Raw genomic sequence first — 57671 nt, 5'->3', positions numbered from 1 at the left:
TGGTGGTGCTCGGCACCTCGTCCTCGGAAGCCGTACTGCCGCAACTCATGGCGCGCATGGAGGAGGCGGGCTGCCGCCGCAGTGTGGTGGGTCTGGTTGTGCCGACCGGGTTCTCGTTCAATCTGGACGGGGTCGCGGTGGTGATCCCGATCTGCGTGGTGTTCATCGGCCAGGTGCACGGCGTACCGATGACATTCGGGGATCAGCTGATGCTGTTCCTGGTGTTCCTGGTGCTGTCCAAGGGCACCGCCGGGATCAGCGGTTCGGCCTTCGTCACGCTGGCCAATACGGTGGCCGCGACCGCGCTGGTGCCCGTGGCGGGGCTGGCGCTGGTGCTGTCGGTGGACCGATTCCTTTCGCTCATGCGGGCTTTGACCAATGTGCTCGGCAATGCCGTTGCGGCCGTGGTCATCGCGCGCTGGGAACCCGATGGCCTGGATGCCGAGCGTGCAGCCGAGGTGCTCGGGTACCGGTCGAAAACTGCTTGAGGAGTATTGAAATGACCCGAATCGTCGCCATTCACGAAGGCGTCGTACCCATCAGCTCATCGATGAGCAATGCCTTCATCGACTTCAGCACCATGGACAGCTCGATCGTCGCGGTGGTCAGCGATGTCGTCCGGGACGGGGAGCCGGTCGTCGGCTACGGCTTCAATTCCAACGGTCGTTACAGCGCGGGAGAGATACTGCGCCGCAGGATCATTCCGCGACTGCTGGCGGCCCCGCCCGAGGAGCTGCTCACCGCCGACGGCGCGGCCGTCGATCCGGCGCGGGCGTGGGAGTTCATGACCCGCAACGAGAAACCGGGCGGACACGGGGAACGCTCGGTCGCGGTCGGCGTGGTCGATATGGCCCTGTTCGATCTGGCCGCCAAACTGGCGGAGCTGCCGCTGTATCAGTGGCTGGTCCGGCACTACGGTCTCGGCGAACCCGATGCGGACGTCTTCGTCTATGCCGCGGGCGGCTACTACGCCCCTGGCAAGGGGCTCACGCAACTCCAGGACGAGATGGTCAAATTCCTGGCGCAGGGCTACGACGTGGTCAAGATGAAGATCGGCGGCGCGAGCCTGGCCGACGACATCAAACGGATTGAGGCCGTGCTGGAGGTGCTCGGCGGGGACGGTTCGCGCCTGGCCGTCGACGCCAACGGCCGCTTCGATCTGGACACCGCTCTGGCCTACGGCCGCGCGCTCGAGCCCTACGGCCTGTTCTGGTACGAGGAGCCCGGCGACCCCCTCGACTACGCCCTGCACGCCACCCTGTCCGAGCGCTATCCCGGCCCGCTGGCCACCGGCGAGAACCTCTTCTCGGTCCAGGACGCCCGCAACCTCATCCGCTACGCGGGCATGCGCCCGGATCGCGACTACCTGCAGTTCGACCCGGTCCTCGGCTACGGCCTCGTCGAATACCTCCGCATCCAGGACATGCTCCGCCAACACGGCTGGTCCTCGCGCCGCTGCATCCCGCACGGCGGCTACCAGTTCTCGCTGCACATAGCCGCGGCCCTGCGCCTCGGCGGCAACGAGTCCTATCCGGGCGAATTCCAGCCCACCGGCGGCTTCGCCGACGAGGCCGTCATCGCCAACAGCCACATCGCCCTCGGCTCCACCCCGGGCATCGGCTTCGAGGACAAGGCCGAACTCCACAAGGTCTTCCGAGCCCTCCACGCCAACGACTGAACGAAAAGACGATTCGGCCCGGTCCCCGGCCTCCCGCCGGGACCGGGCCGCAATGGTGTGTCCTGCGTCATACACCCGGCGCGCCGTTGTGTGGAACCGTCAGTAACAGTTAGTCTGACTCTGTTGGTAAACCGATCGGTTTAGTAGGAGGTGTCGGATGACGGTGTCAATGGCGAGCCGGGGATCCGGACAGACCGTGGCGACCCTGTCGCGACGGGGACGGGTGGCGGCGCTGGTCGCCATCTGCCTGGCGGAACTGCTTGTGGTACTGGACAACACGCTCGTGAATGTGGCGCTGCCGTCGATGGCGGTGCAGCTACAGGCCGATATGAGCGGGTTGCAGTGGATCGTGGACGCGTTCACCCTGGTGTTCTCCGGGCTCCTGCTGGCCATGGGGCACCTCGGCGACCGGTACGGGCGGCGCAAGTTCATGATCATCGGCCTGATCGGCGTGGCGGCCATGTCCGGCGCGGGGGCGCTGTCCTCCGGGCTCGGGCAGGTCATCGCGGCCCGCGCCGGTATGGGTGTGTTCGCGGCCGTCGTGTTCCCGGCGACGCTCGCCCTGATCACGAATATCTTCACCGAGGCCCGCGAGCGCGCCGCGGCCATTGCCGCGTGGACGGCCATGGAGGGCATTGCCGTCGCCATCGGGCCGACGGTGGGCGGCTGGCTGCTCGAGCACTTCAGCTGGCACTCGGTCTTCTGGATCAATGTGCCGGTGGCGCTGATCGCCATCGCGGCCGTGCTGATCACCGTTCCGGAGTCGCGGGCCGAGCATGTGGACCGCCTCGACAAGATCGGCATCGTGTTGTCGCTGGCGGGTGTGACCATGCTGGTCTACTCGATCATCGAGGCGCCCAAGCACGGCTGGCTGTCCACCCAGAGCCTGGTGGGCTATGCGCTCGCGGTGGTGGCGCTGGCGGTGTTCGTCGGGTGGGAGCTGCGGGTGAAAACCCCTGTGCTGAATATGCGTTTGTTCCGTAATCGGCGATTCGCGGTGCCGTCCCTGGCGATCACCGTGTCCTACTTCAGCGCATTCGGGTTCCTGTTCCTGATCACCCAGTACTTCCAGGGCGTGAAGGAGCTCTCGCCGCTCGAATTCGGCATCCACTCACTGCCGTTCGCCATTGCCGTCGGCTTCGGCGCGCCCATCGCGACCATGCTGGCGCAGCGGCTCGGCACCACGGCCATGCTGGTGACCGGGCTGCTCATCCTGGCCATCGCCATGTACATCGCGGGGCAGACGAAGGTCGAAACCCCGTATCTGGGACCGGTTGTCATCTCGATGATCCTGATGGGCCTGGGCTTCGCGGTGGTTCAGGGTCCGGCCACCGAATCCATCATGGGCTCGGTGCCTTTGGAGGAAGCGGGCGCGGGTTCCGCGGTCAACGACACCACCCGCGAAGTGGGCGGCGCGCTGGGCGTGGCGCTGCTGGGCTCCATCATGACGACGGTCTACACCCAGCGCGTGGGCGGCCGGATCGAGTCCATCCCGGACCAGATCATGAACGACCAGCAGAAGGAGCTGGCGAGCAATACCCCGATCAGCGTCCTGGAGGTCATCAAGGCCCCGGTGAATCCGCTACTGCTGCAAGCGAAGACCGACCTCATCCACGCCATGAAGGCCGCCGCCCTGGCGGGCGCGCAGGCGGCCTCCTACGTCGCGGTGGGCACCATTCTGGTCGCCGTGGTGATCGTCGCCCTGGCGCTGCCCTGGAAGCCGCAGCGGGGCAACTCCATCCTGCTGGGCTGGCGTGAGAAGCAGTCCAGCCCAACAGATTCTGTCGAGAGCTGAATACGCTTCGGCACCCGCACCGTGTCGTGTGCGGGTGCCGAAGTCGTGCCTATGTCCCAGGTTCCGGAGGGCTCCGGGGCTCGAGGGGGTTTCAGGGGCTTGCCCCTGAGGGCCCCGGGAGTGGGTCCTAGAGCGTCTCTTTCTCCGAGTCCGGGTCCGGCGGCAGCACGCCGGTCACCAGGAACACCACCCGGCGCCCGATCTCCACGGCATGGTCGGCGAACCGCTCGTAGTAGCGGCCCAGCAGCGCCACGTCGACCGCGGACGGCACGCCGTGGTCCCAGTCGCGATCCATGATCAGCGTGAACAGATGCTTGCGCAGATCGTCCATCGCCTCGTCGTCATCGGTGAGCTTGGCGGCCCGCTCCGGATCGCGGGTCTCCAGCACCTCCTTGGCGGTGGCGCTCATCTTGACCGCGATGCGGCCCATTTCGGCGAAGTAGCTGTTGACCGCCTCGGGCACGGCGTGCGCCGGGAAGCGCCGCCGCGTCATCTTGGCCACGTGCAGGGCGAGCGCGCCCATGCGGTTGACGTCGGAGACGATCTGAATGGCGCTGACCACCTGCCGCAGATCACCGGCGACGGGGGCCTGCAGGGCCAGCAGCGCGAACGCCTTCTCCTCGGCCAGCTGGATCATCTCGGCAATGCGGTCGTACTCGGTGATCACCTGCTCCGCGAGCTCGAGATCGGCGTCGAGCAGCGAGTTGGTCGCCCGCTCCATCGCCGATCCGGCGAGCCCGGCCATGCCGCCGAGCAGATCGGCGAGCTCGGCCATTTGTTCGTTGTAGATGACACGCATGAGTCAAGACATTAGTAGTAGCTGCTGACCAAGTCACCAACGGTGGGTGAACATCGGTGCCGCTGCTATTTACACGTGTCGTCGGCCGCGTTCACATGTTCCAGGTCGGACGGGAGTGTGACCTGCGCCGCATCGGTGGAGATCGGCGCGTCCGGCAGGGTCTGCCCGAAGGCGGTCGGCGTCTTGATGGTTGCGGCGTAGTCGGCGCCCAGCACGACCTCCACGATGCTGCCCAATCCGGTGGCGGCCTCGAGGCTCGAGCCGGGGATGGCGCTGGCCACGGTGGCGGCCGCCGCCTCCTGCCCGCTGGAGTAGCGGACCTTGGTCTTGGGCGAGGTGCCCTCGGCGTAGTTGCCGGTGCTGTAGATCTGGAAGCCCTGATTGGACAGTTTGGTGGCGGTGGTCGAGGCGATGCCGCCGATGCCGGAGCCATTGGAGACCTGCACCGACACATTGCTCGGATCGACCGCGGTGAGCTTGGGCCTGGGCGCTTCCTCGGTGGTGGTGGTCTCCGGATCGGGCGCCTTCTCACCGGGCAGCGGCTGATCGTCGATGACCGCGCGGAAGATGGCCTTGATATCGGATTCGCGCGGAATCTCATTGCCGTAGGACGTGGTTCCCGCCGTGGGCACGGTGAGGAAGGTGATGGCCCCGGCCTCCACCTTCCGCAGCGACTGCCCGAGCATGAGCAGGTCCTTGGTGGTGACGTTGTCCATGAACGAGTGGTTGGCGAAGGCGTTGATGAACCCGTTCAGCTTGCCCGGATCGAACAGCACCTTGCTCGACAGCGCCCCGCGCAGCAGCGAGGACAGGAACCGCTGCTGGCGGCTGATGCGGTCGTAGTCGCTGCGTTCCTCGCCGTACACGTGCCGGGCGCGCACATAGTCGAGGGCGGTGGCGCCGTTGACGATCTGCTTACCGGGCTCGGTGAGAATGGTGCCGAGCGTGTCGTCGATGAGCGGCTTGGTGGCGCAGACCTCCACGCCGCCGATGGTGTCCACCATGGATTCGAAACCGGCGAAATCGATTCCGACGAAGTGGTTGATCTTGAGGCCGGACAGCTTCTGGATCACCTTGGTCAGGCATTTCGGCCCGCCTAGCGCGTAGACGGCATTGAGCTTGTCGCCGATGGCCGACGGGAAGGATTCGCCCGTGTAGGTGCCCTTGTCGTTGTCCCAGCCCTCGCAGACCGGCCGCGTGACATCCAGATCGCGCGGGAACGACACCGCGACCACGCGATCGCGATTGGCCGGAATGTTCACCAGCATGACCGTGTCGGCGCGCGCGCCCTCGGCGTCCTCGGTGGTGCCCGCGCCCAGCCCGGCGTTCACGCCCGCGCGGGTGTCGGTGCCGATGACGAGGAAGTTCTCATCGCCGTACTGGGCATTGGCGTCGACCACGTCCGGGGAGTTCGGATCGATGGCGGTCACCTGGTTGAAGCCGTTGTCCTTGGTCTTCAGATAGCTCCAGCCGGTGCCGGTGATCAGCATGGTGAGCACCGCGAAGACGGCGAGCGCACTGCGCCCGGCGATCTGCATCTTGCGATTGCGGCGGCGCCTGCTGGCGGTCAGCCGCGAGACGGACTGTGCGCCAACCGGGGTCGGCAGGGCGGTGGTCGGATAGTCGGCGGGCGATTCGACGCGGGCGGCGCGCGGCGTCTTGGCGGACTTGGCGCGTACCGGGGGCGGATCGGTGATCGCGGGTAGCTCTTCGGTGACCGGATCCGCGGCGGGGTCGACCCGGCGCTTCCCGGTGGATTCCACGGCCGCGTACTGAGAAGTCTTGGCGGCGGCGGAGTCCGGCGTGACTGCGCGGCGGGCGCCGGTCGTGCCCGGATCGGCGGGACGGCGAGCGCTATTGGCGGCGGGCGGCTCTCCGGGCACGGTGCGCCGGGCGCCGTTGGCCGCGGGCGGCCAGCCGACGGTATCGCCGTGGCGGCGGGTGCGGCCGGGGGCGATCGATTCGTCGTCGTCGGGTGTGGCGGCCGCGGGCGGCGCGGCCGGGGGCTCGGGTTCGGCCCGGCGGCGGCGGCGACGCGACTTGCGCTCGCTGTCCACGCGTTCGACCAGATCCTGCACCGAGATGGGCGCGGAGCCGGGCGTCGCGGAATCGCCGTGGCGCGCGCGGCGGCCGGTGGATGACTGGGCGTCCTCGTCCGCGGGGTAGCGCTCCCACGGGGCGCGACCTCCGGGCCGTGGCGTACGCCCGTACCGATCGTCACCCACCAACGAACCTCACTTTGCTATTCGATGCCGACCGTCATGATAACGATTCCGCCACGATGGACCACTCGAACGGGAATCCACCGGGTGTAGCTCACAGAAAAGTCTGCCAGGGGTACGGCGATCGGTTCGGGAACGCGGGAGGCGATATTTTCAGCCGCCGCTGTGCATTACGTCGGCGGCGCACGGGACGGTGGGATCCTCGGGATCGTCGAGCCAGCCGTGCGGCAGCGACACCTTGCCCGGCGAGCCCTGCCGACCGCGCGGGCCCTCGGCATCCTTGGGGAAGGGTGCGGTGGGGTCGAGTTTGCCGATCAGCTCCTGCAATTGGGCCAGGCTGCCCACGGTCGCGAAGGAGCGGCGCAGATCGCCGCCGACCGGGAACCCCATGAGGTACCAGGCCATATGCTTGCGCAGATCCCGCATGCCCTTCTCCTCGCCGTCGTGGGCGACGAGCAAACTGGCGTGCCGGTACAGGATTTCGCCGACCTTGCCCAGATTCGGCGGGGCCGGAAGGGGTTCGCCGCGCAGCGCGGCCTCGAGTTCGGCGAACAGCCACGGGCGGCCCAGGCAGCCGCGCCCGACCACGACACCGTCGCAGCCGGTTTCGGCCATCATGCGCACGGCGTCGGCGGCGCTGAAGATATCGCCGTTGCCGAGCACCGGGATATCGGTGACGGCCTCCTTGAGCCGCGCGATGGCGCTCCAGTCGGCCTCGCCGGAGTAGCGCTGCGCCGCCGTACGGGTGTGCAGGGCAACCGCTTTGGCGCCCTCCGCGGCGGCGATGCGGCCGGTGTCGAGATAGGTGAGGTGCTCGTCGTCGATGCCGATGCGGAACTTCACGGTCACCGGCACGCCCGCCGGTTCGGCGGCCGACACCATCGCCTTCATGATGTCGCGGAACAGCTGCCGCTTGTACGGCAGCGCCGCGCCGCCGCCCAGCCGGGTCACCTTGGGCACGGGACAGCCCAGATTGAGGTCGATGTGGTCGGCCCAGCCCTCGCCGACGACGATGCGCACGGCCTCGCCGAGGGTCTTCGGGTCGACGCCGTAGAGCTGCATGGACCGCGGGCTCTCGTCGGGCCCGAACGCCATCATGTGCAGCGTCTTCTCATTGCGCTCGACGATCGCCCGCGCGGTGATCATCTCGCACACGTAGATCGAGGTCGCGCTGCCGAACTCCCGGCACAGCGTGCGGAAGGCGACATTGGTGATGCCCGCCATCGGAGCCAGCACGACCGGCGGATCGACCGGGTAGGGGCCGATTCGCAAAGCGGTCCGGGGGGCTTCGATCGAGGTTGTCATGCCGACCAGTGTCTCATCACGGCGACTGTGCCCGGGGACACATACCTCTGCGCTGCGCATGAAAGGGGGCAAAGAGGGGGGTCCGGGGGCTCAGGCCCACGGACCCCCCTCTTTTTCAGCTGGGGGTGTGGGGGCGAAGCCCCCCCCACCGGCGCCTACGCGTCCTGGAGCTCGCGCTCGCGTTTGGCCGCCTCGCGGGCGAGCATGCGGTCGCGCTGTTCCTCGAACTTCACGACGTCCTTGGACAGCTTCTCCAGGAACTCGCCGAGGCGGTTGCGGACCGCGTCACCGCGGGCGGTGAAGTCGTCGCGCTCGAAGATCTTCCACTTCTTGAGCACCGGATTGACCACCTCTTCGAGGTGCTGGCGCAGGTCGTAGATGCCGTGCTTGGCCATGAGCACGCCATTGCGGCGGAAGTTGGGCATGCCCGCGCCCGGCATCTGGAAGTTCTCCAGAATCAGGGTGATGGCCTTGAGCGCCTGATCGGGCGAGAGGTCCAGGGCGGCGCCGCACATGTTCCGGTAGAAGATCATGTGCAGGTTCTCGTCGGCCGCGATGCGCTGGAGCATGCGGTCGGCAATGGGGTCGTCGCACACCTTGCCGGTATTGCGGTGCGAGACGCGGGTGGCCAGCTCCTGGAAGGTCACGTACGCGACCGAGTGCAGGAAGCCGGCGTCTTCCACTGTGGGAGAGGCGAATCCGTTGGTCATGTGGATCATGCGCGCCTGTTCCAGGGCGACCGGATCCACGCCGCGGGTGACGACCAGATAGTCGCGCATGACGATGCCGTGCCGGTTCTCCTCGGCGGTCCAGCGACCGACCCAGGTGCCCCAGGCGCCGTCCTGGGAGAAGTTCTCGGCGATCTCACGGTGGTAGGAGGGGAGGTTGTCCTCGGTGAGCAGGTTGGTGATCATGGCCGCCTTGGCCAGTTCGCTCAGCTTCGACTGTTCCGGATCCCAGTCGATGCCGCCCATGGCGGCGAAGTTGCGTCCCTCGTCCCACGGCACGTAGTCGTGCGGATGCCATTCCTTGGCCAGGGAGAGGTGGCGATCGACGTTCTCCGCGGCAACCGGCTCCAACTCCGTGAGCAGTTCGAGTTGAGTCAGATCCCTTGCCATGTATGTGCCCTTCGTTGTCGTGCGGTGTGCTGTCTTCCCTCGCCGGCCTGCCGCCGAGCCCATACCCTACGTGACCGTAGGGTGATGTGAAACTCACAAGTGCGTCATTGCGGCACCCGTGAGGGATGTCACATGAACGCGGCCCGCGGCGACTGTCTATCGCCGTGGGCCGCAGTTCGTTAGCCGCACACCGGAATTCGGTGTGATCTCACTTCTTGCCGCCGAGCAGTCCGCCCAGCACGTTGCCGAGCACGTTGCCGGCGTCCTTGCCGCCGAGCGCTGAGCCGAGAATGTCGCCCAGTCCGCCGCCGCCCTTGCCGCCGGTCGCTCCACCGAGCAGGCTACCCAGAATGTCACCGAGTCCGCCGCCGCCACCGGCGGCCTGCGTGCTCGCACCGCCGCCCATGGCCTTCTTGCCGATATAGGCGAGCACGATGGGGGCCAGCATGGGCAGCAGCTTGCCCATGAGGTCCTGGGTGATATTGCTGCCGCCGACATTGCCCAGGGCGCTCATCACGGTGTTCTTCTCCGCGCCGAAGGTCTGGTCGACGATCTTGTCGCCACCGGCGACATCGACCTGGTCGATATTGACGCCGCCGTCGAGCAGGTCGTCGGGCTGCTTGGCGATCTGGCCTTCTATCTCCGTCGCCGCGTCGGGGTTGCTGGCTTTTGCCTGTAGCCCGCCGAGGAGAACCGGAATCGCCGCGCTGATTGCCGTGGTCGCGGTGGCTTGGTCGACACCGAGCTTATCGGCGATCTGGGCGACGGGTACTTGGGAGAGCAGGTCATCGAAGGAAGTCATGAACTCCGCCTGAGTTGATGGGGTCCCGGAAAAGCCCTACTCAGGTCACGGTAGGCGAAAAACGGACAGATTGCCACAGATTCGCAGATGTGGCGAGGGGCCCGAACGCGGTGTTCGGGCCCCTCGGCGTATCGCCTGCCCATACGGGCAGATGTGTGCCCCCACCAGGGCTCGAACCTGGGACCTGCGGATTAAAAGTCCGTAGCTCTACCAACTGAGCTATAGGGGCGCGGGACGACAGTTTACGGTGCCGGTCGGCCAGTTGTTAAACGAGTATCCGATTGTGGTGTGACGCCGGATGTTTGCACAGGTCAATGACGTTGGCGCGGGTGGCGCGGCGGGGCGGTGTCGCCGGGGGTTGCGGGGTGGGCGGGCGATCGCGCTGGGGGCTCGAAGGGGGATGGGCGGGTCCGAATCGAGGGGAGCGCGCTGGGGAGGCGGTGGGCGGATCGGGGGAAGGTTGGGGATGCCGGGAGCGTGCGGACCGGTCGGTGGGGCACCCGGGGGCGGTGGCCCGGGTTCCGGTGGGCGGCCGGGTCTCGGGCGGGCGGGCCGGGCGCGGAGGTGAGCGCCCGCTGACCCGCCCCGCCCCGGCGTGTCCGGCAATCGCGTTGCCACTCAGTTTGTTTCGCTCAGGCCGGTTGGGAATATCATCCAATGGTAATGTGTGGCAATCAATTTGGGTTGGGGGGTGACAACCGGTCGGAGCCGGCGCCGGCGCCGTGGGGATGGCGTCGATCCGACGGTGATGCCGTGCCGATGGGGGTGGCTCGGGCGGGCATGACCGGTGGATCGAACATCCTTGGGATAGGGGCGAATTCGGCTATTTGGACCAATCGCCCAGCTGGTAGCTGCGAAATTGCGGTGTTCGATAGGGGGCGGGCTGGCTAACTGACTTTCCGGTACACCTCACGCAGGGTGCGCTTTCCGGATACGGTGACCGACTGGTGAATTCCCGAAGAACCGGGATTGCCCCGGCGGCACGGGATTCGGCTTATCGTTGAATGTGCCCGATACGTGTCGCGCGCGGTCTGGCCGAGCGCGGTGCAATGGATGTAGCTGCGGGAGGCGGACCAGACGACGAGAACGCCCGGGTGCGCACCCCCTGCGGCGCACCCGGGCGTGAAAAACTATACCAGTTGGTGTGTTTCAAGTTTTTCGCGCTTTTTCGTACCAAGAGTTTGGTAATTCGGGCGCAAGCCCGTTCTGAAGTATTTGAAAGACACGTAACTTTGCGTCGAGGCCCGGCAAGGGGTTCGCGACGGTAGCTAGCTTCGGAGGCGTTTCGAGCATGGCACGGCAGCAAGAGCGGGCCCGCCGGACACGCGCGGCGATCATCAGGTCCGCCGCCGTTGAGTTCGGGAAGAGCGGCTATGCCGCTGCATCGCTCAACCGTATATTGGAGGGGTCACGCGCTACCAAGGGCGCGATGTACTTCCACTTCGACTCCAAGGAGGATCTGGCGCGCACGGTCTTGGAAGCCGCCGTCGACCGATATCGAGCATCGACCGAAAGATGGCTCGCCCGAGGCGATCTGGGCCCACTCGACGTGCTACACGGCATGATCGACGAGGTCGCCCTGCGGCTGGAGAACGACATCATCATCCAGGCCGAGTTCCGGCTCATCATCGAGCCCGAGTTCTACCGCGACATCCAGGCGGGCGGTGGCCGCATCCTAGGGCGCGCCATCCGGCTGCTCGCGGTGCGCGCCGCCGAGCACAAACAGCTGCGCGACGACGCCGATCCGGACCGCTTCACCCGCACCCTGGCGGCGGCGCTGGCCGGTCAGCGCTATATCGCCGATGTGCTGGGCGGCCCGGTGGATCTGCGGTCCCGGTTCACCGAGGCGCTCGAAGTGATCGTGGAGGCCACCGCGACACCGGAGTGGACCGAGGAGTTCCGGCGCGTCGGCTGGCGCGTGACGGCCCGGCTGGAAGATCTCAATTTGGGAGGTTGACCAGCGGATTTGGGAATAACCCGGAGACTGTCATAAGCTATCTCCGCTCCCAACGGAAGCCGTTGAGCAAACGGTCCAGAGAAATCTGGCGGGCCCCCTTCGTCTAGCGGCCTAGGACGCCGCCCTTTCAAGGCGGTAGCGCGGGTTCGAATCCCGTAGGGGGTACCAGCAATGGTCACATTGCTGGAGGAGCAAGCAAGGCCCTGTGGCGCAGTTGGTTAGCGCGCCGCCCTGTCACGGCGGAGGTCGCGGGTTCGAGTCCCGTCAGGGTCGCAAGACACAGCTTGGCATTCGAGTCGGGTGCCTTTCGGCCAGGTAGCTCAGTTGGTACGAGCGTCCGCCTGAAAAGCGGAAGGTCGCCGGTTCGATCCCGGCTCTGGCCACAGTTCGAGAAGGCCGCACCTCCGGGTGTGGCCTTTTTCTCGTGTTGCGGCCAAGCCTTCCGATCTTGGTGTAATGCTGGAGTCATGGCTGATTCTGATGACCAGGCTTGGTACTACGACCTCTCGGAACACAAGGCCGTGCAGGGTAAGCAGGGCTGGGTCAACGATCGGATGGGTCCCTACCCCGACAAAGCCACTGCCGAACGGGCTTTGGAGATCGCCCGGGCCAGGAACAAGGCCGCGGACAATGAAGAGGACTGAATAACCGGGCGCGCCCATTGATGCGCTCATGTGTCATTCAGGTCCATCGACTAGGGTTTCGTGAGCGCAAATGACCTAAGTGGGAGGGTAAGGCTTTGAAGGTGACCGTGGTGGTGCCGACCTACAACGAGCGGGAGAACCTGCCGGTGGCGGTGGAGCGGCTGACTGCGCTACCGGTGGCCGACCTGCACGTGCTGGTCGTCGACGACAACTCGCCGGACGGTACCGGTGAGGTGGCCGACAAGCTGGCCGCGTACCTTCCCAGTGTGGTGAGCGTGCTGCACCGGACCGAGAAGGACGGGCTGGGGCGCGCCTACATCGCGGGCATCACCAAGGCGCTGGACGAGGGCGCGGATGTGGTGATCCAGATGGACGCCGATCTGTCGCATCCGGCCGAGGTCATTCCGGCCATGCTGGACAAGCTGGAGAACAGCGACGCCGGTGTGGTGCTCGGATCCCGTTACGTGCCCGGCGGTTCCACCGCCGAGGAGTGGAAGTGGTACCGCAAGGCCCTCTCGGCCTGGGCCAACTTCTACGTGAATCTGATTCTGCGCCTGGGTGTGAAGGACGCCACCGCGGGATTCAAGGCGTGGAAGGCGGATACGCTGCGCGCCATCGATGTGGCCTCGATCAAGTCCAATGGCTACTCCTTCCAGGTCGAGATGAACTACCGCACCGTGAAGAAGGGCATCGCCATCGCCGAGGTGCCGATCCGCTTCGAGGAGCGCACCCTGGGCGCGTCCAAGATGAGTCTGAAGGTGCAGCTGGAATCCGCGGCCATGCCGTGGAAGCTGCTGTTCGGCAAGCAGGTCTAGGTCTCGTCCTTGGGCCAGTGCAGCAGCGTGTCCACGAACAGCTGACGCACGCCCTCGACTTCGGCGTCCATATCGGCCGGATCCCAGCCGCTCACGTCGATGGGCGGTAGCACCGCCACGTCCACGACGCCTTTGCGCACGATTGCCGAATTGCGCCATGCGATTTCTCCGGCATTGCGGATGACGACGGGGATGATCGGCACGCCCGCCTGCATGGCGATGTGGAAGGCGCCCTTCTTGAACGGGCCTATGCGCGGGGTGAGGGAGCGGGTGCCCTCGGGCGCGATGACGACCGACAGTCCGCCGCGCAGGGTTTCGACCACGGGGGCGAGCGCGGCCTTGGCGGCCGCCTTGTCGGCGCGGTCGATGAAGGTGACCTCCACGAACCGCATGAGCGGGCCGAAGACCGGATTCTTGGTGATCTCCTTCTTGGCGATGCCGGTGAAGCCGGTGCCCAGCACCTCGGCCAGCACCACGATGTCGAACTGGCTCTGGTGATTGAAGACGAAGACCGCCGGTCGCGGCGCGCGCGTGTACTCGGCCCCGGTGACGCGGACCCGGACCCCGGAGCCGCGCAGGGTGGAGTCGGCGGCGTGCACCAGCATCGAATCCGCCATCTGCCGCCGCTGTTTGGTGTGCGCCTTGGCGGCGACCCCGAACAGCGCGCCGCCCAGCAGTCCGCCGAAACCGGCGAGGGTGCGGGCGTAGTCGAGCGGACCGGGCGCCTGGCGGGGTCGGAAATGCAGGACCGGCCAATCCTTTTCGGCGGCCTCGAGGACCACCCGGGGGTCGGGGTTGACGGCGACCGGATGCCCGGCGAGCTGGAGCAGCGGCAGATCGGCGGCGGCGTCGGCGTAGATCCAGCTGCGCGACAACTCGATTCCGTGCGCACCGGCGAAGCGCCGGACGGCCTCGGCTTTGCCATTGCGCCACAGCGGCTTTCCATCCACGTGCCCGGTGAGCACGCCGTCCTGGACGCTCATGGCGGTGCACAGCACGTGCGTGATGCCGAGCTCCTCGGCCACCGGCCGCACCTGGTACCGGGTGAGCGCGCTCACCAGCACGACGGTGTGCCCGGCGGCCTCGTGCTCGCGAATCAGCCGCCAGGCCTCGGGATAGAGGTGCCCGTGCACCGTGCGCGCGAACAACTGCGCGCCGATCTCCGCCAGCTCGGCCTCGGGCACGCCCGCCCAGGTGTACATGGCGTGCTGGAGGAATCGCTCGTATTCCCCCTCGCTGCGGGCGCCGCGAATACTGCCGAGCAGGGTCGCGGCCAGGGTGCGCCGCCCGGCGCGGCCGCGCACGATGCGGCGCATGAGCGGCGGCGGATCGAATCCGGCCACCACGGTGCCGCCGAAGTCGAAGACGGCGGCACTGTGCGGACCCTGCGGGCCGGTGCGGATGGCCGCGACCGCCTCGTCGAGATCCATTGCGCCGATGGGTTGTTGGGTGATGCCGACGCCGAGCAGGGGCGGATGCGGGCGGGCCGCGGTGTCCGCGCCGGGAGCCCGGTGCGTCATAGCGCGTCCATCCGGTTGGACGGATCGAGCGTGGCGGCGCGGGAGATGCGGCCCCCGATGGCGCGCAGTTCGGCGGCGAAACGCATGCGCCGGGCCGCCAGGTCGGCGGCATCCTCGCCGAGCGTGAGCAGCCCGTGGTTGTCCGCGAGTCGCAGTGCGCTGCCGAACAATTCGGAGGACACCGACTCCGGGCTGTGCAGCCGCTGCTGCAACAGCATCTGCTTGCCGACCTGGAGGCATTCGTCGATGAACGCCTTCTTGTCGATGGGCGCGGCCGGATCGCGGGCGGCCAGCCGTTCGGCCACCACCAATTGCGCGTCGAAGAAGGACCGCAGCACGCGGTGCGCCATCATGAAGCCGGATTCCGCCAGCCGCGCCAGGATTTCGGATCCGACGGTGCCCGCGGCGGTGCGGCGATGCCATTCCGGATCCACGCGCAGCATCTCCGCGGTCAGCTGACTGGTGAATTCGGTGCGCTCCGGAAAGAAGAATTCGAATTTGAGCAGATCGCGCAGCCGATAGGCGGCCTCCCAGCCCACCCGCAGCTGATCGCCCTCGGTGGCCTCGACCGCGGTGAGAATGGCCAGTTCGAGAATGGCGCGATTGACGAACCAGTGCACCGCGCTGTTGCGATAGAAGGCCGCCTCCAGATGCGCGCCCGCGCCGATGGAGTACACCGGCTCCAGGCCGCCGCGATAGATGGTGACCACCTTGGCGATGGCGAGCTGTTCGAGCACCACCGCCAGGCCGTGATCGTCACGCAGCGTGTCGAGTTCACCGCGCGGCAGTTCCCGGCCCTCGATATAGCCGAGCACCGGGGCGATGGCCGCGCGCAGTTCGTCTCGCGTCAAGGCGCGTTCGTGCACGCCGAGCAGTACCAGGGTGGTGAGGGCATTGACGGTGATGGGCGTGACGGCATTGATGCCGACCGCGACCTCGAAGGCGAGCTGCTGCACGGCGCGGTGCTCGAGATCGTGTTTGTCCTCCGGATCGGCGGTGTCCGGAATCGTCGGAACGGGTTGCGGGCTGAGCGGATCACCGTGCGCGGCAAGCCGATCGCGCGCCGAGAGCGGATTGCCGAAGCGCACGTACACATGTCCGGCCGAATGCTGCTGGCTGCGAATGTAGCGCGCCATCCAGGCCAGCCCCTCGGCCTGTTTGCTGCCGCCGGTCTGCTCGTCGGCGATGGCGCCGATCTCGTTGAGCCGCTCGTAGGTGATGGAGACCGGCACCAGCATCACATCGTCGATGCGCGCCGAACGCAGCGCCGCCGCAAGGTAGTTCAGCAACCCGTAGCGCGGGGGCCGCAGCTTCCCGGTGGGGGTGCGCCCGCCCTCGAAATACCACTCCAGATTGAAGCGTTTGGCCAGCAGATACGCGAAGTACTCCTCGACGACGGCCTTGTACACCTCGTCGTCGCCGAAACTGCGCCGGATGAACACGGTTCCGGTGCGCCGCGCGATGGGCCCGATCGGCCAGAACTTCAGATTCGCGCCGCCCACCACGTGATTGGGCGGGAAGTCGTTGCGCGCCAGAATGTCTCCGAGCACGAACGCGTCCACATAGGACAGGTGCGAGGGCAGGAAGACCAGGGGATAGCGCCGGTTCAGGTGGCGCAGCCGGTCCAGTCCGGTCTCGTCGCTGTCGACCTTCCAGGTGGAGGCGTGCACCGGCCGCATCGCCTGGGTGAACAGGTCCGACACCAGTCGGCTCTGCGCGGCCACCAGTTCGCGCAGGCCCTTCTCCGCGCGGCGGTAGATCTCGCGCGGCTGGGTCCCGGTGTCCTCGGCGATGGCGTCCAGACGCCGCAGGAACTCCGGCGAGTCCAGGATCTCCTCGACCACCAGGCGCGGCACCTTGTACCGGTCGCCGATGACGGCCCGCTCGGCGCGTTCCAGGGCCACGATGCCCGCGCGCACGATGGCCCGGGCGAAGGCCTCCGGCGCACCGGCCGCACCGGGATTGTTGGCGCGCAGCTCGCTCAGCCGCGCGGGCTGGCCGGTGAGCACCAGGTGCCGGTCCGGCGCCTTGTTGATCAGCCGCCGCTGCATGAGCCGGTTGGGCTTGCGCGGATTGGACAGGGTGAGCAGATCGGTGAAGGTGGTGCGCCGCACGCCATCCCGCTCCGGCGGCAGCCACAGCACCCGCACCGGCACCACCAGGGGGTCGTCGCTGCGCCCGACCAGGCGGGAGGTGACGGCGTCGGCGTCGAGGTCGAGCTGGGTCACCGGCGCGGCGGTGCCGAATTCCTGTGCGATGCCGCCCTCGGCCAGCCAGTTGCCTACCAGCTCACGCTCCACGCGGCCGGTGGCGTCGATTAGCGCGACGACCGAGCCCGGGGTGGTGGTGGCCTCCGGGAGCCGGCTGTCATGATCGAGCATCTTCGTTCCCTCCGCGCGTGAGCCGCCGCAATCCATTCAAGCGGAAACTCCGCCGCGGAGTTGCCTAGTAGGTCAATTCCTGCTTCGGAACGTCGTATTCGAGGGGTAGCCGGGGACGTGATCAAGGTCCCTCCGCGGGTATCGTAATTTGAAAAGAGGTAATGCTAACCTCACTGCACTGAGTAAGGTAAGCATAACCTTGGAGGACTGGTGTCGGCCACGGACGAACGGGTACGGCTCGACGGCGAGCAACAGGCTGACGAGCGCGTCACCGATCCGGTCGCGGCCATGGCCGCCCTGGCGGCCGCGGATCGCTTCGGCGAGTACGTGGTCTACGAACGGCCGGGCTCCTGGGTTTTCGCCGCCGCACCGATCGGCGGCGTCGAACTCGACGCCGACGAACTGCGGATCACCTGGGACGGCGAGACCACGGCGGGACCCTGGGCGGGCAGCCCGGCGCAGGCCGTGGATCGCGCCCTGGCCGGACTGCCGCTGGGCGCACATCGGGTCTTCGGGTGGGTCGGTTTCGAATTCTGCGCCTGGTCGCTGGGCGCGACGGCGCACGTGCATCCGCGGGCCACGCTGGCGCACTTGATGATTCCGCGCATCGAGGTCCATATCGACGAGACCGGGGTGCGCATCCGCGGTGCGACGCCCGCCGAGGCGGCCGATATCCACGAGCTCATCGCCGGGGCGCGGCACAGCGCCGCGCCGGTCGCGCATCCGGTGGACATCACCCTTGATCCGACCGGGTACCGGGATCGCGTGGCGGCCGGTGTCGCCGAGATCAACGACGGCAAGTATCAGAAGGTCATTCTGTCGCGGAAGGTGGATCTGCCCTTCGCCGTGAATATTCCGGACACCTACCGGCTGGGGCGCATGCACAACACCCCGGCGCGGTCGTTCCTGCTGCGGCTGGGCGGCCTGGAGGCGGCCGGATTCAGCCCGGAACTGGTGGCCGCGGTGGCCGCCGATCGCACCGTCACCACCGAACCGCTGGCCGGGACCCGGGCCTTCGGGCGCGGGCACGCCGTGGACATGGCGGCGCGCGCCGAGCTGATCAGCGATCCCAAGGAGATTGTCGAGCACGCCATTTCGGTGCAGACCTCGTTCGCGGAGATCGCGGCCGTGGCCGAGCCCGACACCACGGCGGTCTCGGATTTCATGGCGGTGCGCGAGCGCGGCAGCGTGCAGCATCTGGCCTCCACGGTGAAGGGGCGGCTGGCGGCCGACCGCAGCCCGTGGGACGCCCTGGAAACGCTCTTCCCGTCGGTGACCGCCTCCGGGATTCCGAAGGCGGCCGGTGTGGACGCGGTGTTCCGGCTCGATCACGATCCGCGCGGGCTGTATTCCGGTGCGGTGGTCACGGTGTCGCCGGACGGGGCGCTGGAGGCGACCCTGGTGCTGCGCGCGGTCTATCAGACCGGTGCGGGAGCGTGGCTGCGCGCCGGTGCGGGCGTGGTCGGGCAGTCGCGGCCGGAGCGGGAGTTCGAGGAGACCTGCGAGAAGCTGGGCAGCGTCGCGCCCTACATCGTGCGGGCCTGAGCGACCGCGGCGCGGGCGTAATCAGGCGGCCGGGAAACGGAATTCGACGCCGGTCAGTTCCTCGGCGCGCTCCCACAACAGTTGCGCGGTCTTCTCCTCGCGGGAGGCCGCGCTGGAATCGATGCGCACCGGATGCCCGCGGAAGCCGAACCACTCGTCCGGGCCGTAGTAGCCGCCCGGCTCGACCTCGGCTGTCGCCGCGTAGAGCGTCGGCAGCGCGCCCATGTCGGCGTCCTGGGCGACCAGGCGGTTGCCGAGGGCGATGAACTGCTCGAACAGATTCTGGGTCTTGGAATTGATCTCGGTGGCCGCGTATCCCGGATGCCCGGCCAGCGCCAGCTTGGCGGAACCGGCGGTGGGCAGCCGCCGCTGTAGTTCGTAGGTGAACAGCAGCAGCGCCAGTTTGGTCTGCGCGTAGGCGCCGATTCCGGTGTAGGCGCGGCGTTCCCAGTGCAGATCGTCCAGATCGATGCGGCCGATGTAGTGCGTATGGTTGGAGACGTTCACCACCCGCCCCGAAATACGTTCCAGCAGTAGGCCGGTCAGGGCGAAGTGGCCGAGATAGTTGGTGCCGATATGCGTTTCGAAGCCGTCGGCGGTGGCGCCCTTGGGCACCGCCATCACACCGGCATTGTTGATCAGCCCGTCGGCGTGGTCCACGGTCGCGGCGAAGGCGCGCACCGAGGACAGATCCGCCAGGTCGAGCGGGCGCACGTGCACGCGGCCGTCGATGCTCTTGGCGACGGCCTGCGCCTTGATCTCGTTGCGGCAGGCCATGATCACGTGTGCGCCCGCCTCGGCCAGCCCGCGCGCGGTGGCCGCGCCCAGGCCGCTGGTCGCGCCGGTGACGATGAAGGTCTTGCCCGTCTGGTCCGGAATATTCGATGTGTTCCACCCACCCATGGACGAACTCTATGATGTGTCCTGCGTGTCGTCGCGCGGGAGAGCCGTGAGTAAATCCACACCCGCGCAAGGGGGCTGAACACGCTGTTCAGTGTGCGCCCCGGCCGGATTCGTGCTGGGCGGTCAGGAGGCCTGCAGCGCCTTCTTGTCGATCTTGCCGACGGCGGTGATGGGCAGGGCGTCGGCCTGGCGCAGCACATCGGGCAGCTTGTAGGTGGCCAGCCCGCGCTTGGTGAGGAAGGTCTTGATCTCCGCCAGCGTCGGCATGGCGCCGTCCACGACCAGGACGGCGCACACCTTCTCGCCGAGCACGGCGTCCGGCAGGCCCACGGCGGCCGCGTGCCGGACCGCGGGGTGGGCGGGCAGATGCTCCTCGAGCTCGTCGCAGGAGATGTTCTCGCCGCCGCGGTTGATCACATCCTTGATCCGGCCGGAGACCACGAGGTGGCCGCTGGGCAGGCGGCGCACCAGATCGCCGCTGCGGTAGAAGCCGTCCGGGGTGAAGGCGCGCGCATTGTGTTCGGGCGCACGGTAATACCCGCGAATGGTGTAGGGGCCGCGGGTGAGCAGTTCGCCCTCCTCGCCGTCCGCGACGTCCTTGCCGTCGGCGTCGACCACCCGCACCTCGTCGGCGGGGGAGAGCGGGCGGCCCTGGGTGGTGCAGACGATATCGGCGGAGTCCTCGGCACGGGTGTAGTTGAGCAGGCCCTCGGCCATGCCGAACACCTGCTGCAGGCGCACGTTCAGAGCGGGAACGACCTCGCGGGCATTGACTTCCGCCAGGCGCGCGCCGCCCACCTGGAGCAAGCGCAGCGTGGACAGATCGGCCTCCTCCCATTCGACCGCGGCGGACCAGAGCTGGGCCAGCGGCGGAACGACGGCGGTGACGGTCACGCCGTGCCGCTCGATGGCGGCGAAGGCGTTCTCCGGGCTGGGATCGGTGGTGAAGGCCATACCGCCGCCGGTGGCGATGGTGCCCAAGATGCCCGGGCAGGCCAGCGGGAAGTTGTGGGCGACAGGGAGTGCCGCGAGATAGACGTCGTCGGGGCCGAGTTCGCAGACCGCGGCGCTGGCCTTGGCGTTGTAGGTGTAGTCGTCGTGGGTGCGTGCGATCAGCTTGGGCAGACCGGTGGTGCCGCCCGAGACCAGCATGATGGCGATATCGGAGGCATCCGGCTCGGGCAGCGAATCACCGTCCGCGGGTACGGAATCCAGGCCGGTGTAGGCCCCGGGCTCGCCGAGCACCAGTACGTGCCGCAGCGCGGGCGCGGCGGCCGCGACCTCGGCGGCCAGGACGCGGTAGTCGTAATCGCAGAGCCGGTCGGCGATTACGTAGGCCACCGCGCCGGACAGCTTGGTGAGGTGCTCGATCTCGGCGCGGCGGTGCGCGGGCAGGGTCAGCACCGGAATGATTCCGGCGCGCAGCAGGCCGAACAGCACCGCCGGGAATTCGGGCACGTTGGGCAGTTGGACGACCACCCGGTCGCCGGGGGCGATGCCGAGCGCCAGGAAGCCGTGCGCCATCCGGTCGGCCGCGGCATCGAGGTCGGCGTAGCTCGTCTGCTCCCAGTCGGTCAGCACCGCCGGGCGATCCGGCCACCGCCGCGCCGCATCGCGCAGCAGTTCACCGAGCGGGCGGCCCGCCCAATACCCCGCCCGCCGGTAGCTCTCGGCGAGATCGGCGGGGAAGGGGACGAAGCCGTCACGGTGATCCTGGGCGGCGGTACGGGTGGAATTCACAGCTCTGGCCTCTGACGAGTAAGGATGCGGCTACATAGGTTAGGCAACCCTATCTCAATTGGGTACGCTGCTGCCAAAGACTTCCGGCAATCCGGAAAACCAACGGTGTGTCCCCCGCCCCGAACAAGGAGTACCAGCGGAAATGGAGTCAGCCGCCCCCGGATCGCGCATCACCCGAGACGAGATCCGCGCCGCCATCGCCGACCACCTCGCCCTCCCCACGGACGAGATCACCGATGACGCCGACCTGATCCAACTCGGCCTGGACTCCATCCGCGCCATGAAACTCGCGGGTTCCTGGCGCAAACGCGGCCTGTCCGTCAACTTCGCCCAACTCGCCGCCGAACCCACCCTCGCCGCCTGGCACCGCCTCCTCGGCGGCATCGACACCCCCGCGCCCGACACGACACCCAGCGGCGCGGCGTACGTGAACCCGGCGGCCACGCAGGTCGCGGGCACCGATACCGCGGGCACGGCGCGCGGCGCTGTGGCGCAGATTGGAGTGAACGGCACTGGGGCGGGTGCGGATCCGGCCGCCGACGAGGGTGTGGACGCGGAAGCTGGAGCGATTGGCGATCCCGCTGGGGTAGCGCGGGCGGAGGATTCGGCCATTGCCGCCGACGATGGCACGCCGTTCGCGCTCGCACCGATGCAGCACGCGTATTGGATCGGGCGGTCCGAGGGGCAGGAGCTCGGTGCGGTCGCGGCCCACTTGTATGTCGAATTCGATGGTGCGGGTGTGGATCCGGAGCGGTTGGGTGCGGCGGTCGAGGCGCTGGTGGCCCGGCATCCTATGTTGCGCACGCGCTTCCTGCCGGACGGGACCCAGCAGACCCTCGACCGGCCGGGGCGGCCGGTGTGGAGCGTCACCGATCTGCGCGCCGGCGACGCCGTCGAGGCCGAGCGGGTGCTGGAGGAGTTGCGGGACAAGCGGACTCACCAGCTGATGGCGGTGGAGGACGGCCAGGTCGTCGATATCGCCCTCACCCTGCTGCCGGACGGCCGCACCCGTCTGCACCTCGACGTCGACATGCTGGCCGCCGATGCCCAGAGCTACCGCATCCTGGTCGCCGATCTCGCCCGGCTGTACCACGGTGAGACGCTGCCGCCGCAGGACTACACGTTCCGCCAGTACCTCGCCGAGCACGCCGGGCCTGCTCCGGAGCGCGAAGCGGACCGGGAGTGGTGGCAGCAGCGCCTGCCGGAACTGCCTGGCGCACCTGAGCTTCCGCGTGCGAGTACCGCCACCGCTACCCGGCGCGAGATCGCATTCGACACGGCCGCTACCGCCTCGGCGCGCGGCGACATCGATGCGTGTTCCGAATCGATCGGCGCGGGAACGGCTGCGGCTGTGCTGGTTTCGGAAGCCGCCCACACGGAGGTTGCCTCGGGCCGCACCGGGCGGACTGTTCGTTTCCATCGGTGGCTGTCGCCGGAGGCGAAGGCGCGCATGTTCGCCGCCGCGCACTCGCGCGGGATAACTCCGGCCATGGCGCTGGCCTCGGTATTCGCCGAGACCATCGGCGGCTGGTCGGCGCAGCGGCGGTTCCTGCTGAATCTGCCGCTGTTCCATCGGGAACCGGTGCATTCGCAGGTTGACGGTGTGGTCGGTGACTTCACCTCCTCGGTGCTGCTGGAGGTCGATGTGACCGCGCCCGCCACCGTCACCGAGCGGGCGCAGGCATTGCAGCGCGAATTGCATGCCGCCGGAGCGCATTCCGGTTACGCGGGGCTCGAGGTACTGCGCGATCTGGGGCGTCTGCGCGGTGAGCCGGTGCTCGCGCCGATCGTCTACACCAGCGCGATCAACCTGGGCGAGCTTTTCGCCGACCAGGTCACCGCCACCTTCGGCGATCCCGTGTGGATCATCTCTCAGGGCCCGCAGGTCCTCCTCGATGCTCAGGTCACCGAGGTGCGCGGCGGGCTGCTGCTGAACTGGGACGTGCGCGGGGACGCCTTTCCGGTGGGCATGGTCGAGACCATGTTCGGCCGCTACATCGACGCCGTGCTGCGCCTGGGCGGAATCACCGCGGACGATCACGATCACGGCGGTGCGGCCGCCTCCGGCGACCACGGTCAGGCGGATCGGCGACGCGCGCAGGCCGTGTCCCCGGCGGGCTGGGACGCCGATGCCGCGGTGCGAATTCCGGTGGAACAGGCCGTGATCCGAGCCCGGGTGAATGCCACGGACGGCCCCGTCACCGGTCGCACATTGCACGCGGGGTTGTTCGCCCATGCGGCGACGAATCCGGCAGCTCCGGCGGTCATCTGGGAACGCGACGTTCGCACCGACCTCGCCGCGGGGGGGGGCATCGCGGCGTACGCGGGTGACGCTGCCAATGAGATATCCACTGTGGCAGGAGGAGTCGCACTGCGGCAGGGCGTCGGACTGCTCGACGGTCCGGAGGCTTCGGCGACCGTGCCGACTTCGGCGGTGCTGACCTACGGGGAATTGGCCGCGCGTGCGCTTGCGGTGGCGGGTGCGCTGCGGGCGGTAGGGGTGCGACCGGGCGATGCGGTCGCCGTGCAGTTGTCGAAGGGGCCGGAGCAGATTCTGGCTACCGTCGGCGTCCTGGCGGCGGGCGCGGTGTACGTGCCGATCGGTTTTGATCAGCCTGCCGCGCGCCGGGCGGAGATCCTGCGCACCGGTGGGGTGGTGGCGGCGCTGACCGCCGGGGCGGACGTGCCCGAGGTGCCGACCGTGTATCTGGAGCAGGCGCTGGCGCATCCGGAACCGTTGGCGGAGGCCGTGTTCCCGGATCCGGAGGCGATCGCCTATGTGCTGTTCACGTCCGGTTCGACGAGTAAGCCGAAGGGTGTGGAGGTGCCGCATCGGGCGGCCATGAACACCATCGACGATCTCAACGAGCGGTTCGGGATCGGGGTCGCGGATCGGGCGCTGGCGCTGTCGGCGCTGGAATTCGATCTGTCGGTGTACGACATCTTCGGGCTGTTCAGTGCGGGCGGAGCGGTCGTGGCCCTCGATGAGGCGCAGCGCGGCGAGCCGGGGCGGTGGCTGGAACTGATTCGGCGGCATCGGATTTCGGTGCTCAACTGCGTGCCGAGCTTGCTCGACATGCTGCTCACGGCCGCCGCCGAACAGTCCCTGGCGAGCCTGCGCATGGTGATCCTGGGCGGGGACTGGGTCGATGTGGCGCTGTCAGGCCGCTTGGCCGCGGTCGCTCCCGACTGCCGCTTCGCAGGCCTGGGCGGCGCGACCGAGACGGCCATTCACTCCACCATCTGTGAAGTGGTGAATGCCGAAGTGCCGCGGGAGTGGACGGCGGTTCCGTACGGCACCCCGCTGCGCAATGTGCGGTGCCGGGTGGTCGGGCCGTCGGGGCACGATTGCCCGGACTGGGTGTCCGGTGAGCTGTGGATCGGCGGCGACGGCGTGGCCGCCGGATATCGTGGTGACGCCGAGCGCACCGCGGACCGGTTCGTCACCTACGAGGGCGTGAACTGGTACCGCACCGGCGATCTGGCGCGCTACCTGCCCGATGGCGGCCTGGAGTTCCTGGGCCGCGCCGACCACCAGGTCAAGATTCGCGGCTACAGGGTGGAACTCGGCGAGGTGGAGAGCGCGCTGCGCGCCCTGCCGGGCGTGCGGCACGCCATTGCCGCGGTGATCGGTTCGGCCGCACCGAAACTCACCGCCGTGGTGGTGCCGGTGGACGGCGTCACCCTCGTGGTCGACGAACTGCTCGCCGCCGCCGCGGACCTGGTGCCCGCCTACATGATTCCCACTCGCGTCGAACTGCTGGCCGAACTGCCGTTCACCTCGAACGGCAAACCGGATCGCAAGGCCATCGCGGCATTGCTGTCGGCCGAGGACGAGGCCGGTGAATTCGTCGCTCCCCGAACCGATCCGGAGCGGGCCATCGCCGATATCGTGGCCCTCGTCCTGGAGCGGGACCGGGTCGGCGTGACCGACGACTTCTTCGCGCTCGGCGGCGATTCGGTGCTGGCCACCGCCGTCATCGCCCGCGTGCGGGATTGGCTGGATTCCCCCGATGCCGTGGTGTCGGACTTCTTCGCCGCCCGCACCGTGGCCGGTTTGGCGCAGCGACTGCTGGAGCGCGAGCAGCGCGCCGGTGCGCCCGGCCGCTTGGCCGCGGTCGCCGCGCTCTACCTGGAGGTGGCGGCCATGACCGACGACGAGGTGATCGCGCACTCCTGACCGGAAGAAGTGATCCCCGTGCACCTTTCGCGGGGCACGGGGATCGTGGGCGGTGCGGCGTGCCGACTCAGTGGTCCTTGGGCAGCACGCAGCCGCCGTCCAGAATGCCGAGATCGTGCAGCAGCCGGTAACAGGCCGGGTCGTCGGGCAGCACCCAGTGGAAGCCCTCCAGGAAGAACACCGCGACCAGGTTCACCACGATGATCAGCGCGCAGAACCCGATGGCCAGCTTGCCGATCAGGTGATGCGGGGTATCCGGGATCTTGGTGTGCGCAGTCGGATACGAGAACACAAGCACCACACCGATTGTCGTGATGGCCGCCACGAACAGGATCAGCGCCCACACGTACAGGTGCAGGCCGAGCACCGCCCCGCCGTAGCCTGGATCGCCGGGCAGAATGTGCAGCATGGTCTGCCGCCACGCCGCGAACCCGCCGCCGAAGCAGCCCACTATCGCCAGGCCCCAGCCGACCGCGTAATCGCGCGGCGCGATGGACCCGGTCATGCCCTTGCGCACGATGTACACGCCGCCGATCGCGGCCAGGAACATGAAGTAGCGCTGGATCATGCACAGCGGGCACGGATAGTCCCAGGTGATGAACTGCACGCCGAGACCGCCGCAGACCACGCCCGTCCAGCCGATGATGAATACGACGGCGAGCCAGTACTGCAACTGACCCAGAATGCCGCCGCCGTCGTCCGCTTCCGTGCCGGTGCTCTCGGCCGGGGTGGCGGTCACCATGTCAGCCCCAAACCGAGCCCGCTGGTGATGTGGTACTTCAGCAGCGCGCACACGGCGAAGAACGCGATCCACCAGCCCCACAGAATGGTCCGCCGGGGACTCGGCTTATAGATCAGATAAACGACGCACAGCAAACCCGCGAGAATGAGCGTGTCCATGGTGGCGGACGCTACAGCTTTGCCTGTTCAGCGATGGTCATAGCCAGCTTTGACACGCCGTCGAGCGTGCTGTTGCCATCACGATGGCAAGTCATCGGCAATCAGTGGGCCGAAAAGAGGCTCAGCGGTCTGCCTCATCCGCACCTAGACTCGTTCGCGTGAGCGGTTGGGACATCTCGGACATCCCCGATCAGAGCGGCCGGACGTTCGTCGTCACCGGCGCCAACAGCGGCCTCGGTGCGGTCACCGCGCGGGCATTGGCCGACAAGGGCGCACAGGTGATCATGGCCTGCCGCAACGAGGTGAAGGCGCGGTCGGTGGCCGATTCCATCGGCGCGGGCGCGCAGGTGCGCCGCCTCGATCTGTCGGATCTGGCCTCCGTGCACGAATTCGCCGACTCCGTCGAGACCGTCGACGTCCTCATCAACAATGCGGGCATCATGGCGGTGCCGCTCGGGCGCACCGCCGACGGCTTCGAAAAGCAGATCGGCACAAACCATCTCGGCCACTTCGCGCTGACCGGCCTGCTGTTGCCCAAGGTGCGCGACCGCATCGTCACGCTCTCCAGCGGCCTGCACTCCATCGGCAAGATCGATCTGCACGATCTGAACTGGGAGCGCCGCCGCTATCAGCGCTGGGCCGCCTACGGCCAATCCAAACTGGCCAACCTCATGTTCGCCTACGAACTACAGCGCCGCCTCACCGCCTCCGGTTCGGAAAAGCTCTCCCTGGCCGCACATCCCGGCTACGCCGCCACCGACCTGCAGTCCCACACCGAATCCATCCAGGACCGCCTGATGGCCCTCGGCAACAAGGTGTTCGCCCAAACCGCCAAAATGGGCGCCCTCCCAACCCTGTTCGCCGCCATCTCTCCCGACGTGAACCCCGGCGGCTTCTACGGCCCCACCGGTTTCATGGGCCAGCGCGGCTACCCGGGCTCCAGCGGCTCCACCGCCGCCTCCCGCGACGAGGTCACCGCCCGTCGCCTCTGGGAGCTGTCGGAGCAGCTGACCAAGGTCAGCTACTCCTTCAACCGCCGCTAGCCGATCACGACCCGCCACACCTGCACGGTGTCGTCCTCGCCGTCGGCGGACGCCACATAGCTGCTGTCCGGAGCCCAGTCCACCGCCCGAGTTCGGTTGGGATGGCCCGTGAATGTGAAGACCTTCTCTCCCGAGGGACGGTGCACCACCACGGGGCCCGCACTGTCGGCGGCGGCGATGAACTCGCCGTCGGGGGACCAAGCGAGGGCGAACACTTCGCCGGCGGTCACCGTATATGTCCTCTCCACCTGGCGCGTCGCGATATCGATGATCTGGATCCCATTGTCGCGGCCGCTATTGGCGGCGAGACGGGCGCTGTCGGGCGACCACGCCATGGCGTCCACGGAGTTGTCGGTCCGGTACTCGACTCCCCGTTTCGAGGCATCGGCCGCGGTCCAGATGTGCAACTGTGTGTCCTTCGACGATCCGCGGCTGTCACTCGAGGCGATCTGCTCGCCATCCGGCGACCAGGCGACGGCCTGTATGTAACCCGCGTGGCCGGTGTAGACCTGAAACTGCTGCAAGGTGGCGGCGTCGAGGATCAGCACCCTGGCATCGGGGGCGGCGCCGACCACCAGTTGGGCGCCATCCGGGGACCAGTCCACCGCGGTTACGGCGAAGGTGGAGGTTTCGGCCACGACCGCCGCCGTGGTCTTCCCGGTGGCGGCGTCGCAGATGTTCATATTCCCGTCGAAGTCCGCGAGCGCGACCCGCGTGCTGTCGGGAGACCAGGCCAGCGAGCGCACTTGCATGGGCATGCGCGCGCACTCGATCACTTCCCGGTTGCCGGTCGAGTCGTAGATGTGCACGGACTTGTCCCACCCGCCGGAGGCAATGCGCATACCGTCCGGCGACCATCCGACGGTCAATACCGCGTCACCGTGGCCGGAGTAGGTGAACGGGGTGAATGCCGGAAAGGCCGTGCCCTCGTCTTCTTTCCGGAGCAGGAAGACGGCAGCGGCGGCGATGACGGCCAGAACCAGGGCGGCCACGCCGATGATCAGCGTTCGTCGTGATCTCGGGGGCGAAACCGGTTCCGGGTCTTGCACATTCGATTCGGTGCTCATGCGAGATCATCGCGATCCGAGATCGTTGCGCAACCGTCCGGTGTGATCCTCGTCTACCGGGCGGACTTGCGAACCGATCTCGACCCCGCGCGGGACTAGCGTGGATGGGGTGCACGCGACGCTGTTTCCGAGTGGTGCGCGAGCGTCCGATCAGTGGACCTCGATCCCACATCATGAGACGACATTCCAAATTGTGTCGGCGCCCACACGCACGAATTGTTATTTCTGGTACTGTCCCGGGCATGCAGCGCGCGTATTTCTGGTTTAGCCAGCCGGCCCCGGGTGGGTCGAGCGGCGTGAACCTGCGCTGACTTCTTCCACCCCGAGCCGGATTACACAGACCGGCTCCCGAGGGTATCTACACCACTCACCCGTGGGCCGGCCTGAGAAAAGGAACCCACGATCATGATTCTCGCCGCCGATCTCGACTCCCATGCCGACCTCGACGACCAGCGCACGCTCAGCGTGAGCCCCTTGAGCTCACCGCGTGAGGTGCGCAATGCCCATCCGATCAATGATCTGCTCGCCGATACCGTGCGCGCCGGGCGCAAGGCCACCGTGGATGTGCTCAATGGCGACGACGACCGCCTCATGGTGATCGTCGGCCCGTGCTCGGTGCACGATCCCGAGGCCGCCATGGAGTACGCGCGCCGGCTGGCGGTCAAGGCCGCCGAGGTCTCCGATCGGCTGCACGTGGTCATGCGCGTGTACTTCGAGAAGCCGCGCACCACGCTGGGCTGGAAGGGCCTGATCAACGATCCGCACCTGGACGGCAGCTTCGACATCAATACCGGTCTGGATCTCGGGCGGCGGCTGCTGGTCGACATCACCGGTCTGGGCCTCCCGGTGGCGTGCGAGTTCCTCGATCCGATCACCCCGCAGTACATCGCGGACCTGGTCTCCTACGGCGCCATCGGCGCGCGCACCGCGGCCAGCCAGGTGCACCGGCAGCTGTCCTCGGCGCTGTCCATGCCGGTCGGCATCAAGAACGGCACCGACGGCGATGTGCAGGTCGCGGTGGACGGCGTGCGCGCCGCGGCGGCCAGCCACGTCTTCCCGGGCACCGATCTGGACGGGCGCTCGGCGCTCATCCGCACCGCGGGCAATCCGGACTGCCACGTCATCCTGCGCGGCGGCAGCAATGGCACCAACTACAACGCCGCCTCCTGCGCGGAAGCCCTGCTCCGCCTGGAGAAGTCGGCGCTGGCGCAGCGCCTGGTGGTGGACGCCAGCCACGGCAACTCCAACAAGGACCACAATAAGCAGGCCCTGGTGGTGACCGATATCGCCGAGCGCATCGCGCAGGGCGAGAACACCGTGGTGGGCCTGATGATGGAGAGCTTCCTGGTCGGCGGCCGCCAGGACCTGACCCTGGGCCGCTCGGCGGAGCTGACCTACGGCCAGTCCATTACCGACGCCTGCCTGGACTGGGACACCACCGCCGCGCAGCTGGACCGGCTGGCCGACGCCGTCGCCCGCCGCCGCGCCGGAAGTAACTGAAACCGGCTGCCCGCGCATGCGGCCGGTGCCCGCCTCGGGGTGGGCGGGTACCGAACGCGAGTGCGGTTATCCGGCGCCCGGGGTGGCGATCACACACAGGAGGTCGCCGGAGGATACGACGCGCACGTCGTATCCGGCGGCCTCCAGGTACCCAGACACTGTGTCCGGCACGGGTTTCGGACTCGTGTCGGCGCCATCCGGATCGCCGTAGCCATAGGCGAGGAACAGCGCGCCCCCGGGTGCCAGGAGTCGCCGGATCAAGGCGAGTTCGGTTGCGGGACCGCGGGTCCAGAAGAGATTCACATTGACCGCCAGGACCTTGTCGAAGGCCGGGACGGCGGTGTTCAGCACGTCCTCGGGGCGCAGCGCCTCGAGCGCGATCGGGAACAGCCGCAGCCTGCCCGAATCGATCAGGGCGGCATGTCGTTTCGTGGAGCGGGCAATGGCGGTCGCGGAGCGGTCGACGGCGGTGACCGAACCGGTGCGCAGCGGTGCGGCGAGGTAGGCGACGGAGGGGCCGGAGCCCGCGCCGATTTCCAGAATGCGATCGGCGGGACGCACCGCCATGGTGGTGACCAGCCAGTCGAAGCGGGCATCGCTCGCCATGGGCCGCCTCCTAGATGCCCGCGGGCCAGTCGGTGGCGGGACCCGGCGGATCGGCGGCCAGGCGACCGGCGATCCAGCTGTCGAGCCGGACGCCGCGCTGTACATAACCCCCGCGGAGCAGGCCCTCGTAATGAAATCCGGCGCGCCGTGCCACCGTGGCCGAGGCGTGATTCCCGGCGATCGCCCGCCATTCGACGCGCTCCAGCGCCAGCCAGGACGGATCGAAGGCCGCCCGGCAAACCAGCCGCACCGCCTGGGTCATGAGGCCCCGCCCGCGCACGGCGGGCGACATCCAGAACCCGATCTCGGCGGAGCCGTCGTCGCGGCGCGTCTCACTGGGACCCAGGCCGATCATGCCCACCACCGGGCCGCCCTCGGTCAGCCGCAGCGCCCAGGTGGGGCTGCGACCGGCCCACCCGGCGGTGACGATGTCGTAGACGAACTTCTCGGCATCGGCGAGCCGGTAGGGGACCGGCATGGTGGTCCACCGCCCGATCGACGGCTCCTGGCAGCACGCGGTGATCGCGTCGATATCGTGCACGGTCGGTGGGGACAGCCGGACAGCCTCGCCGGATAGCGCTTGCGGATCCATCGAGTCATGCTGTCACGGAACCGTGCAGGGGCGCATCGGGTTTGCCCGCCGAAGTCGGCCCGGCGCGGGCGCCGCCGCGGCCCGGCCGTAGGATCGATTCGATGGTTGCCGCTCTTCTCGCCGACTTGTTCGAATCACATCGGCCGCATCTGCTCTCCGTGGCCTATCGGCTGACCGGCAGCGTGACCGATGCCGAGGACGCGGTCCAGGAGAGCTGGCTGCGCCTTGCCGTGGCCCGCCAGTACGAGATCGAGGATCTGCGCGCCTGGCTCACCCCGTGGTCTCCCGCATCTGCCTGGACCGGCTGCGCAGCGCCGCGGCCCGGCGGGAAAAGTATGTGGGGCAATGGCTCCCGGAGCCCGTCGTCACCACGCCCCTGCCCTCCAGCAGCCCGGACCCGCTGGCGGCGGTGGTGCGCAAACAGGACGCGCGCTTCGCCGCCCTGGTCGTACTGGACACGCTCACCCCGCCGCAGCGGGTGGCCTTCGTCCTGCACGAGGGTTTCGCGGTGCCCTACGACGAGATCGCCGACATTCTCGACATCTCCACCGAGGCGGCCCGGCAGCTGGCGGCGCGGGCGCGCAAGGCCTTCGCCCGCACCCCGGACCCGGTGCCGGACGAGGAGCACGCCGCCCTGGTCGGGCAGTTGCTGGAGGCCCTGAACAAGGGCGATGTGGATGCCGTTGTGGCACTGCTGCATCCGGATGTGCACACGATCGGCGACGCCGGGGGCACCACGTCCACGACCATCAATGTTGTCGAGGGCCGGGAGAAGAACGCCCGGCTCTGGCTCGGACTGCGGCGCAAGCTGGGTTTCGATGCGCCCGAACGCGCTTCGGGCTTCGAATTCGTGCTCGTCAACGGCCAATTGGGCGTGCTGGTTCACGAATTCGCCTCCGAGAACGGCTATCCGGGAACGCCGCAGCGGGTGTACGGCTTCACCGTGCACGAAAGCAGGATCTGGGGCATCTACGATCTGGTCAACCCGGCCAAACTGCGCGGTATTCGCCTGCCGCGGTGAGATGGGCCGATCCGGGGGCCGGTCACGGCGGTGACTATCCTCCGGACATGCCGTCGCACATTCCGACCGTCGCCCGCCTGCGCCCCTTCGCGTCGACGATCTTCGCCGAGATGACCGAACTCGCCGTCCGGCACGGCGCGGTCAATTTAGGCCAGGGCTTCCCGGACTCCGACGGGCCCGCGGGCATGCTCGAGGTCGCCCGCCAGGCCATTGCCGACGGGCTCAACCAGTACCCGCCGGGGCGCGGCATGCCGGTGCTGCGGCAGGCCATCGCCGCCGACCGGGCCCGGCGCTACGGCGTCACCTACGATCCGGCCAGCCAGGTGCTGGTCACCGTCGGCGCCACCGAGGCCATTGCCGCGACCATTCTCGGTCTGGTGGAGGCCGGTGACGAGGTGGTGCTCATCGAGCCCTACTACGACTCCTACGCCGCGGCCATCGCTCTCGCGGGCGCCACCCGGCGCGCCGCCCGGCTGGTGCCCGACGGCGACGGCTTCGCCCTGGACCTGGACAGCCTGCGCGCCGCCATCACGCCCAGAACCCGCATGCTGCTGGTGAATTCGCCGCACAACCCGACCGGGGCGGTGCTCTCCCGCGCCGATCTCACCGCCATTGCCGAGCTCGCTATCGAACACGATCTGTATGTCATGGCCGACGAGGCCTACGAGCATCTCGCCTTCGACGGGCACGAGCACATCAGCCTGTCCACGCTGCCCGGCATGTTCGAGCGCACCGTCACCATTTCCAGCGCCGCCAAGACCTTCAGCGTCACCGGCTGGAAGATCGGCTGGGCTTGCGCGCCCGCCCCGCTGCTGGACGCGGTGCTCGCCGCGAAACAGTTCCTCACCTTCGTCGGCGGCGGCCCCTTCCAGCCCGCCGTGGCGCACGCGCTCGAGCACGAGCAGGCGTGGGTGGCGGCGCTGCGGGACACCCTCTCGGAGAAGCGACTGCGGCTCTCCGCCGCCCTCACCGACGCCGGATTCGGCGTGAAGCGCAGCGACGGAACCTATTTCGTCTGCGCCGACATCCGCCCGCTCGGCGCGACCGACGCCTACGACTTCTGCCGTGAACTCCCGGAACGGCTGGGTGTGGCCGCCGTGCCGGTGAGCGTCTTCGCCGACGACAAGGACTCCTGGAACCACCTGGTGCGCTTCACCTTCTGCAAGAAGGAGGAGACCATCGCCGAGGGCGTGCGCCGCCTGCGCGCCGGGCAGACCGCCGTCACGAGGTAGGCGGGATCGCCGTCACGAGACAGCCCGCGAGCGGTCCACCGGCTGCCGACTGGACCGCGACAGCGCGCGGTCCGGTCGGCCACGATCGAGGACATGATCGAGACGACGGCGGTGCTCGGCGTGGCGGCGGCACTGGGCATGGTGCTGACACCCGGGCCGAACATGATGTACCTGGTATCGCGCACCGTGTCGCAGGGGCGGCGCGCGGGCATGGTGTCGCTGTCCGGGGTGGCCGTCGGGTTCGCGGTGTATCTGGCCGCGGCGACGGCGGGAATCACCGCGGTGTTCGCCATGGTGCCCGCGCTGTATCTGGCGCTGAAGCTGGCCGGAGCCGCGTATCTGGGGTGGCTGGCGTGGAAGGTGCTGCGGCCGGGCGGGGTCTCGGCGTTCACGCCCACAGAGTTGCCCGCCGATCCCACGCGGCGGCTGTTCACCATGGGGCTGGTCACCAATCTGCTCAATCCCAAGATCGCCATCATGTACATGGCGCTCATTCCGCAGTTCGTCGCGCCCGAGCACGGGCAGGTGTGGTTGCAGAGCCTGGCGCTGGGCGCGGTGCAGATCGTCATCGCGCTCACGGTGAACTCGCTCATCGTGTTCGGGGCGGGCACGGTCGCCACTTTCCTTGCGGGACGGCCGCTCTGGCTGCGGGCGCAGCGGTATGTCACGGGCTCGGTGCTGGGCGCCATGGCGGCGCTGGTGGCCACCGATCGGGCGCGGCCGGTGGCGGCGTAACGGTCAGGCGTGCAGCCCGCCGGGGTAGAGGTACTGCTCGGCGGGCGGATCCTCGGTGTCCAGCCAGGCCGCCAGGAAACCGGTCAGGTCCTGAGACGTCTTGGACTGCAGGAACTTCCGGAACTCCGCCATGGACGCATTGCCGAACTTGTGCGACTCCACGAACTCTCGGACGGCCGGGAAGAACACCTCGTCGCCGAGGGTGTTGCGCAGCGCGTGCAGGAACAGCGGACCCCGGTAGTAGACGGAGGTGAATTCGAAGCCGACGCCGGGATCGTCCAGCTTCACCTCCCAGAACTTGGGCTTTTCCAGGAATTTCGTCAGGGTCTCCCGGTACTGGTCGTCGACGTTCGCGCCCTCCTTGCGTTCCTTCCACAGATAGTCCGCGGTGTAGGACGCGAAGCATTCGTTCAGGCAGATATCGGCCCACTGCTCGATCGACATGGAATCGCCCCACCACTGGTGGGCGATCTCGTGCACCGCCGTGTCGAGCTCGGTCCACGGCGCGTAGATCGGCCGGGACTGGGTCTCGAGCGAGAACTCCAGCTCCGAGTCCACATAGATGCCGCCCGCCACATCGAGCGGATACGGCCCGTACAGCTCCTCGGAGAAGTCCAGGATCTCCGGCAGCCGCATCTCCATCTCCTTGGCGTCCAGGGCCTGCGGCGCGAAGGCGCTCAGCAGCGGAGTTCCATTGGCGCGCCGCTGATCCAGGAACTCGAACCTGTCGATGGCGATGGTGGTGAGATAGCCGATGACGGGCTGGCGCATCTCCCAATCGGTGTGCCGCATGCCGTCGAGCACCACATTGCGCATGGGCACCCCGTTCGACATCACCTCCCACTCCTGCGGCACCGCGGCGTGCAGGGTGAAAGTGGCCTTGTCCAACGGCGTGTCATTGAGCGGATACCAGCTGGTGGCCGAATGCGGTTCGCCCGCAACGAAAGCCCCGCCACTGGGGGAGAGCACCCAGCCCTCGCCCTCGGTATCGGTGACCTCGCCCGCGTACTCGACCCGCACCTGGAAGGGCAGGCCGGGCAGCAGCGGCAGCAGCGGGGTGATCACCAGTTCGTGCTCGCCGGTGCGATCGAACCAGGCGGGCAGATTGTTCACCGTCACCTTCGACACCTCGGGCCCGCTGAAATCGAGGTTGAAGGTGCGCAGCGGATGGGTGGCCACGGCATCGATCACGGCCGACCCGGTCAGCTGCCGGGCGGGCGGGTCGTAGCCGATGGTGATGTCGTAGTGGCGCGCGTCGTAGCCGCCATTGCCGTCGAGCGGATAGTACGGGTCGCCGAGTCCGGCCGCGCCCGTGAACGGGTCGGTCGAATCCGCCTGCGCGGGTGCCGCACTCACCGCCAGTGCGAGCGCCGCTCCCGCCACCGGGTACCGCCACCAGCCAGACCGCATCTATCGATGCTAGCCGCCGGACACGTCAGTGGCTGGTGCCCGACACGGCCACGCTGGCGCCCAATCCGATGATCATGACGCCGCCCGCGCCGCCGATCGCCTCCAGGTGCTTGGGTGAGCGCGCGAACCAATCCCGCGCCAGCCCGGCCGCCAGGCCCCACGCACTGTCGGAGATCAGCGCGATGAGCAGGAAGAGGAGGCCCAGAATCAGCAGTTGCAGCGGTACGAAGCCACTGGCCGGATCCACGAACTGCGGCAGTACGGCGGCGAAGAAGATAATCGCCTTCGGATTGGAGACGCCCACCAGGAAGGCCTGCTTCAGCATGCGGCGATCGTGCGGCGGTTCGGTCCGCGACTCCCAGGCCTCGCGCAGCGACTTGCGCTCCCGGATGGACTGGATGCCCAGGTAGACGAGGTAGAGCGCGCCCACGAACTTGATCACGGTGAGCGCCACCGCCGAGGCCGCCAGCACCGCGCCGAGCCCGATGACGGTGAGCAGCAGGATGACGAGCACGCCGACGGAATGGCCCAGCACCGACAGCAGCGCCGCCCGCCGCCCGGAGGTGAGCGCCCGGTCGATCACGAAAAGCACACCGGGACCAGGGATTACGATCAGGATGGTGGCCGCGACGAAGAACGCCACCAGATTCGCGGCAGGGATCATCGACCCAGCGTACGAGGGAGTTCGAACAATGTCCCGCCTTTTTCCGTGCCCGCGGGCCTCAGCTCGCGTAGCTGCGTAGTTCGTCCGGTAATTGCTGCGGATCCAGCAGCAGCCGCTTGGCATCGACCCGCCGGACCTTGGCCGCCAGCTCCAGATTGTCGGTGAGCAGCTTCCATTCCACTTCGCGGATGGCCTTGCGCGCGCTCGATAATGTTCAGATCGCGCGTGCCCCAGGCAATGGGCATGGCGCTGACCGACTGCCACAGCTCCACCGAGGTGGGCGCGCGATCGATGCGGATGGTCACCGCGGGCACCCGCTCACCGGCACGGCTGTGATGGCCGGGCAAGGTGCGCACGGTCCTGGTCACCAGGGCGTAGCGCGGGCTGTCGGCATTGGGCTTGGCCAGATCCACCAGGGCCAGCAGCGTGGTGCACTCCGCGCCGGTCTCCGACACCACGGCGGGCACCAGTTCCCCTGCGGCGTAGAGCTTGTCGACCCGGCCGCGATGCGGTGTCCAGAGCCCGATGAACAGGGCCGTGGCCGCGCCCAGGGCGAAGGCCACCGCCAGCAGATACGACCAGGGGTGGTTGAGCCAGACCAGATATCCGGTGCCAATACCGAACAGCGCGGCGGCGGTCATGGCGACCACCCGCAACCGTCGCAGATCGGCGACGACTTCGTTGACCGCCCTCGCGTGCTCGCGGTCCACCACGAATTCGAAGCGCCGCACGTGCGTTCCCTCCCGCCCTATTCTGGAGGATCGTCCTCCATTTATCCTATCGTCGGCCCCAACAGGTCGTCCGCATCGGTGATGCGATAGGCATACCCCTGCTCCGCCAGGAAACGCTGCCTATGTGCGGCGTATTCGGCGTCCAGCGTGTCACGTGCGACGACCGAATAGAAGTGAGCTTGGCCGCCATCGTGTTTCGGCCGCAGCAAGCGGCCCAGGCGTTGTGCCTCCTCCTGACGGGATCCGAAGGTGCCCGAAACCTGGACGGCCACCGACGCTTCGGGCAGATCGATGGAGAAGTTGGCGACCTTGCTGACCACCAGCACCGGAATCTCCCCGCGCCGGAAGGCGTCGAAGAGCTCCTCGCGCTCCTTGGTGCGCGTGGACCCCTGGATGACCGGTGCGTTCAGATGTTCGCCCAGCTCGTCCAGCTGATCCAGATACGCGCCGATGACCAGGCTCGGCGCATCCTTGTGCTTGGCGAGAATCGATTCCACCACGGGCAGTTTGGTGCGCGCGGTGGAGCACAGCTTGTACCGCTCCTCGGGTTCGGCCACCGCGTAGGCCATGCGCTCGGCATCGGTGAGGGTCACCCGCACCTCGACGCAGTCGGCCGGGGCGATCCAGCCCTGTGCCTCGATGTCCTTCCACGGCGCGTCGTAGCGCTTGGGGCCGATGAGGGAGAACACATCGCCCTCGCGGCCGTCCTCGCGAACCAGCGTGGCGGTCAAGCCCAGTCGCCGCCGCGATTGCAGATCCGCGGTCATGCGGAACACCGGCGCGGGCAGCAGATGCACCTCGTCGTAGATGACCAGGCCCCAGTCGCGGCTGTCGAATAGCTCCAGATGCCGGTACTCGCCCTTGGTCTTGCGGGTGATCACCTGATAGGTGGCAATGGTGACCGGCCGGATCTCCTTGCGCTCACCGGAGTATTCGCCGATCTCGTCCTCGGTGAGCGAGGTACGGGCCAAAAGCTCACGCCGCCACTGCCGCCCGGCCACGGTATTGGTGACCAGGATGAGCGTGGTCGCCTTGGCCTTGGCCATGGCCGCCGCGCCCACCATGGTCTTGCCCGCACCGCACGGCAGCACCACCACGCCGGAACCACCGGCCCAGAAGGAATCGGCGGCCATCTCCTGATAGTCGCGCAGATGCCACTTGCCCTCGGTGTAGTCCAGCTCGATGGGATGCGCCTCGCCGTCCACGTAACCGGCGAGGTCCTCGGCGGGCCAGCCGATCTTGAGCAGCATCTGCTTGATCCGGCCGCGCTCGGAGGGATGCACCACCACGGTGTCCTCGTCCAGGCGGGCGCCCAGCATGGGGGCGATCTTCTTGTGCCGCAGCACTTCCTCGAGCACCGCGCGGTCCAGGCTCACCAGCGTGAGCCCGTGCGCCGGATGCTTGACCAGCTGCAACCGCCCGTACCGGGCCATGGTGTCCACGATGTCCACCAGCAGCGGCTGCGGTACCGCATAGCGCGAATAGGTGACCAGGGCGTCGACGACCTGCTCGGCATCGTGCCCGGCCGCCCGCGCGTTCCACAGCGCCAGCGGCGTGATGCGGTAGGTGTGCACGTGCTCGGGCGCGCGCTCCAGTTCCGCGAACGGCGCGATGGCCTGGCGCGCCGCATCGGCCGACTCGTGGTCGACCTCGAGCAGCAGGGTCTTGTCGCTCTGCACGATCAGCGGACCGTCGGTCACGGCACCTCCTGGCTTGGTTGGGGCCCGTCCCCGGCGAGCCGTCGTCCATTCTTCCCGACGACACCGACACGGGGGCCACCGGTATTTCCGTGAAAACCGTCAAGCCCCGAATTTCCGTGGCTAATATCACACGACTTGGACGATTGTCCATTTTGGCTTGATTCTTTTCATTGAACGGGGATGAGTATGCGCAAATTCCCAGGCAGAGCCCTCGCGCGAGCGGCGGCGGGCGTACTGGCGGCAGTGCTGGCGGGTGTCATGACGGCGAGTGGGCCGACCGCCCGGGCCGATCCGGCCGAAATCGGAACGGTGCGGATCGAGGGCAGCCGGTTCGTGGACGAGTACGGGCGGGTCGTGCTGTTGCACGGGGTCAACAATGTGGACGAGGACGCCCCGTACGTCGAACTCGGCGACGGGTTCACGCTCACCGCGGACGATGCCGCGCTGCTGGCCGGGCACGGCTTCAATACGGTGCGGCTGGGCGTCTCCTTCGACGGGCTCATGCCGAGCAAGGGCGTCATCGACACCGCGTATATCGATCGGGTCGTCACGGTGGTGGACACCTTGGCGCGGTACGGGATTCACACCCTGCTCGACCACCACCAGGACGGGCTGTCGAAGATCTGGGGCGGCAACGGGTTTCCGGAATGGGCGATCAATGCGCGGCCCGGGGCGCTGGAGCCGAATCCGTCGTTTCCGCTGTACTACCTGATGCCCAGCATGAACAAGGGCTGGGATGAGGTGTGGAACAACAGCTATGGCGTCTTCGACCGGCTGGGCGCGCTGGCGGCGCGGCTGCACGGGCGCGCCGGGGTGCTGGGGATCGAGCTCATGAACGAGCCGTGGCCGGGATCGGCCTTCCTGAGCTGCTTTCCCGATGGCTGCCCGGAATTCGACGCCAAGTATCAGGCCGCCATGCAGAAGCTGACCGATGCGGTGCGGGCGCGCAATGGCGATATCGGCGTGTTCTGGGAGCCGAACGTGACCTGGAACGAGACCATGCCGACGAATCTCGGCAAGAACCCGCCGATCACCGCGCCGGGCATTGCCTTCGCGCCGCACGACTACTGCATTCCGAGTCAGCTCGCCATCTACCTCGGGCTGCCCGAATTCCTGCGCGGGCTGTGCCCGGTGCGGCACGACAAGACCTGGTCGAATATCGACGCCTTCACAAAGAGGACACGGCTGCCCACACTCATCACCGAATTCGGGGACGGGGATCCGGACGTGCTGAGCAATACGCTGACCCGCGCCGACGAGCGGTTCATCGGCTGGCAGTACTGGCACTACGCGTCGCGATTCGGGGCGGGCGGCCCGCGGCCCGATCCGTTCCTCGGCGATATCGGGCGGCAGGTGGTGCGCACCTATCCGCAGGCCACGGCGGGGACGCCGGAGCGCCTGAGTTTCGATCCGGCCACCGGGGACTTCGGCTATCGGTACACCGCGCGTCCGGCCGGTGCGCCGACCGAAATCTTCGTCTCGGATCTGCACTACCCGCAGGGGTACCGGGTGACCGTCGAGGGCGGCCGGATCACCGCGCCGGAGGGGGCGCGGGTGGTGACGATCGAGGCCGATACCACGGCGACGGTGACCGTGTCCATTGCCCGCCGATGAGCGAAAGTTGTTGATTCCCTTAGTTTTCCCTTATGTAACGACAACTCGCGGCCGAGCGAATACAGTTAGCGGCGCAAATATCTGGACGAGCGCCCAGATCCGAAGGGAATACCGTGACAGTCTTCAGCCTCCAGCTCCTCAACAGCCTGCTGCCCGCCATCCTCAACTACTCGATCCTGGGTATGCGCGGCCTGTCGATGATCTGAGATCATCCACCGCGCTGATGCGGTCCCCGGTCACCCACGGGTATCCTCACCGCGTTCACGGCATCCGTGAACTGTTCGGTGAGAAAGGTTTTCGCAGGTGAAGTTCACAGGAACGAGGCCTCTTCTGCGCCTCGTGATCGCCCTCGTGGCGGTGGCCGTGGCCGCGCTGGCCGTGACCGGGTGTTCGATGATCAAGGACGCCAGCAAATCCGATACCGCCAAGGCGAAGGTCGGCGACTGCATCAATGTCATCGAGGGGTCGATGGTCGACTCCAAGACCGAGCCGGTCGACTGCTCCAACGAGAAGGCGGTCTACAAGGTCGTCGCGGTGTATGACACCAAGACCGACTGCAAGGAGGAGCAGACCTCCTACGAGGAAACCCTCAACGGTGGCACCACCGCATTCCTGTGCCTGACGCCCAACTTCAAGGAAGGCGCCTGCTACAACGAATCGGCGACCACCGGTTACAAATTCGTGGACTGCACCGCGCCCGAGGCGTCGTTCAAGGTGGCCAAGCGTATCGACGGCCAGGCCGACGAATTCCTCTGCGATGCGACCACGGCGATCGGATTCCGCGTCGTGCCGGATCCGAAGGCCACTTTCTGCTTGAGCAGCCCGAAGAGTTAAACGTCTATTCGACGAGTGCGACCGACGCGATCCGGTGCAAGGTGAAATGCCGGATCGCGCCGGTGACGGGGTCGAGGGCGTCCAATTGGCCGCTGCCGACCCGCACAGGTTCCACCACCCGCTGCGTGGCGATGCCCGAGGCGTCGACATAACCGATGTGCACCGGGCGGCGGGTGCGAGCCGCCAATTGCAGCAGATTCAAGGTGGCGGCGGTGCTGGTACGGCTGCCGTCCGAGCGGACCGCCTGTCCGGGACGGGCATTGGCCGCGCGCTCACCGGCCCGCAGTTCGGCCACCAGCGCGTGCAGCTGCTCGGCATTGGGGGGATTGGGCCGCCAGTTCGGCTTCTGCTGCTGCCGAGCGCTGATGCGCGCGCCGCGGGCGCGCAGATCGACGATGGCGCCCGAGGAATCCTCACCGGCCGGGCTGAAACCCGCCGCGCGCAACTGTTCCAGGACCTCGCCGAGCGGCGCCTGCGAGATGGCGACGGTCGGCGCGACCGCCCGCAGGGCGAGCTGACCGGCCACGGTCGCGGCCAGCACCTCGGCCAACAGGGCCGGATCCTCACTGCGGACGAAGGATTGGGCCATGCCCGCGCGCAAGCGGCCGTGGCGGCGGGCCACATCGTCGATCAAGTAGGTGAGCGACTGCGGTACCGGGGTCCGCGAGTAGGTGGTGAAGAGATTGTGCAGCTCCGCGGCCGTGGCCCCGGCGTCGAGGGCGCGGCGGACCGAGGTTTCGCTGATCCGGTACACCGTTGCGGCGCCCGCCGATTCGACATCGGCGACGAGAGACACCCGGTCCTGTAGATCGGGGATGAGCGGTCCGGGGGCGATCACCGTCAGATCCGCTTGTACGAGCACGTGATCGACCGGGTCGGGCAGGGCCGCGGCCATCTCCGATTCGGCGTCCTCCGGACTGCCGTGCAGCAGGGCGCGGCCCGCGGAGGTGACCGTCCCGCGCGCGATCAGGCCCAGCGCCTCGGCCTCGGCGAGGGTGCGCTCCACCGCCTCCAGGCGATAGTGCCGCCGCCAGCGCGGCTGCCGCCAGGACAGGATGCGGCCCAGGTCGGCGGCCGAGATGGCGGTGCCGGTGGGGAATTCGGCCAGCAGGCCGAGTACGGCGCGGCGATCGCGGACGGCGTGGACATTGCGGAGTTCGGCCGAGAGCGCCGCCAGGGGTTTGTCATTGGCGTCGCGCAGGCCGATCATCCACGGGAAGCGGTCCAGCTCCAGCCAGGCGTGGGCCAGGACGGCCCAGCGGTGCGGCGGTACGACCGCGAGCCAGGCGTCCGCGGTGGTGGTCGGCGCCCAGTAGTCGTCGGCGGTATCGGCTTCGGGCATGGGTTCGGGAGAACCCTTGTCCAACAGCCGTGCGGCGGCCAGGATCTCGGCGAGCAGGCCGATCCGCGCCTCGTCGATACCGGTCTGCTTGGCGATACGGCGGATCTCGCGCACGCCCAGCCCGCCCGAGCGCAGGACCGGTGCGGGGGACTGCCCGAGCACCTCCAGTACGGCCGCGCCGTGCCGCAGGAGTTCGCCCACCTCGCCCGCCGCCGCGGCATTCACATCGGCCGGTGCGTATTTGGCCGGATCCGGATGCGGCGGCGTCAGGGCGTGCGGATCGGTGACCGGTTCACCGCGCAGCACCTGCCCGACCGAGACGGGCAGTTCCACCGTCTCCTCGTCGATCCAGTTCAGCAGGCGCCGGTGCAGCAGCCGCTGCACTGGACGGTCGTCGGGGGTGCCCGGCGCGGCATCGCGGGTGCGGCCGCGCGGACCGGTGGTGGCCAGCTTGTCCAGCAGGCCGCGCTCCTGCTGGGTGAGATCGCCCAGGGCCGCGGTGATTTCGGGCTCGGTGAGCGCGTCGGGAAGTTCGGTGGTGCTGCCCAGCGGCCACGGCAGCGCCTCCTGGGCGGCGGCGGTCAGGCGCAGGCCCGCATCCGGGCCCCATACCAGGGCGCGGGTGCGCAGCCTGTCCACGGCGGCGTCGAGCGCGGCCTTGGGCACGCGGTCGCCCAGGAGTTCGTGCAATCGGGCGCGCGGGACCGGTTCGGCCTGAAGGCCGTCGGCGGCGCCGTGCACCACGAGGGTTTCGATGACCGCGAAGTCGAGGGTGTCCAGCTCGTCGGTGGCGCGCAGCACCGAGGCGCGCTGTTCGGTGCGGGCGGCCAGCACCGCCATGGCGGAGGGCAGCGGGACGGCCAGATCCGGCCGCAGCTGCAGGAGCGTCACGAGTTCGTCGTCACCGCGGGCCGACAGCCATTCCGGCAGGGTGAGGTCGGCCGCGGCGGCGGCCCGCTTGGTGGCCTTCGCGGATTTGGCGGACTTTCCGGTGGCCTTCGCGGGGGTATCGGTCACTTCATCCGATCCAGGCTGGAACGTGCCGTATTACCCGGCGCCCCGCTGATCGGGCCCCGGGCACGGCGAAAGGGACGCGTATCAGCGGTTGATGACCGTGCGGGGGTGCGCGTAGGGCAGCTGATCGACGGGAAGCGGGAACTCGGTGTCCTCACCGTAGGGGGAGAGGTTGCCGGAGCGGGTCGACGAAAGCTCGGTGACGGCATGCTCGCCATCGCTGACCTCGGGCCAGCCATTGTCGACATAGGGCTTCTTCGTTTTGTTCACCACGGCCTCATTCTGGCATGGCGGCTCCGCGGACGCCCCCTCCGGCACCCCCGAAGTTAGCTAGTCGCACAGCTCCCCCGCCTCCCCGGACCTTCAGCGCCCGGCTGAGAGCCGTTGACCGGTTGGGAACGCGTGCAAGCGGTTTGGTGCCGAGCCGATGCTGGGCGTACCCCAGGAGCTACCCGGCCCTCACGAAATCAGTTGCCACCTTGGGTTGCTGAGTGACTACCGCGCTTCATGCAAACGAGGGTTTTCTAGCTGGGCAGCAGGCCCTTGTTCGCCTGGTAGAAGTTCACGATGTTCGGGTCGAGGTTGCCGCCGACCTTGGTGGCGTTCAGGAAATCGAGCACCGGCTGGGGGATGTTGACACCTTGCTGCTGGGCGATCTCGACGGCGCGGTCGACGGCCTGGAAGACCTCCTGGGTACCGCCGTCGGCGGCCTGCTGCTGACCGCCCGGGTTCCAGCGCGGGGCTTCCTGCGGGGCGGGCGCGATGCGCTCGGTGGGGCCGCTGGAGAGGCCGAGGCTCGAGGAGCAGGACGGCCAGGCGCCCCAGCCCTGGGTGGCGAGCACCTTCTCGGCGATGACGATCTGCTCTTCGCGGCTGGCCTGGTTGGCGGTGGGGGCGAATTCGCCGCCGCCGTGGGAGATCCAGGTGCTCGGCGAGAACTGCAGGCCGCCCTGGTATCCATTGCCGGTATTGATCTGCCAGCTGCCGCCGGCTTCACACTGTGCGAGGCGATCCCAGTCGGAGTCGGGTGCCGCGCTGGCGTTTCCGGCCAGGGCCACTCCGGCTCCGCCGACGATCGCTCCGGTCAGGGCGACCTTGGCGACGGTGCGGCCGGTGTTACTCGGTTTGCGATGGCGTCCACTCATGTTCGGGTCGTTCCTCTCGTACGCGCCTGCGAGGCCGACTACCGGGGTCGAACTGAGAGGTCGTCCGGACCGGCGCGCTGTTGCGCGCTGTTCCTCGCTCTCGCCCCTCGTTCCAGTTGGGGGTCCGTACCCGCGGGGCGAGATTCGGTGCGGCGGGCCGGTGGCGCCGGGCTGACCCGGCTGGTGTGAGACACTACGACGCCCGCCGCGAAAAATCACCATTTGGTAACCGCCGTGTCTGTCAGGGTCGCCAACCGGCGCAAGGTGTTCCGCTTCACGTCTTTGCTGGTGGTCACGGCGTGTCCCGGCCGATAGGGGTCTGTCACCGCGCTGTGACCGTTCTGTTATGTGACTAATATCACATGTGTACGCGAGTGGCAGAAGGGGAATTCGCGCGTGTCATCGTGCGCGTCGGCCCGACCACAGCGCGTAGCCGATCGCCAGCAGAAAGCCCAGCGGCGCGGCCATGGCGAGCAGATACAGCCAGAGTCCCGGATCGGAATCGGTCAGGATTCCGATGCCGAAGATTGCGACAATCGCCAGCAATCCCGTTGTGAACAAGACCATTGCGACATTCAGCAGCCAGCTCCCGGACCTGCGCGGCGGCTGCTTCGGGGACGTGTCGGACACCTGTAGACCGTAAAACTGATGTGCTCGCGCTATTCACACCGGGGTAGACTCGATGACAATCGCGTCCTGCATAGCTGTGTGGGGCGCGTTCTTTTCGCAAACGGAACGGTTGGCGGACTGACACGTCCGACAATCATGACTGTGCCCGGCAAGGCCCGGGCATCGAAACAACGAACGGGTGAGCGCAGTGCCGACCGGCAAGGTGAAGTGGTACGACGTCGAAAAGGGCTTCGGCTTCCTTTCCCAGGATGAGGGTGAGGACGTCTATGTTCGATCGTCGGCGCTGCCCGCGGGTGTCGAGGCGCTCAAGCCCGGGCAGCGTGTGGAATTCGGCATGGCGGCGGGGCGGCGCGGTCCGCAGGCGCTGAGCCTCAAACTGCTGGAGACGCCGTCCCTGCGCAATGAGCGCGGCGGCGAGCGGCGCGGCGGCAAGAGCGAAAGCCCGGTCACGCGTAAGGAACCCGATGAGCTGCACGGGCTCATCGAGGACATGATCACGCTGTTGGAGACCAAGGTTCAGCCTGATCTGCGGCGGGGTAAGTATCCGGATCGCAAGATGGCGCAGCGGATTGCGGAGGTTGTGCGCGGGGTGGCGCGGGAACTGGACCACTGAGGTTGTCGCGCAGAGACCACTGAGGTGTAGGGAAGACCCACTGAGGTTGTGGGAGAGTGAGCCCCGGCGAGAAAGCTCGTCGGGGCTGTATTTTTCCTGGGGGCTCCGCCCCCAGACCCCCGGGTGGGGGCTCGCCCCCACGCCCCGATTACGAGGCGGGGCCGATTTGGGGGAAGACCCTCTTGGGGAAGAGCTCTTAGACCTGGGTGCGGACGGACCAGGCGGCGTGGGGCATGTAGCCCTCTTGGCCGGTGGTCATGTCGCGGGTGAGGATGGAGAGCTGGATTTCTACGCCTAACAGCGGGAGTTTCGGCACCGAGGGGATGGTGACGGCGGCGGTGCCCTCGTCGAAATCGCGGTGGGTGAGCTGGTTTTCGAGGATCTGGCCGTCGGGGGTGCGGTAGAGCGCCACGATCAGCCAGGGGCTGTCGATGACTTCCTTGGGCAGTGAGAGCTGCAGCGGGTACCCGGCGGGCACTTCCAGGTCATTGGACTGGCCGGTGTGGCAGTCCTCGCCCTCGGGGCAGGTGAGCTGGGCGGGCAGGCCGATGTCCTCCTGCGGCAGCACGCGGCAATCGTCCATGCGCACACCGCAGTACAGGTACGGCTGCACCGTGATGGACTTGCCGTGCGCGTAGGCGGTGACCGTCGGCTCCGGCTTGTCCGCATTGCGGGCGATCATGAAGATCGCGCCGAAATAGGCGACGGCCGCGACTAGGAGCACCGCCAGCAGGGCTGCGATCGTGCGGGCGTTCGGTTTGGTCACGGGGCTGCGCTTCCTGTCCGTCAAGTGGGATCCGGGACACCGTGCGCGTCCGGAACCTCCTGCTTCGCGTGCTGTGGTCGATTGCCGCCCAAACCGGGCAGCAGCGAATGTCCACGGTAGCTGACCACGGTTTGGATCAATCCGAGCGCCATCACACCGGCGACGATGGCGAAGCCCTTCCACCAGTCGGTCGGCAGCAGCACGCCCATGGCGCCGCCGATGACCCAGGACAGCTGCAACACCGTCTCGGAACGCCCGAAACCGGAGGCAATGGATTCGGCGGGCAGATCATCCTGGATGGAGGCGTCCAGGGATACCTTCGCCAGGGCGCTCGCGCCCGCCGCGACCAGGGTGGCCACGGCCGCGCCGACCAGGTTGTTCAGCAGGGCCGCCACAATCGCCACCGCCACGCAGCCGATGGTGCAGTACAGGACGATGAGGGTGGGGCGGCCGAGTTTCATGCGCGCGCCGGTGGCATTGCCGGTGAAATTGCCGATGGCGGCGGCCGCGCCGACCACGCCGAGCATGGCGGCCTGCTGCACCGGGCGATGTTCGGTGGCCTTGGCGACGAAAGCCACATAGAACGTGAGGAATCCGGTGAGCACGCGGACGGTGCCATTGCCCCACAGGCCGGTCACCACCGAACGGCCCAGGGGCTGACGGCGTTTGCGCGGCGGCACCGCGTCGGCCTGGCTCGGATCCAGCACCTCGGTGTGCCCGTCGTCGCCGTGATAGCCGATGGTGGCCGGGACCTCGCCCTCGGTGACCTCCACCCAGCGCGGGATGTGCAGGCTCAGATACGCGCCGCACCCGGCCAGGAAGGCCGCGAACAGCAGGGCGCCCATGGAGCCGGTGACCGAGGCGATGAGCCCGGCGATACCGCCCGCGCCCAGGGTGCCGCCCACCAGACCGAAGACGGTGAGCCGGGAATTGGTGCGCACCAGATCGATTCCCGGTGGCAGCACGCGCGGGGTGACCGCGCTCTTGAGCACCGAGAACGATTTGCTCATGATCATCATGCAGAGCGCCAGGGGATACAGCGCCCAGGTGTCGATATTGAAGATGAGCAGTCCGGCGACCAGCACGCGCACCGCGAAGGAACCCGCGAGAGCCACCCGGCGGCCGTGCTGCAGACGGTCCAGCATGGGGCCGATCAGGGGCGCGATCACCGCGAACGGGGCAATGGTGATCAACAGGTACAGCGCCACCTTGGATTTGGACTCGGCCGTGGCACTGGCGAAGAACAGGGTGTTGGCCAGCGCCACCGCGACCGCGGTGTCCGTCGCGAAATTGGCCATGGTGGCGTAGACCAGCGAGGTCAGGCCTGATTCCTCCGCGCCGTCGGCCTTCGCCGCGCGCTGGAACGTCGCGAAACCCCGCTCGGTGAGTTCGATACTGCGCCGCGCCGCCACCCGGGTGACGGTGAGCTTGCGCGGCGGCTTGTTCAGTCCGGGGCTGGACTCGCCCGGCGTCGCGGAACCGGCCGCGGCCGCCTCACCCTGGGGAGGCGTGTGCGGCCGGGTGTCCGCCGCGCCCGGATGCTGCGAGTCCGGATCGCGCCGCGGCGAGCGCCGCGCGGGCGGTTGCGCCTCGCGGGGGGCCTGCGGGCCGGAGCGCTGCCGCGGCTGTTCGAAGGGCTGCCGCTGCGGCTCGACGGGCCGGGCCGGGGCGTCGGGGCGGACCGGCGGGGCCTCGTCTCGGTGTCGTCGCCGCGACCAGCGCGAGCGCGGTCGTTCCTCGGACGCGGCGGGCGGGCCGGAGGGCTGGTCGGCGGGCGGCAGCGGGCGCGTCGGCGTGCGGCGGGCCAGGAACTCCGGTACCTCGGGCTCGTTTCCGCGCGGTGGCCGCCGCGGCGGCGTATTCGCGGGTGGATACCGGTCGTATCCGGGATGCCGTTCGATGAGCGGAGACTCCTCGTCCCACCACCGACCGGATTCGGCGCCTGGGTCACGGGGAGCAGTCACGCGTTCAATTCTTGCAGTGTCGAACGAGTGCGGTCGCACTACCGCCGGTGTGCGATGCCACAGATTCCCTCGTTGTTCATTCGAGGACGGCTTATTTCGGGACGAAACGGACTTCGTAGGTGGTCGGCCAGTTCTTTCCGGTGAGCAGGAAACGGTCGGTGCCGGGAAGGTGGGCGATGCCGTTGAGGACATCGGTGCCGGGGGTGCGGTCGGACTCGGGTAGCAGGCCCGAGGCGTCGATCACATCCAGGACATTCCCGGTGTCCGGGTCGATGCGCAGGATCGTTTCGGTGGGCCAGGCATTGGCGTAGACGGAACCGTCCGGGGCGCAATCGAGTTCGTTGAGCCGCGTATCCGTCCGGCTGGTGAGGGCCACGGAACCGGTGGGGGCGAAGGTTTCCGGATCGCGGAAGGTGAGGGTGGAGCCGCCATTGCTCATGACGATGCGGCCGTTGCGGGTGCACAGGCCCCAGCCCTCGCCGTCGTAGGCGGCGCGGCGGACCTCGGCGAGGGTGACCGGATCGCGGGCGATGGCGATGCCGTCGTGATAGGTGACCTGCCAGAGCAGATTTCCGGCCCGGGTGATGCCCTCCCCGAACATGGGCGGGGGTAGGTCGGCGCGGGCCAGTTCGGCGCCGGTGGCCAGTTCGGTGGCGCGGATATACGACTTGCCGGTCAGGCCGGTGCTCTCGTACAGCACCGGGCCGTCGACCTCGAGTCCTTCGGTGAACGCGCCGGTGTCGTGCGGGTGGGTGGCGACCACTTCGGCGCGCAGCGACGGCGTGTCGTCGCCGGTCCCGCAGGCGGCCAGGCACAGGGCCGTGGTCAGCAGGATCGGGACGGCCGCTACCGGTGCACAGGGTTTGCGCTCCATACGGCAAAATGTAGGGCGTGAGCGCGGTTGGAGTTTCGGAGCCCGGTGTTCGGCCCATCCTGGCGGAGGCGGTCGACCTGGCAAGGCGTGCGCTCCTGGAGTTGGAGCCGGTCGGCGTCGGCGCCCATCTGGGCGTGACCGCCGAGGACGAATCCTCGGCCACCCATCATTTCGAGGCCACCCTGCCCGGCTATCGCGGCTGGCAGTGGGCGGTGGTGGTGGCGGCCCCGCCGGAGGCCGAGCACGCCACCGTCAGTGAATCGGCGCTGCTGCCCGGACCGGACGCCCTCGTCGCCCCCGATTTCATTCCGTGGGATCAGCGCATTCGCCCCGGCGATCTGGCGCCCGGCGATCTGCTGGCCCCGCCGCCCGACGACCCCCGCCTCGTTCCCGGCTATGTCGCGACCGGCGATCCGGCCGTCGACGAGGTCGCCCTCGAACTCGGTCTCGGCCGCACCCAGGTCCTCAGCCGCGAGGGCCGCCTGGAAGCCGCCGACCGCTGGTACTCCGCCTTCGGCCCCGAAACCGATATGGCCCGCTCCGCCCCCGCCACCTGCGGCGTCTGCGGCTTCTTCACCCCCATGGCGGGCTCCCTGCACGCCGCCTTCGGCGTGTGCGCCAATGCGATGGGCGCCGACGGCCACGTCGTCCACATGCGATACGGCTGCGGCGCCCACTCCGACACGGTCGTCCCCACCGGCAGCGGCTCCCCCCTCTACGAGCCCTACGACTCCGCCGCCGTGGAAGTCATCCCCGCCGCAGACCTCCGCAAGCCCGAGCCGGTCGAGCCTCCTGCGAACGACCCTGCCCCCGAGTCGGATTCGACCGCCGCTGAACAGGCCGAATCCGCCCCGGCGGACAGCGCCGACGCGGTGGATAACGCCGACGCGGCTGAGAACACGGCCCCCGCCGACGCTGACGAGACTGCGGCCGAGCCCGTTTCGGACATCGCGGATCCTCAGGTCGAATCGGGCGTGGTGGACCGCGCCGATGCGATCGCCGAGGACGCGGTGGTCACCGAGGTCGAGATCGCCGCCCCGGCCGAGGCCGTGAACGCCGGTGCGGCCGATGTTTCCGCGCCCGAGGCGCCCGAGTCCGATGCGCCGAACAATGGTCCGATCGCGCTGTTCGATGTCGATCCGGACGCCAAGTACGACGACGCCTGGGTCGTCACCGCGGTCCAGGTGGAACCCGAAAACGGTGCCCCCAGCCGAATCGGCCCGGCGCACCGGATTCGCACTGAGCCGTACCGCTGACACAACCCTGAGTTCACACCCTTTCCCGTGAGTTCACACCCTGTACAGAGGGTGTGAAGCCGCGACGAAGGGTGTGAAGCCGGGGTGATCTTGCGGCGGCGGTGGCGGGTAGCGTCTGGGAGTTGCTTGGCGTCGGTGTCTGGCGAACTGGAAAGGGCGTGGGGATCGGTGAGTACTGAGGTGGGGGATTCGTTCGGGACCGAGGCATTGCGCGCGGGGGTGGTGGCGGCTTGGCGGGGGTCGCCCACTCGGTTGCGTGAGGATGCGGCTAGCGAGGCCGATCTGGTGCGGTCGGGGTATCGGGATCGGGTGCTGACCGAGTTGGCGCAGAATGCGGCGGATGCGGCGGCCAAGGCGGGGGTGGCCGGGCGGGTTGCGGTGTGGCTGGACGGGCGGACGCTGCACATTGCGAATACCGTTGTGGGGATGGATGTTTCGGGGGTGCACGCGCTGACGGCGCTGCGGGCCTCGGCCAAGTCGGGGGCGGATGCCGCCGTCGGACGGTTCGGCGTGGGGTTCACCGCGGTCCTGAGCGTTTCCGAGGAGATCGAGTTCCGGTCCACGGGTGGTTCGGTGCGGTTCTCGCGGGCGGAGACCTGGGCGCTGCTGGGGGCGCAGGGGATCGAGATTCCGGAGGTCGAGGGCGAATTCCAGCCGCCCGCACTGCGATTGGCGTGGGCCATCGACGAGAAGCCGGCCGCCGGATTCGACAGCGAGATCGTGCTGCGACTGCGCGCGGACGTGGACACGGTCGAACTGCTCGCGGGCATGCGCGACGAGGCCGTGGACCTGCTGCTGGAACTGCCCGCCCTGCAGTACATCCGGATCGAGGACGACGAGATCGCCGCCGAGGTGGCCGATCTCGCGGACGGAATTCAGGAAATCCGGGTCAGCGGGCCGGAGGACGCCGACCGCCGCTGGTGGCAGTACCGGACCGAGCGGGCCCGCTGGCTGCTGCCCGTCCGCGACGGCCGCCCGGTCGCCGCGCACCTCGACGTCCTGCGCGCACCGACCCGCTCCGACGAAGAGCTGTCCCTGCCCGCCCTGCTGATCGCCGACATCCCCATGCAGCCGGACCGCCGCCGCCTGCTCCCGGGCGCGCACCTCGCGGAATTGGCCTCGGGCTATGCGGATTTCGCCCGCGCCCTCCCACCCCGCGACCGCCTGGTCCTGGTACCGCTCCCGGCCTTCGCCCGCAGCGAGGCCGACAGCCTCCTGCGCGAGGCCCTCGTCGCCGAACTGCGCGACCACGCCTGGCTCCCCGTCCTGTCGCCGCGACAAGCGGGCGACCCCGCACCCGCCCTGCCCGATGACACCCTGCTCGGCTACGAATCCGCCGCATCCCACGGAGAATCCATCGCACCGAGCGCGACTTCGGGCGGAGGCGCCGACCGGGATGACGACGGCGATGCGCGCAACCCCGGCTTTGCCGAGGGTGGGCAGGGCGCGTTGTTCGATATGGACCCCGCGCCCGCGGTGGATACGCGGCGCGGGAGTGACACTGTCCGCGCCGGGGGCGATCGCCCTTCCGCCTTCGCGGACGCCGCGGATGGCACGGCCCTTGCCGCGGATCCGGTGGAGCGGCCGGGGCGGGCGAGTGTGTTCACCGGTGTGACTGGGGAATTGGCGGAGCTGCTGGCGGAAGTTGTCGGGCCGCTGGTGATTCCGGAGTTGTCGGGGCGGATGTATGCCGATGCGCTTGGGGTGCTGGATGTGCATCGGATCGGGTTGGCGCGGATCGCGGAGTTGTCGAGCAGTCTGGAGCGGGAACCGCAGTGGTGGTATTCGCTGTACGACGCACTGGAGCCGTCCGTGACCGATCCGCTGGCGGTGGAGGAGTTGGGGGCGCTGGCGGTGCCGCTGGCGGACGGGCGGCTGGTGACGGGGCCGCGCACGACGGTGCTGGATGATCGGCTGGAGAGCGCGATTCCGGTGCACTGGGCGCGGTTGGTGCATCCGGAGGCGGCGCACGAGCTGCTGGGTCGGTTGGGTGCGCGGGCCGCGTCGGCGGAGGATCTGCTGAATGATCCCGGCCTGCAGGCGATTCTGGAGGACGATCCGAGCGATCCGGATACCGTGGACGCGGTGCTGGGCCTGGCCGGACACGCCGCCGCCGGGCAGGGGGCGCTGCCCACCTGGCTTGGATTGATCGAATTGCCCGATGCCCATGGCGAATTGAGCCCCGCGGACGAACTGCTGCTGCCGGAGGCCCCGCTGGGGCGCGTGCTGGTGGCGGACTCGCCGTTCGAGACGGTCGCGGCGGAGACGCTGGAGCGCTACGGGAGCGAAGCGCTGCGCGCCGTCGGCGTGGGCTGGAGTTTCACCCTGGTCACTGAATCGGATCCGACCGGCCCGGATCACCATCTCGACGATGAGGAGTCGTGGTGGGAGGGCCTCGCCGAGGATCCGCCGGAGCTGACCGCGGTCCGCGATCTGGATCTGGTGGACGACGGGGAGTGGCCGGAAGCCTTGCGGCTCTTGCTCGCCGATCCCGCCACCCGCCCGCTACTGGCCGATCGCGACGGCTACACGGCCTGGTGGCTGCGGCTGCACGCGCATATCGACGGCATCCAGCTGGGCCTCATGCGGCATCCGGACGATATTCTGTTCACGGGTCTGCTGCCACAACTGCCGGGCTTCTCCGCTCAGGATCTGGCGGTACTGCGTGGTGTGCTCGCCGATCCCGAGGTGATGACCGCCCATCTGGCCGAGGAACTCCTCGACGCACTGGCCGATCCGGCGAGAATGCCCAATCCGGAAGCGATCTCACACACCCATGTCCGGCTGGCCGAGGCGGTCGCCGCCGGGCTGCTGGACGCGGACGATCTGGACCTGCCGCCGCATGTGCGCGCCCTGTCGGGCGCGGTCATCGACACCGCCGACGCATTCGTCCTGGACCGCCCCTGGTTCGGCCCGGCGCTGCCCGCCGACCGCCTGGTGGTCGGCGATATCGCCGCCGCCGAGGCTCTCGCCGATCTGCTCGACCTCCCGCTCGCCTCACAGGCCGTCGCCGCCGAGGTGGTGAGCACCGGCCGAGCCACCACCTGGGCCGCCGACCCGCTCGGTGTCCTGCTGCGCCTGCAATTCGATATGCCCGCGCCCACCGGTGAACTCGTCGTCCACGACGAGCTGCTGGTGCGGCTGTCGGGCGCCTACGAGGCGACGGTATCCGTGCCCTGGTGGCGCGACGGCGATGTGACCCACGTGCGGGCCCCGCGCCGCACCACCGTCGAAACGCGCACGGACGACAACGATTAGCGCCGCGGTGCGGCGCTATGTCCGATAGCGCCGCACCGAAATCGGCCGGACGTATGGCGGTTCGCTCAGGCGGCGTGCGAGGTGATCATCCGGGCCAGGACGTCCAGTTGCTCGCGGACGGCGGCGCTGTCGTTGTCGACCAGCCAGCGCAGCACGATGCCGTCGATGGTGGCGAGCATGAAGCGGCTCAGGGTGCCGACGCCGACGGTCCACTGGGTGCCGGTCGCTTCGCGGGCGTGCTCGATGATGTCGGCGACGGTGGAGTCGTTGAAGGTGTACTGCTCGCGGGCAATGGCGAGTTTTGCCGGAGTTTGTTCGCCTTCGCGGAGTGCGTAGGTCGTCGTTTCATAGGTGAGCAACTGCCGTTCCGGAGTGGCTTCTATGTTCAACCACATGAGTTCCAGACCGGCGCGCACCAATTTTTGAAGCGCTTCTTTTCCAGTTCCGACGTCTTGCCATACCGCTTCGTTGGCATCGACGGAATCGCGCAATTCCATCGAGAGGGCCTTGACCAGCTCGGTCATGAGCTGATCCTTGTTTTCGAAACAGTAATGCACCACACCGAGCGAAGCACCGGCTGCCTGTGCCACATCGCGCGTGGTAACTCCTGCCACGCCCTTTTTTTCGGCAAGGCCGATGGCTGCCTCGATAAGGTGGGCCCGTCGTTCTTCGACGCTCAATCGGGAGGACACCCCGCAGAGTTAAGCGCTCGCGGCGCGCGCAGTCAATTCGCACGCTCCGGAAATCTCGACTGGACGCCCGTCCAGTTCTATGGTTCGCTCGCATCCAAACTCGTGAGGAGGCGCGAATGCCGGTGCCGGACAAGGAAACGGCCGAGCGGGAACAGCCCGGATCGGTCTCGCGGCGAACGGTCCTGGCCGGGGCGGCCGCGGGCGCCGCGGCGCTGGCCGTGGCCGGTTCGCTCGCGCTCCCGGAAAGCGAGGCTCGTGCCGATTCGGGCGATTACCTCATTGGCGTGGGCATTTCGGACATCACCGGCCCCGCGGCCGAATGCGGAATGATGGGCTACTCGCAGTTCGGGCAGGACACCGCCGGAATCCACCTGCGCGCCTACGTGATCGCGAGCGGCGGGCAGCGCATCGTCTACGCCATCGCCGACAACGGCATGATCTTCGGATCCGTGTACCGCGGCGTCATGGCGGCCCTGGCCCGGCGCTTCGGTGACCGCTACACCGAGCAGAACGTGCTGCTCACCTCCACGCATTCGCACGCCACCTGCGGCGGCGCCGCCCACGACTACGCCTACAACCTCTCGATTCTGGGTTTCCAGCAGCAGGTGTACGACATCGAGGTGGCGGCCATCGTGGAGGCCATTGCCGCCGCGGACGCCGATCTCGGACCCGGAAGCTTGCATATCGGGCGCAGCGAATTGCACGACGCCAGCGTGAACCGGTCGCGAATCGCCTTCGAACGCAATCCCGAAGCCGACAAACAGTATTTTCCAAATGCCATCGATCCGGCCGTCACGGTGCTGTCCTTGCGCAAGGGCGGCCGACCGGTCGGCGCCATCACCTGGTTCGCCACCCACAACACCTCCATGAGCAACAAGAACCGGCTCATCAGTGGCGACAACAAGGGTTATGCGTCCTACGCCTTCGAACACGGTGAGCACGGCGTGCGGTATCTGGACGGCGCCGATTTCATTGCGGCCTTCCCGCAGACCAACTCCGGCGATATGTCCCCGAATCTGAACCTGAGCCCCACCTCCGGGCCCACCGACAACGAGTTCGAGAACACCCGCATCATCGGCGAGCGCCAATATCGCGCCGGTAAGGCCGCGCTCGCCGCGGCGCGGCCGCTCGGCGGGCAGGTGGGCGGCCTGCTCTGTTACATCGATATCGCCGATATCGAGGTGGACGCGCGCTGGACCGGAACCGGCGGGCCGCGCCACACCGCGCCCGCGTGCGCGGGTGTCGCGCTCATCGCGGGCAGCACCGAGGACGGGCCGGGCCTGCCGGGCGTGCCGATTCCCGAGGGCGTGCGCAATCCCTTCGTGGACGCGCTCGGCGGCGTGAACCGGCCCGTGCCGGATTGGCTGACCGACGCCCAGGCCCCCAAGGCCATCGTGGCGCCGCTGGGCCTGCTGCCCCCGGCCGGATGGGTGCCGAATGTGGTGCCGATCCAGCTGGTGCGCATCGGCGAGCTCTATCTGGCCTGTGGCGGTGCGGAATTCACCATCGTGTCCGGGCTACGCATCCGGCGCACCGTGGCGGCGGCCTTGGGCGTCGATCCGGAACAGGTGCTCATGCAGGGCTACGCCAACGGCTACCACGAATACGTGTCCACGCCCGAGGAGTACGACGCCAAGCAGTACGAGGGCGGGTCGACACTGTACGGGCGCTACACCCTTCCGGCCTATCAACAGGAATTCCACAGGCTGGCAACGGCATTCGCCGCGCAGCAGACGGTGCCCCGGGGCCCGGCCCCGCGCGACATCTCGACTGTGCAGCCGAATTTCGTTGCGGCCCCGGGCCCGGACGCCACGCTGCCCGGAACAAGCTTCGGCGATGTCCTCACCCAGCCCGCCGGGTTCTGTGCGCGCGGCGGCCAGGCCGCCGTGGAATTCGTCTCCGCGCACCCCAAACACAATCCGCGGCGCGGCGGCACCTTCCTGGAAGTGCAGCGCGCCACCGGTTCCGGCTGGTCGCGGGTCGCCAACGAGGGCGAATGGGCGGTGAAGTTCTTCTGGAGCAAGCGCGACGGCAATGTCTCGGTGGCCCGGTTCACCTGGGATGTTCCGGCCGATGCGGCGCCCGGGCGCTACCGGTTCCAGCACTTCGCGGATCAGCTCACCGGCGACGGGGCGCTGCGCCCGTTCACCGGGGTCAGCGACGAGTTCGAGATCGGCTGATCACTCCAGACGGAGCCGATTACTCCAGACCGAGCTGCGCGCCCTTGTCACCCCGGCGCGCACTCCGGAGCTGGATAGCATAGATGGTGTAGCCGAGCAGTCCGACGGCCAAGCCCATCATGCAGACCGGCCGCGCCTCGGCCCAGCTGTCGTCGATCCACACCGCGACGGTGGCGATGAGGAAAGCAAGCGTGCTGATAGCCAGCACCGGCCGGGGATCGGTCAGCCGGTGCGGAATCTCCGGAACGGGGCGTGTCACCCCTCCACCCTAAGCCGACCCGGCCGCACCGGCGCGGCGCGTCTCCCGCTCCGGTGAGTCGGGGGAGGTCGCGCGTGCGAACAGGCGTCCTGCTCGCGACTGGTCCCGTATCGTTTGCCTCTGTGACAACGCCTTCCGATATTCGAGCGCTCGCTGGTGAACTCTCACTGGCGGTGGTGCGCTTGACGCGACATTTGCGGGGTAGGCGCGCCGATGCCCAGATTTCGCTGACCCAGCTGTCGGCCCTCGCGACGCTCAATCGCGAGGGCGCCATGACGCCGGGCGCCCTGGCCGCCAAGGAGCGCGTGCAGCCCCCGTCCATGACCCGGGTGATCGCGTCGCTGTCGGAAATGGATCTGGTGGAACGCAAACCGCATCCCACCGACGGATGGCAGATCATCGTGTCGCTGTCGGATGCGGGGCGCGCCCTGATCGCCGACGAGACGCATGCGCGCGAAGCCTGGATGACCGAACAGCTCTCGGGCCTGCACCCCGATCAGCTGAAGGTGCTCAACGAGGCGGTCGGCATCATGAAGCACATCGTCGACGAATCGGAATAGGTCAGGCGCCGAAAGCCCGGTCGCTGGAGACGATTTCGCGGCCCAGCGGGAACAGCGACACCGGC

At 68.2% G+C, this 57671-nt stretch carries 46 protein-coding genes, 4 tRNA genes and 4 pseudogenes (2 of these 54 running past the window's edge); 25 read left to right on the top strand and 29 right to left on the bottom strand.

The annotated features are described in order from the left end of the window. From NC4_RS00750 to NC4_RS00740, 3 genes are all read left to right on the top strand, one after another. Positions 1-488 carry the 3' end of a cation:dicarboxylate symporter family transporter gene (locus tag NC4_RS00750; RefSeq protein WP_067531075.1) on the top strand. 829 nt of this gene lie to the left of the window's left edge, so the window shows 488 of its 1317 coding nt (coding positions 830-1317); its start codon lies beyond the left edge, outside the window; its stop codon occupies positions 486-488. 11 nt (positions 489-499) lie between these two features. Next, entirely contained in the window at positions 500-1678 is a 1179-nt protein-coding gene (locus NC4_RS00745) for a mandelate racemase/muconate lactonizing enzyme family protein (protein ID WP_067531073.1), read from the top strand. A gap of 157 nt (positions 1679-1835) precedes the next feature. Continuing rightward, entirely contained in the window at positions 1836-3473 is a 1638-nt protein-coding gene (locus tag NC4_RS00740) for an MFS transporter (RefSeq protein WP_067531072.1), read from the top strand. Positions 3474-3600: 127 nt separating this feature from the next. Here NC4_RS00740 and phoU read toward each other — a convergent pair whose 3' ends face one another. The 6 genes from phoU to NC4_RS00710 all read right to left on the bottom strand — a co-directional run bounded on the left by phoU (position 3601) and on the right by NC4_RS00710 (position 9948). Next, positions 3601-4272 (bottom strand): phosphate signaling complex protein PhoU, encoded by a 672-nt coding sequence (phoU, locus tag NC4_RS00735; RefSeq protein WP_067531070.1) that lies wholly within the window; start codon positions 4270-4272, stop codon positions 3601-3603. A 65-nt stretch (positions 4273-4337) separates the two neighbouring features. Then, on the bottom strand, positions 4338-6497 hold the full coding sequence (locus NC4_RS00730) for an LCP family glycopolymer transferase (RefSeq protein WP_067531068.1): 2160 nt from the start codon (positions 6495-6497) through the stop codon (positions 4338-4340). Positions 6498-6647: 150 nt separating this feature from the next. Further along, positions 6648-7799, bottom strand: a complete 1152-nt coding sequence (gene dusB, locus NC4_RS00725; protein ID WP_067531066.1) for a tRNA dihydrouridine synthase DusB — start codon at positions 7797-7799, stop codon at positions 6648-6650. Positions 7800-7954: 155 nt separating this feature from the next. Continuing rightward, a complete protein-coding gene (locus NC4_RS00720) occupies positions 7955-8917 on the bottom strand; it encodes an acyl-ACP desaturase (RefSeq protein WP_067531064.1) in 963 nt (320 codons plus the stop codon). A gap of 208 nt (positions 8918-9125) precedes the next feature. Beyond that, positions 9126-9719: a DUF937 domain-containing protein gene (locus NC4_RS00715; RefSeq protein ID WP_067531062.1), complete on the bottom strand. Its 594-nt coding sequence runs from the start codon at positions 9717-9719 to the stop codon at positions 9126-9128. 156 nt (positions 9720-9875) lie between these two features. Further along, positions 9876-9948, bottom strand: a tRNA-Lys gene (locus NC4_RS00710). A gap of 1062 nt (positions 9949-11010) precedes the next feature. Here NC4_RS00710 and NC4_RS00705 point away from each other — a divergent pair. From NC4_RS00705 to NC4_RS00685, 6 genes are all read left to right on the top strand, one after another. After that, a complete protein-coding gene (locus tag NC4_RS00705) occupies positions 11011-11676 on the top strand; it encodes a TetR family transcriptional regulator (protein WP_067531061.1) in 666 nt (221 codons plus the stop codon). Between the two features lie 92 nt (positions 11677-11768). Further along, positions 11769-11844 (top strand) — tRNA-Glu (locus NC4_RS00700). Between the two features lie 31 nt (positions 11845-11875). Beyond that, positions 11876-11949 (top strand) — tRNA-Asp (locus NC4_RS00695). Positions 11950-11985: 36 nt separating this feature from the next. After that, positions 11986-12059, top strand: a tRNA-Phe gene (locus NC4_RS00690). A gap of 84 nt (positions 12060-12143) precedes the next feature. Then, positions 12144-12320, top strand: a complete 177-nt coding sequence (locus NC4_RS39860; protein WP_157554106.1) for a hypothetical protein — start codon at positions 12144-12146, stop codon at positions 12318-12320. 113 nt (positions 12321-12433) lie between these two features. Beyond that, the gene (locus tag NC4_RS00685) at positions 12434-13135 is read left to right on the top strand and encodes a polyprenol monophosphomannose synthase (RefSeq protein WP_067531126.1); all 702 of its coding nucleotides are present in this window, start codon (positions 12434-12436) and stop codon (positions 13133-13135) included. Here NC4_RS00685 and NC4_RS00680 read toward each other — a convergent pair. Together NC4_RS00680 and NC4_RS00675 are read right to left on the bottom strand one after the other, a co-directional pair. After that, a complete protein-coding gene (locus NC4_RS00680) occupies positions 13132-14655 on the bottom strand; it encodes an HAD-IB family hydrolase (protein WP_369690654.1) in 1524 nt (507 codons plus the stop codon). The genes NC4_RS00685 and NC4_RS00680 overlap by 4 nt on opposite strands. Continuing rightward, on the bottom strand, positions 14652-17036 hold the full coding sequence (locus NC4_RS00675; protein ID WP_067531060.1) for a glycerol-3-phosphate 1-O-acyltransferase: 2385 nt from the start codon (positions 17034-17036) through the stop codon (positions 14652-14654). Before NC4_RS00675 ends, NC4_RS00680 begins: the two co-directional genes overlap by 4 nt. Before the next feature lie 210 nt (positions 17037-17246). Between NC4_RS00675 and NC4_RS00670 the strand changes: the two genes are divergently transcribed. Beyond that, positions 17247-18581, top strand: coding sequence for a salicylate synthase (locus NC4_RS00670; RefSeq protein WP_067531059.1), 1335 nt, complete (start codon positions 17247-17249; stop codon positions 18579-18581). A gap of 21 nt (positions 18582-18602) precedes the next feature. Here NC4_RS00670 and NC4_RS00665 read toward each other — a convergent pair whose 3' ends face one another. Together NC4_RS00665 and NC4_RS00660 are read right to left on the bottom strand one after the other, a co-directional pair. Further along, positions 18603-19484, bottom strand: a complete 882-nt coding sequence (locus NC4_RS00665; protein WP_067531058.1) for an oxidoreductase — start codon at positions 19482-19484, stop codon at positions 18603-18605. A gap of 123 nt (positions 19485-19607) precedes the next feature. After that, positions 19608-21224 carry a (2,3-dihydroxybenzoyl)adenylate synthase gene (locus NC4_RS00660; protein WP_067531057.1) on the bottom strand — a complete coding sequence of 539 codons (1617 nt, stop codon included), beginning with the start codon at positions 21222-21224 and terminating at the stop codon, positions 19608-19610. 142 nt (positions 21225-21366) lie between these two features. On the opposite strand from NC4_RS00660, the pseudogene NC4_RS44350 reads away from it, so the two are divergent. From NC4_RS44350 to NC4_RS44340, 3 pseudogenes are all read left to right on the top strand, one after another. Then, positions 21367-21576: pseudogene (locus NC4_RS44350) on the top strand (phosphopantetheine-binding protein); the annotation flags it as partial. Between the two features lie 135 nt (positions 21577-21711). Beyond that, positions 21712-23496, top strand: a pseudogene (locus NC4_RS44345) (condensation domain-containing protein); the annotation flags it as partial. Positions 23497-23604: 108 nt separating this feature from the next. Next, positions 23605-25404: pseudogene (locus NC4_RS44340) on the top strand (non-ribosomal peptide synthetase); the annotation flags it as partial. A 67-nt stretch (positions 25405-25471) separates the two neighbouring features. Here the strand turns inward: NC4_RS44340 and NC4_RS00650 are convergent. Together NC4_RS00650 and NC4_RS40915 are read right to left on the bottom strand one after the other, a co-directional pair. After that, positions 25472-26146: a disulfide bond formation protein B gene (locus NC4_RS00650; protein ID WP_067531056.1), complete on the bottom strand. Its 675-nt coding sequence runs from the start codon at positions 26144-26146 to the stop codon at positions 25472-25474. Beyond that, positions 26140-26304 carry a DUF5993 family protein gene (locus tag NC4_RS40915; protein ID WP_169814710.1) on the bottom strand — a complete coding sequence of 55 codons (165 nt, stop codon included), beginning with the start codon at positions 26302-26304 and terminating at the stop codon, positions 26140-26142. Before NC4_RS40915 ends, NC4_RS00650 begins: the two co-directional genes overlap by 7 nt. A 158-nt stretch (positions 26305-26462) precedes the next feature. Between NC4_RS40915 and NC4_RS00645 the strand changes: the two genes are divergently transcribed. Further along, the gene (locus NC4_RS00645; RefSeq protein WP_067531055.1) at positions 26463-27347 is read left to right on the top strand and encodes an oxidoreductase; all 885 of its coding nucleotides are present in this window, start codon (positions 26463-26465) and stop codon (positions 27345-27347) included. On the opposite strand, the gene NC4_RS00640 is transcribed toward NC4_RS00645, so the two are convergent. Next, complete coding sequence (locus tag NC4_RS00640; RefSeq protein WP_067531054.1) at positions 27344-28414, bottom strand: WD40 repeat domain-containing protein; 1071 nt, start codon at positions 28412-28414, stop codon at positions 27344-27346. The genes NC4_RS00645 and NC4_RS00640 overlap by 4 nt on opposite strands. Positions 28415-28819: 405 nt before the next feature. Here NC4_RS00640 and NC4_RS00635 point away from each other — a divergent pair, with 405 nt between their 5' ends. Next, positions 28820-29914, top strand: coding sequence for a 3-deoxy-7-phosphoheptulonate synthase (locus NC4_RS00635; RefSeq protein WP_067531053.1), 1095 nt, complete (start codon positions 28820-28822; stop codon positions 29912-29914). A gap of 66 nt (positions 29915-29980) precedes the next feature. Here the strand turns inward: NC4_RS00635 and NC4_RS00630 are convergent, their stop codons facing one another. Further along, entirely contained in the window at positions 29981-30520 is a 540-nt protein-coding gene (locus NC4_RS00630) for an SAM-dependent methyltransferase (RefSeq protein ID WP_067531052.1), read from the bottom strand. A gap of 10 nt (positions 30521-30530) precedes the next feature. Further along, positions 30531-31112: a GNAT family N-acetyltransferase gene (locus NC4_RS00625; protein ID WP_067531051.1), complete on the bottom strand. Its 582-nt coding sequence runs from the start codon at positions 31110-31112 to the stop codon at positions 30531-30533. Positions 31113-31213: 101 nt separating this feature from the next. Here NC4_RS00625 and sigJ point away from each other — a divergent pair. The 3 genes and pseudogenes from sigJ (at position 31214) to NC4_RS00610 (ending at position 34100) form a co-directional block, all read left to right on the top strand. Then, positions 31214-32133 (top strand): annotated as a pseudogene (sigJ, locus tag NC4_RS00620) (RNA polymerase sigma factor SigJ). Positions 32134-32180: 47 nt separating this feature from the next. Next, entirely contained in the window at positions 32181-33365 is a 1185-nt protein-coding gene (locus tag NC4_RS00615) for a pyridoxal phosphate-dependent aminotransferase (protein ID WP_067531122.1), read from the top strand. A 93-nt stretch (positions 33366-33458) separates the two neighbouring features. Then, a complete protein-coding gene (locus NC4_RS00610; protein WP_067531050.1) occupies positions 33459-34100 on the top strand; it encodes a LysE family translocator in 642 nt (213 codons plus the stop codon). Positions 34101-34103: 3 nt separating this feature from the next. Here NC4_RS00610 and NC4_RS00605 read toward each other — a convergent pair whose 3' ends face one another. The 4 genes from NC4_RS00605 to NC4_RS00590 are packed head-to-tail and all read right to left on the bottom strand — an operon-like array spanning position 34104 to position 38605. Then, entirely contained in the window at positions 34104-35510 is a 1407-nt protein-coding gene (locus NC4_RS00605) for a M1 family metallopeptidase (protein ID WP_067531049.1), read from the bottom strand. A 25-nt stretch (positions 35511-35535) separates the two neighbouring features. Continuing rightward, the gene (locus NC4_RS00600) at positions 35536-36174 is read right to left on the bottom strand and encodes a LysE family translocator (protein WP_067531048.1); all 639 of its coding nucleotides are present in this window, start codon (positions 36172-36174) and stop codon (positions 35536-35538) included. After that, the gene (locus tag NC4_RS00595) at positions 36171-36905 is read right to left on the bottom strand and encodes a DUF3239 domain-containing protein (protein WP_369690653.1); all 735 of its coding nucleotides are present in this window, start codon (positions 36903-36905) and stop codon (positions 36171-36173) included. The genes NC4_RS00600 and NC4_RS00595 overlap by 4 nt, the downstream gene beginning before the upstream one ends. A gap of 41 nt (positions 36906-36946) precedes the next feature. Then, positions 36947-38605 (bottom strand): DNA repair helicase XPB, encoded by a 1659-nt coding sequence (locus NC4_RS00590; RefSeq protein ID WP_067531047.1) that lies wholly within the window; start codon positions 38603-38605, stop codon positions 36947-36949. A gap of 186 nt (positions 38606-38791) precedes the next feature. On the opposite strand from NC4_RS00590, the gene NC4_RS00585 reads away from it, so the two are divergent. Together NC4_RS00585 and NC4_RS00580 are read left to right on the top strand one after the other, a co-directional pair. Next, positions 38792-40219 carry an endoglycoceramidase I gene (locus tag NC4_RS00585; RefSeq protein WP_067531046.1) on the top strand — a complete coding sequence of 476 codons (1428 nt, stop codon included), beginning with the start codon at positions 38792-38794 and terminating at the stop codon, positions 40217-40219. 339 nt (positions 40220-40558) lie between these two features. Beyond that, entirely contained in the window at positions 40559-41053 is a 495-nt protein-coding gene (locus NC4_RS00580; protein WP_245721424.1) for an LppU/SCO3897 family protein, read from the top strand. Between the two features lie 4 nt (positions 41054-41057). Here NC4_RS00580 and NC4_RS00575 read toward each other — a convergent pair whose 3' ends face one another. From NC4_RS00575 to NC4_RS00560, 4 genes are all read right to left on the bottom strand, one after another. Next, entirely contained in the window at positions 41058-43412 is a 2355-nt protein-coding gene (locus NC4_RS00575) for a helicase-associated domain-containing protein (RefSeq protein ID WP_067531044.1), read from the bottom strand. Between the two features lie 81 nt (positions 43413-43493). Continuing rightward, positions 43494-43682, bottom strand: coding sequence for a hypothetical protein (locus tag NC4_RS00570; RefSeq protein WP_067531120.1), 189 nt, complete (start codon positions 43680-43682; stop codon positions 43494-43496). A 251-nt stretch (positions 43683-43933) separates the two neighbouring features. After that, entirely contained in the window at positions 43934-44554 is a 621-nt protein-coding gene (locus NC4_RS00565; protein ID WP_067531043.1) for a resuscitation-promoting factor Rpf1 domain-containing protein, read from the bottom strand. Positions 44555-44953: 399 nt separating this feature from the next. Continuing rightward, positions 44954-45184: a hypothetical protein gene (locus NC4_RS00560; protein WP_067531042.1), complete on the bottom strand. Its 231-nt coding sequence runs from the start codon at positions 45182-45184 to the stop codon at positions 44954-44956. A 187-nt stretch (positions 45185-45371) separates the two neighbouring features. Here NC4_RS00560 and NC4_RS00555 point away from each other — a divergent pair, with 187 nt between their 5' ends. Then, on the top strand, positions 45372-45797 hold the full coding sequence (locus tag NC4_RS00555; protein WP_067531041.1) for a cold-shock protein: 426 nt from the start codon (positions 45372-45374) through the stop codon (positions 45795-45797). Between the two features lie 196 nt (positions 45798-45993). Here the strand turns inward: NC4_RS00555 and NC4_RS00550 are convergent, their stop codons facing one another. From NC4_RS00550 to NC4_RS00540, 3 genes are all read right to left on the bottom strand, one after another. After that, positions 45994-46563 (bottom strand): DUF2771 family protein, encoded by a 570-nt coding sequence (locus NC4_RS00550; RefSeq protein WP_067531040.1) that lies wholly within the window; start codon positions 46561-46563, stop codon positions 45994-45996. Between the two features lie 20 nt (positions 46564-46583). Beyond that, on the bottom strand, positions 46584-48527 hold the full coding sequence (locus tag NC4_RS00545; RefSeq protein ID WP_245721423.1) for an MFS transporter: 1944 nt from the start codon (positions 48525-48527) through the stop codon (positions 46584-46586). Positions 48528-48618: 91 nt separating this feature from the next. Continuing rightward, complete coding sequence (locus tag NC4_RS00540; RefSeq protein ID WP_067531039.1) at positions 48619-49401, bottom strand: glutaminyl-peptide cyclotransferase; 783 nt, start codon at positions 49399-49401, stop codon at positions 48619-48621. 17 nt (positions 49402-49418) lie between these two features. On the opposite strand from NC4_RS00540, the gene NC4_RS44335 reads away from it, so the two are divergent. Both NC4_RS44335 and NC4_RS00530 read left to right on the top strand, forming a co-directional pair. Continuing rightward, positions 49419-50657: a DUF3027 domain-containing protein gene (locus tag NC4_RS44335; protein WP_084528315.1), complete on the top strand. Its 1239-nt coding sequence runs from the start codon at positions 49419-49421 to the stop codon at positions 50655-50657. 168 nt (positions 50658-50825) lie between these two features. Then, positions 50826-53915, top strand: coding sequence for a sacsin N-terminal ATP-binding-like domain-containing protein (locus tag NC4_RS00530; RefSeq protein WP_439957463.1), 3090 nt, complete (start codon positions 50826-50828; stop codon positions 53913-53915). 65 nt (positions 53916-53980) lie between these two features. Here the strand turns inward: NC4_RS00530 and NC4_RS00525 are convergent, their stop codons facing one another. After that, positions 53981-54595 (bottom strand): TetR/AcrR family transcriptional regulator, encoded by a 615-nt coding sequence (locus NC4_RS00525; protein ID WP_245721422.1) that lies wholly within the window; start codon positions 54593-54595, stop codon positions 53981-53983. 128 nt (positions 54596-54723) lie between these two features. Between NC4_RS00525 and NC4_RS00520 the strand changes: the two genes are divergently transcribed. Further along, a complete protein-coding gene (locus NC4_RS00520; RefSeq protein ID WP_067531037.1) occupies positions 54724-56787 on the top strand; it encodes a neutral/alkaline ceramidase in 2064 nt (687 codons plus the stop codon). A gap of 19 nt (positions 56788-56806) precedes the next feature. Here the strand turns inward: NC4_RS00520 and NC4_RS00515 are convergent, their stop codons facing one another. Next, the gene (locus tag NC4_RS00515) at positions 56807-57046 is read right to left on the bottom strand and encodes a DUF2530 domain-containing protein (RefSeq protein ID WP_067531036.1); all 240 of its coding nucleotides are present in this window, start codon (positions 57044-57046) and stop codon (positions 56807-56809) included. 122 nt (positions 57047-57168) lie between these two features. Between NC4_RS00515 and NC4_RS00510 the strand changes: the two genes are divergently transcribed. Further along, positions 57169-57606, top strand: coding sequence for a MarR family winged helix-turn-helix transcriptional regulator (locus tag NC4_RS00510; RefSeq protein ID WP_067531035.1), 438 nt, complete (start codon positions 57169-57171; stop codon positions 57604-57606). A gap of 1 nt (position 57607) precedes the next feature. On the opposite strand, the gene NC4_RS00505 is transcribed toward NC4_RS00510, so the two are convergent. Continuing rightward, positions 57608-57671, bottom strand: the final stretch of a protein-coding gene (locus tag NC4_RS00505) for a YccF domain-containing protein (RefSeq protein ID WP_067531034.1). 335 nt of this gene lie beyond the right edge of the window; 64 of the gene's 399 nt are visible here — the last part of the coding sequence; its start codon lies off the right edge, out of view; its stop codon occupies positions 57608-57610.

Source organism: Nocardia crassostreae, from assembly GCF_001613405.1.
In the GTDB taxonomy this organism is placed as follows: domain Bacteria; phylum Actinomycetota; class Actinomycetes; order Mycobacteriales; family Mycobacteriaceae; genus Nocardia; species Nocardia crassostreae.
This window is presented reverse-complemented; position numbering and strand designations above follow the sequence as displayed.

What these genes read in the sequence shown, in the direction of transcription:
- NC4_RS00650 (WP_067531056.1), bottom strand. Translation starts at nt 26,146, where the DNA reads ATGGTGACCGCCACCCCGGCCGAGAGCACCGGCACGGAAGCGGACGAC.
- NC4_RS39860 (WP_157554106.1), top strand. Translation starts at nt 12,144, where the DNA reads ATGGCTGATTCTGATGACCAGGCTTGGTACTACGACCTCTCGGAACAC.
- NC4_RS00540 (WP_067531039.1), bottom strand. Translation starts at nt 49,401, where the DNA reads ATGGAGCGCAAACCCTGTGCACCGGTAGCGGCCGTCCCGATCCTGCTG.
- NC4_RS00565 (WP_067531043.1), bottom strand. Translation starts at nt 44,554, where the DNA reads ATGAGTGGACGCCATCGCAAACCGAGTAACACCGGCCGCACCGTCGCC.
- NC4_RS00720 (WP_067531064.1), bottom strand. Translation starts at nt 8,917, where the DNA reads ATGGCAAGGGATCTGACTCAACTCGAACTGCTCACGGAGTTGGAGCCG.
- phoU (WP_067531070.1), bottom strand. Translation starts at nt 4,272, where the DNA reads ATGCGTGTCATCTACAACGAACAAATGGCCGAGCTCGCCGATCTGCTC.
- NC4_RS00745 (WP_067531073.1), top strand. Translation starts at nt 500, where the DNA reads ATGACCCGAATCGTCGCCATTCACGAAGGCGTCGTACCCATCAGCTCA.
- NC4_RS00665 (WP_067531058.1), bottom strand. Translation starts at nt 19,484, where the DNA reads ATGGGTGGGTGGAACACATCGAATATTCCGGACCAGACGGGCAAGACC.
- NC4_RS00520 (WP_067531037.1), top strand. Translation starts at nt 54,724, where the DNA reads ATGCCGGTGCCGGACAAGGAAACGGCCGAGCGGGAACAGCCCGGATCG.
- NC4_RS00680 (WP_369690654.1), bottom strand. Translation starts at nt 14,655, where the DNA reads ATGACGCACCGGGCTCCCGGCGCGGACACCGCGGCCCGCCCGCATCCG.
- NC4_RS00605 (WP_067531049.1), bottom strand. Translation starts at nt 35,510, where the DNA reads ATGCGGTCTGGCTGGTGGCGGTACCCGGTGGCGGGAGCGGCGCTCGCA.
- NC4_RS40915 (WP_169814710.1), bottom strand. Translation starts at nt 26,304, where the DNA reads ATGGACACGCTCATTCTCGCGGGTTTGCTGTGCGTCGTTTATCTGATC.
- NC4_RS00640 (WP_067531054.1), bottom strand. Translation starts at nt 28,414, where the DNA reads ATGAGCACCGAATCGAATGTGCAAGACCCGGAACCGGTTTCGCCCCCG.
- NC4_RS00610 (WP_067531050.1), top strand. Translation starts at nt 33,459, where the DNA reads ATGATCGAGACGACGGCGGTGCTCGGCGTGGCGGCGGCACTGGGCATG.
- NC4_RS00740 (WP_067531072.1), top strand. Translation starts at nt 1,836, where the DNA reads ATGACGGTGTCAATGGCGAGCCGGGGATCCGGACAGACCGTGGCGACC.
- NC4_RS00675 (WP_067531060.1), bottom strand. Translation starts at nt 17,036, where the DNA reads ATGCTCGATCATGACAGCCGGCTCCCGGAGGCCACCACCACCCCGGGC.
- dusB (WP_067531066.1), bottom strand. Translation starts at nt 7,799, where the DNA reads ATGACAACCTCGATCGAAGCCCCCCGGACCGCTTTGCGAATCGGCCCC.
- NC4_RS00600 (WP_067531048.1), bottom strand. Translation starts at nt 36,174, where the DNA reads ATGATCCCTGCCGCGAATCTGGTGGCGTTCTTCGTCGCGGCCACCATC.
- NC4_RS00705 (WP_067531061.1), top strand. Translation starts at nt 11,011, where the DNA reads ATGGCACGGCAGCAAGAGCGGGCCCGCCGGACACGCGCGGCGATCATC.
- NC4_RS00715 (WP_067531062.1), bottom strand. Translation starts at nt 9,719, where the DNA reads ATGACTTCCTTCGATGACCTGCTCTCCCAAGTACCCGTCGCCCAGATC.
- NC4_RS00615 (WP_067531122.1), top strand. Translation starts at nt 32,181, where the DNA reads ATGCCGTCGCACATTCCGACCGTCGCCCGCCTGCGCCCCTTCGCGTCG.
- NC4_RS00635 (WP_067531053.1), top strand. Translation starts at nt 28,820, where the DNA reads ATGATTCTCGCCGCCGATCTCGACTCCCATGCCGACCTCGACGACCAG.
- NC4_RS00630 (WP_067531052.1), bottom strand. Translation starts at nt 30,520, where the DNA reads ATGGCGAGCGATGCCCGCTTCGACTGGCTGGTCACCACCATGGCGGTG.
- NC4_RS00585 (WP_067531046.1), top strand. Translation starts at nt 38,792, where the DNA reads ATGCGCAAATTCCCAGGCAGAGCCCTCGCGCGAGCGGCGGCGGGCGTA.
- NC4_RS00625 (WP_067531051.1), bottom strand. Translation starts at nt 31,112, where the DNA reads ATGGATCCGCAAGCGCTATCCGGCGAGGCTGTCCGGCTGTCCCCACCG.